The sequence below is a fragment of the Epilithonimonas zeae genome (assembly GCF_900141765.1).
Classification (GTDB): domain Bacteria; phylum Bacteroidota; class Bacteroidia; order Flavobacteriales; family Weeksellaceae; genus Epilithonimonas; species Epilithonimonas zeae.
This window is the reverse complement of record NZ_FSRK01000001.1, coordinates 749728-807398: the sequence shown is the minus strand read 5'-3', so window position 1 is coordinate 807398 and position 57671 is coordinate 749728. Positions and strand designations below refer to the sequence as shown.

Sequence of the window (57671 nt, the reverse complement as noted above, 5' to 3'; positions counted from 1 at the left end):
CAGAAAAATGAAGAAATCAATCCTGATATTATTGGCTTTTGCATCACAAATCACTTTTGCGCAATTATCTGCGGATAGTATAAAAGCGATTATCAAACAGGAAGTTGCCAACAAAAGAAGCAAAAGCATTGTTGTTGGAATCATTGATAAAAACGGAAGACAAATCTATTCTGAGGGAGTTTTGAGTGATAAAAATCCCGCTTTGCCAGACGGAAATACAGTTTACGAAATAGGTTCTATTACAAAGGTTTTCACATCTCTCCTATTGGCGGATATGAGTTTGAAGCACGAAGTCAATCTGAATGACCCAATCTCAAAATATCTTCCTAAAAATGTAAAAACCCCGACAAGAAACGGAAAAGAGATTACCTTATCCAATCTGTCTACGCATCGGTCAACTTTCCCGCGTTTCCCTTATAATGTTGACCCGAAAAATCTGGACCAGCCTTACGCAGATTACAATGTGAAGCGATTGTATGAGTACGTTTCTGATTTCAAACCAAGTTTTGAAATCGATTCCAAATGGCAATATTCCAATGTGGCTTACGGTGTGTTAGGCGAAATTCTGACTTCGGTTTCTCATAAAAAGAATTACGAAACCTTTGTAGAAGATGTCATTTGCAAACCTCTAAAGATGAAAAGCACAGTGATTACCTTCACGCCTGAAATCAAAAAAAGAGCAGCAATCGGGCATTCGGAATATGGAGAACCTGTAGATTTTATCGATTTGGGAGCGATTGAAGCCGGCGGCGGTTTCCGTTCCACAGCCAATGATTTGCTGACTTTTGCGGCGGCTAATTTGGGATTTATCAAATCCGATATTTATCCTGCAATGGAACTGACGCATTTGCAGCAAGCCAAAAAAGACGGCAACAGAGGTTATGTCACACTTGGCTGGACTTTATATAACGACGATGGAAAAAATATCATTTTCAAAGATGGCGGAACGCCCGGCTACAGAACGTTTTTAGGGATTGATAAGAAGAATGGATTCGCGGTTGTTGTTTTGTCCAATTCCAATAATGGTGTTACGGATATCGGCAATCACATTATTGATTCGAGTTCCAAGATAACGCCCTACAAATATCCTTGGAAATTGCTGGATTCATTACGAAGAACAATTAATCAATCTGGCGTAGATGAAGGAATTAACCTTTATAAAAAGTTGAAAATTTCGAAAGAACCGGATTTGTATTTCAATGAAAATCAACTCAATTACCTCGGTTACGAATTAAGAAAAGCCAACAGACTAAATGATGCAATTAAAATTTTCGAAATGAATGTTTCCGAATATCCTAACTCTACACTTCCCTACGAAAATCTTGGAGAAATTTATAAAAGAAATAACAACAAGAAAAAAGCAATCGAGTGTTTCAGAAAAGCACAGGAATTGGAACCAGAAAATCCCCGCTGGAAATTTCTGTTAGATAAACTCACAAAGTAAAATCATATCCGTCTCAAAAAGATGGATATTTTTTTTTACCCACTTGTAACAAATCAAAAACTTCCACAACAAATTAATTGATATATCAATAATTGATAAGTCATTTTAAATTTTTAAAACTATGGAAAAATTAGATTCAATCATATTTTACAATATCGATAAAGCCATTAGAGCTTACAGAAATTACGCCCAGAGACAACTAAAAGAAAACGGTTTCAACATCACAATTGACCAATGGCTCATCATCAAAGCAATTCTCGAAAATCCTGAAATTACTCAAAACGAAATCGGAAATCTGGTTTTCAAAGACAATGCATCAGTCACGAGAATTATTGAATTATTGGTGAAGTCGGAATTCATAACACGAGAAGTTCACGCAAACGACCGCAGAAAAACCAATCTCAGCGTCACCAAATCCGGAAAAGAAATCATCGAAAAAGTTCAGAACCTCATCGAGAACAACAGAAGCGTAGCCTTAGAAAATGTTTCAAAATCTGAACTAGAAATAATGAATTCAGCACTTTTAAAAATCTCCGAAAACTGTATCAACACAAAAATAAATAAAACATATCCATCTGCAAAATCAATAAAATCTGCGAGAAATAAAAAATCACTTTTAATCAAAACAACAACACAATGACCAGAATATTTTTAGCCATACTCATTTGGACAGTGTCTTTTTTCACAACCTTGTTTGCACAGTCCAGCCAGAATTTTTCTTTATCAGGAACGATTGATTCCGGCAATGCGAATCAAATAGAAATCAATCTATTCAACTCAGAAAACAAATTGATAAAAACCGAAGTTGCTGACCAAAACGGGAAATTCAGTTTCAATGATTTGATGTCAGGAAATTACAATCTGAAAATCAATAAAAGCGGAGCAGAAGTTTATCAATCTCAAGTTTCCGTCAATGAAAATACCACACTTCCTTCGATTTCACTCAATGAAAAATCAATTGAAGCCGTGACAATCACCAAAACAAAACCTTACATCGAACGACAGGACGGAAAAATGATTCTGAATGTAGAAAACAGCATCGCCTCCACCGGAAATTCAGCTTTCGAAGTGTTGGAAAAAGCGCCAGGCGTCAATATCGACAGCAACGACAATATCAGTATGCGTGGCAAAGCAAATTTGCTCGTTCAAATCGACGGAAAAAACACACCGATGACAGGAACCGACCTTGCCAATTACCTCAGAGGAATCCCGTCTTCCACCGTTGAAAAAATCGAATTCATTACCAATCCGTCTTCAAAATACGATGCATCCGGAACTTCTATCATCAACATCAGACTCAAAAAAGACCAGCGAAAAGGAACCAACGGCAGTCTTTCCACTTCCCTCGGAACAGGAAAATATGTGAAGAACAACAACAGTTTCAGCATCAATCACAGGAACAAAAAAGTGAATCTTTTTGCCAACTACAGCTTTGCTTACAGAGAATTCTTCAACAAATTGACCTTGGACAGAAACTTCTACGAAAACGGAACGTTCCAAAACGCCTACGTTCAGAACAATTTTCTAAAAATGAATTTCCGAAATCACATCGCAAAAGTCGGAATGGATTATTACGCCAACGATAAGAATGTTTTAGGATTTTCAGTTGGTCTTGTGAGCAATAGATTCGACCCGACGAGCAATAATGACACTCAGATTCTGAATCAAAATTACCAGCCCGACGGAACTTTCAACACCAAAAGCAACAACCGCGACCATTGGAAAAATGCGTCTTTGAACTTCAATCACAAATACAAAATCGATTCGCTGGGTTCAGAACTCACGACGGATTTGGATTATATCAATTATTCTAACACGTCGCTTCAAAACTTCAATACAAGAAATTTTGATAATGATGGAAACCTTTCTCCGTCAACTTCGGCTAACCCAAATCCTTATATTTTAAAAGGCGATTTGGACGGAAACCTCAATATTTATTCCTTAAAATCAGACCTTACCAAAGTCTTCAGAAAGAACTGGAAATTGGAGACGGGACTTAAAACGAGTTTTGTAAAAGCGGACAACGACCTTCAGTTTTTTGATGCCAGTTCCGGAACTTCGGTTATTGACAATACCAAAACCAACCATTTCATTTACGAGGAAAACATCAATGCCGTTTATGGAAACGTGATTAAGAATTGGGAAAAATTCAAGGTCAATTTTGGTCTCAGAATGGAAAACACCAACGTGACGGGAAATCAGCTCACCACCAACCAAATCAACAAAAAGAATTACACACAGTTATTTCCAAGTGCCGTTTTTTCTTATGATGTGGATGACAAAAACAGCGTAGAACTCAACTTCAGCAGAAGAATTACCAGACCCAATTACCGTCAGCTCAACCCTTTTAAATTCTATCTGGACCCGACAACCTACCAAGCCGGAAATCCCAATCTCGACCCGCAAACCACAATGAATTATGAGTTCACCTACAGTTTGAGCAACAAGTATTTTGCGACCCTGAGCTACAGCAAAACCAACAAAAACATCACAGACGTTCTGATGCCGATTATCGAGGACGGAAAAACGGTGGTGGTACAGACCAACGAGAATCTCAGTTCCGCTTCCTATTACGGTCTCAACCTGATTGCGCCTGTAAAAGTGACCAAATGGTGGGAGATGAACAACAGTGCCAATTTCTATTACGGCAGTTACACTGGCAATATTTCCGACACCAATATCAAGAATCAGGGGAACTTTACATTTGACCTCAACAGCATCAATTCTTTCAAAATCGGAAATGGTTTTTCGGCAGAACTTTCAGGGAACTACAAAGCCAAAGAAGTCTACGCCTATATGTATCTGAAACCGATGTGGTCTGTAAACATCGGTGCTCAGAAGAAATTCAAGAACAACAGCACGCTCAAGTTTTCTTTCAACGACATCTTCTTCAAGAGCAATCCGGAAGCCCGAAACATCTATTCCGGCTATGTAGAAAACTTCATTGTGAGAAGAGACACCAGAGTGGCAACGCTTTCCTACACTTATAACTTCGGCTCAGGGAAATCTGGACAAGCGAGGAAAACTGGTGGGGCGGATGATTTGAAGCAGAGGGCTGGATAAATGATAAAATCCTAAACATATTGAAATTAATTTAATTCAAAAAAATCCTCTTCTTGTAGTGAAAAGAGGATTTTTCATTATTGATGATATTTTTAAATAAATTTTAATATTATTTTGAAAATAAAAAAGCATTTTCATATTCATTTACTCTTTATTGGTATATTTAAAATCTATTTCCATTAAAACCAAATGATTATGAAAAATTCAAAACCATCCTTATATGAAGCAGCTGCGAAAGTCTGGAAAACGGTTGTAAATAAAGAAACAATTCCTGATACAGAGCAGCTGCATAAACAAATAGAATGGTATAAACGCTTACTAAATGTCTTTCACGCCGGAGACTATTTCTACTATGTTTTTAATATGTACACTACAGAATTTGATGTAATCAGTGATAACATAAGCGAAATATTAGGCTATAACTCCAATGAAATAACGGTCACTTTATTTATGGAAATTATACATCCTGATGACAGATCCTATTTTTTAAGCTTTGAGTCCAAAGTGGTTGAGTTTTTCAAAACCTTACCTTTTGAAAAAGCAAAATATTATAAGGTACAGTATGATATAAGATTAAGAAAAAAGGATGGACGATACATTCGGATCCTGCACCAAGCCGTTCAGGTGGATTATGATGAAAAAAACTATTATCGTACATTATCATTAGATACAGACATTAGCCATATAAAACCAGAAGGCATACCTTGTTTCTCTATCATAGGCTTTGATAATGAACCTTCCTATTACAATATCCAAGTTACAGAAAGATTAACAAAATCATTCGATTTATTTACCAAAAGAGAAAAAGAGATTCTGAAATGTATCGTTGAAGGCAAAAACACCAAAACCATTGCAGATGAGCTTTTTATTAGCATTAATACAGTCAATAATCACAGAAAAAACATACTCAGTAAAGCGGAAGTACATACTCCATTGGAACTCGTATGCAAATCCATAAAAGAAGGATGGATATAAAAATAGCTAGAAATAGCTATTTTTTTTGTTTTATAACTGAGATAGTTTTGTAATGACAAATACAAAAGTTATGAAAACAATTATCTTTTTTATCTCAGTCTTATTCTCTCTTACATTTTCAGCTCAATCCACTTACATTCCTATGCCGGATGGTTATGGATTGTATGGTGGTAATGGTTTTGTTCCAAAGCAATCCACACCTTTTTACGAAAGCGGAGGTTACATCTATTGCTATACAAAAACTCTTGCAGGTGGTTATTATACAGGAAAGATTGCTAAGGTAAACGTCATTAACAATCAAGTTACCATCTTATCTGGAGAGATCCCGAATGCTGAAACACCTACTTTTATCAGAATGTACAATGGGAAAATCTACTTCAAAACGTCGTCCTACAATCTACTCTATCAAATCGACCCGCTAACCAACAGTATGATCAATTTTTCCCAAACCTATTTAGGTAATAGTCAGGTTTTGGGCGACTATGCTTTCATCAATGACAAATTATATTTCACGCCTAATGGTGTGGCTCAGACATATAATTTTTTAACCAATACAATGACTGGGCTAAAATACTATGACACCCCTACTCATTTTTATTATCTCAGAATTTCCGGGATCCATATCAATAACAGCGATATCTATCTTACGGGCAATTACTTTGATGAAGGAAATTCCGAAAAGATTTTCAAAGTCAATGATAACACAGGACTTATAAGCTTAATTTCTACTACCAACAATGTTCCTTCCACAGGATACTATTTTAGAGATTTAAGCCGATTTGTAAAACTCAACAATAGCCTGTTAAAAGTCAGCAGAATTAATGAAAATGGAACAATAGTGAACAAAATAGAATCTATTAATCTTACAAACAATAATGTAAATACCAATTATTTTACTTACCAAGGTGACAACAACACAACACCATTACAACCTTACATTTTTAATAATATGGTCTATATCACAGATGGTGATAAAGTGTATATGTCGGATGGTTCCTCCACACCTGTTTTAACAAGCATACCAGCATTTTCGACCACACAAACTACTTCACAAGTAAGTCCGGAATATCCTGTTATAGCAGGCGCTGGCCAAAATCCTGTATATCAAGCCAACAACAAGGTTATCGGACAAAGAAATTACACAATCAGTTCAGGTAGCACGCCATCTACCTCAGAACTCTGGATCTCAGACGGAACAGTTTCCGGTACCCGTTTTTTCAAAAATATAAAATCTTATAACCAAGCCTGTAGTTTAATTACCATTTTCGCCAACAACAGTTTCTACTATCACGAGATGAGCCATTATGAAGGTAATTATCTTTACAAAACAGATGCTACAATAGGAGGAACTTATCCTGTTTATAATTTTGGTAATTATGTAAGCATTGATAGTAATTTCTACAGTAGTGGAAAATATCTCTATTACAGTAACAGCTATGAGAATCCTGGCTTGTATAAATTAGATTTATCTCAGCTTTCACAATTATCCGTAAAAGATATCAGTAACGATAATCAACTGATCTTATCTCCAAACCCTGCAAAATCGTTCATCACAATTAACGGTAAAAAATCAATGGAAGCGTTTGACTATAATATAATGGATTTAAACGGAAATATTATAAAATCCGGAAACGCAAGATATAATGAGAAAATAGATATAGAAAGGCTTGAAACAGGAAACTATTTTCTAATTATCAATCCAAAAGATGGACAAAAAACAAATTTGAAACTAATTAAAAGGTAATTATTATGAAATCTTTTAAAATAATCTTTCTAATCCTGCTTGTATCACTTACATATAATTGTAATTCAAATGATGAAGAACAGACTGATACAGATTTTAATAATTCTGTGGGAAAGGGGACATTTACTTTCAAGGGCAAAAACTATACAGGAACGTGTAGTGTAATTCCACTGTCAGATGATCAGGAAGCACCTATTTATACAGGATTTCAATGGTTTATGACCATTCGGGACGATGCCGCAGATGCTTCCGCTTCTATTGGAATGTTTCCTCAGGATGAAAGTGGCACATTCGGCATAGCACATCATCCCGAGATGAGGGATAACAGAGATGGAATAATTCGCATTGGCAATACTTCTTATGAAGTTAGGTTTGGAAAAATTACAAAAACAGGAAAATATAAATTTAAAATTCAGGGTTCTGCGTATGCTGATCTTTCCAGGATACCCATTCCGTTCTCAGCAGAAGGTGAGATTCAGGATTTAACTAAAAATTTTAATTACACATACACAAATCCCTATCCTACTGGTAAAGGTATGGTTTCATTTTACACTAACAAACCTCTTAACAATGATACTTTAAATATAGTGGTGTGGAAAAACAGTACATTATCTAATTTCAGAAATTATGCAGGTTACATCACTTACGATCAAGGATCAGAATATAAATGCGGAGAGTCAGAATGTTTTTATTTTGAGACACCAGGAACTTTTTCCTATCAGGCAATTGGAAAAAGCGGTTTACCCGTTGCTTCAGGAAACTTTAATGTATCATCCAATGCTTGTAATACGGTTCTTATCAACCGTTAAAGACAAATAACGCTCCCAACAAACAAACCCCCAGCCTCCCGCTAGGGTTTCCCATTCCCAATTTAACATAATATTCAATTATTCATAATTAATAATCCAATTAATTGTCATATTCATAATAAATAATATATTTGGAGAAATAATTATAAAACACAATACTATGTCTTCAACATCAGAAGTAGGACACGCTAAGAACGTAGCCAACCTACAAAAACTCACAGAGCAAGTTTCCGTTTACACACTTTACAATCCTCCGGTAGCTAGCCTTTCGGTCGCCAATCTCCAAACCCTCTACACCACTGCCGTTGCAAAACTCAGCGAAGTAGAAGAAAAACGAAACGCGAACAAAAACGCCATCGCCCTGCGTCAGGTAGCATTCGAAAACCTGAAACCAACCTGTACAAGAATTCTCAGTCTGTTAGAAATCCTAGGCTTACCACAAGGAACAATCGACCAGGCGAGAACCCTAAACCGCACCATCCAGGGCGGACAAAAGAAGCCCAAAGCTACAACCGAAGAAGGCGGAGAACCACCAAAAACAATATCCATTTCCCGCCAATCATATACTCAGCAAGCCGAGAATTTCGGCATACTTTTACAATTATTGGCAACCATTCCTGTCTACACACCCAACGAAGAAGATTTGAAGCTCACCAACCTCACCACTTACAAAGATTCATTGGTCAGCACCACTCAGCCTGTAGATCAAACCGAAGCCGAACTCAACGTCAAACTCACAGAAAGAGATCAGATATTATACGCAGAAGAAACAGGACTCTACACCATCGCCCAAAACGTCAAAAAATACGTCAAGACGATTTACGGAGCAACCTCTCCGGAATTTGAGACAGTATCTGCAATAAAATTTACAGTAGTAAAAAGCTAAAATCTAAAGACATTCACAGATTTTAGCATCAAAACATAACACTATATATCCTGACTGAATTTCCAGTCAGGATGTTTTTTTATATGCTTTTAACAAGATTAATATTGCCATAACTATTAATCAAATTCTTATGACTGCAAACCATATTCTCACTACTGCAGAGCGTATTGTCATTACTTTAAATCACATTATCCCTACTGTGAAAGATATTGTCGGCACTGTAAATCATATTCTTATTACTTTAGAGCATATTTTCCCTACTGCAAATCATATTCTTGCCACTGTAAAGTATATTCTCATTACTTGAAATAATATTCTTAAGTCATAAGCAATATATCCGTTGAGTATTAGCGATGTCATCCTGAGGCTCTCGAAAGACTATAAATAAAACATTCCACAAAAAAATCCCCCGAATGATCGGGGGATTAATTATATCTAAGAACTTAATCTTAAGCTTCGTTAGAAGGGTTTTGGTCTCCGGCAGGTTTCTCGCCTTCGCCCTCTGGTCTTCTGTTACCTTCTGGTCTCGCAGGTCTATCAGATCTGTTTTGCCCTTCTGGTCTTGGACCTCTTTGCTCGCCTTCTTTCTTTTCAGGTCTTGGTGGTCTTGGCAACAAAACTTTTCTGGAAAGTTTCATTTTCTTACGGTCATCATAACCCATAAACTTCACTTCCACTTCATCACCTTCTTTGTAAGGAACTTTATCAAGTCTTGCCCACTCGATTTCAGAGATATGAAGTAAGCCTTCAGTACCTTTAGCAATCGCTACGAAAGCTCCGAAATCCATTACTTTTACTACTTTACCTTGGTAAACTTCGCCTACAACAGGTACAAAAGTAATCTCATTGATCTTCGCAATAGCCTCATTGATTTTCTCTCTGCTAACACCAGAAATCTCGATTCTTCCGATCTCTCCAACTTCTTCGATAGCAATAACAGTATCAGTGTCTTTCTGCATTTGCTGAATGATTTTTCCACCAGGCCCGATTACAGCACCGATGAAATCTTTAGGGATTTCCATCATTACCATTTTAGGAGCGTGAGGTTTCACATCTTCTCTTGGAGCAGCAATTGTTTCAGTAATTTTGTTCAGGATATGAAGTCTTCCGTCTTTAGCTTGTAAAAGCGCTTTCTCCATAATATCCATAGAAAGACCTTGGATTTTGATATCCATCTGGCAAGCTGTGATTCCGTCTGCAGTTCCCGTTACTTTGAAGTCCATATCACCTAGATGATCTTCGTCTCCTAAAATATCAGAAAGCACTGTGAATTTCCCTGACTTAACATCAGTTACCAATCCCATTGCAATACCGGAAACTGGCTTATGGATTTGAACACCTGCATCCATCAATGCTAAAGTCCCTGCACAAACAGTTGCCATAGAAGATGAACCATTTGATTCAAGAATATCAGAAACAATACGGATAGTGTAAGGATTTTCTTCAGGAATCATATTGGCCAAAGCTCTTTGAGCCAGGTTTCCGTGACCAACTTCTCTTCTTGAAGTTCCTCTCAAAGGACGAGCTTCACCTGTAGAGAACGGAGGGAAGTTATAATGTAAGAAGAATCTCTCGTCATAATTTACCATTACGCTGTCCACCATATTTGCATCTTTCACAGAACCTAAAGTTACAGCCGTTAAAGACTGAGTTTCTCCTCTTGTAAAGATCGCAGAACCGTGAGCTCCTGGCAAATAATCGATTTCGCTCCAGATTGGACGAATTGTTTCAGGATCACGACCATCAAGACGGATTTTATCATTCAAAATCATCTGACGCATCGCTTCTTTTTCCACATCGTGGTAATATACTTTTACGAAAGGTGTTACTCTTTCCAATTCTTCCGCATTTTCAACATATTGAGCTAAAAATTCATCACGTACCGCTTTGAATTTCTCTCCTCTTTCTTCTTTGCTGGAAGGCGTTTTTGCTACTTCGTAAACTTTATCATAAGTTTCTTTCCACACTTTTTCACGGATCGCTTCGTCGTGATTCTCGTGGCTATATTCTCTTTTCGGGAAAGATTTTCCTACTTTTTCAGCTAGTCTTTCCTGAGCTTCAACTTGTTTTTTGATTTCTTCGTGAGCAAAAGTAATCGCTTCAAGCATTTCTGCTTCAGTGATTTCTTTCATTTCACCTTCCACCATTACGATAGAATCTTTAGTTGCTCCAACCATAATATCAAGATCAGAATTTTTAAGATCTTCGAATTTAGGATTGATTGAAAGTTGACCATCAATTCTTACTACTCTTACCTCAGACATTGGCCCATTGAAAGGAATATCTGTAATTGCAATCGCTGAAGATGCAGCAAGACCTGCTAAATCATCAGGAATCGATTCTCCGTCATAAGAAATTAATGAAATCATGACCTGAACTTCCGCGTGGAAATCTTCAGGGAATAAAGGTCTAAGAACTCTGTCTACCAAACGCATCGTTAAGATTTCTTGGTCTGAAGGACGAGCTTCTCTTCTGAAAAAATTTCCAGGGATTTTACCGCCTGCATAGAATTTTTCTCTGTAATCTACTGTTAAAGGTAAAAAGTCTACACCAGGATTGGCTTCTTTGTTGGCTACAACTGTCGCTAAAAGCATTGTTCCGCCCATTTTTACTACAACAGATCCGTCAGCTTGTTTAGCTAGTTTCCCTGTTTCGATTGTGATTTCTCTGCCGTCTGCAAGAGTAATCAGCTCTGTAATTGCTTGAGGTGCACTCATAAATTGTTTGTGTTGTACTCCGTATTGAGTACTTTTAATTAATGTATTTCGTCTAAAATTTGGTGCAAATTTAATGTATTTATTTGGATTATAAATATGTATTGAAAACAGGTATTTTTTGAAAAGAATTTGAATTTAATAATCAGTTTATTAAATTAATAAAGCTAAACACAAAGGCACAAAGAATATGTTAGCTCTAAGCTATACTAAGGCACGAAGAAAATCAAAGATTTTTCATTTAACGAAGTTGCACTTTGTGCCTTAAATTAATTTGAATTAAAAAAAATCATCGTGCCTTTGTGTTTAACAAATGACATAATCACTTTCTTGTAATCCTTAATAATAAAACTATGACTAGGAAAATAGAAAACACAAATCCCAAAACTGCCACCAAAGACATTTCTCCAATCCTCGGACCTGATTCTGAAACAAAAACGATAGCAGTTGCAATGATATTCGCTCCCAGAATCATCGCTAAAATCAGATTTACGATGCTAGATTTAATAAGGTTATTCGTTTTCTCAATGTTTTTGATTTCACTCGAGATCGTGAATTTATTATCATCCAGTTTTTGCAGAACGGAGCGAAGTTCTTTTGGAATTTCATCTACATTATCTGTGAAATTAATCACTTTATCCATTCCGTTTTTCAGGAGTTTTTTTGGACTGATTTTCTTCGTTAATATTTTCTTGGTATAAGGATGCAAACTTTTTACAATATCCAAATCCGGATTAATAGTTCTGCCAACGCCTTCTATCAAACCAATTCCTTTAAATAAAAGATAAAAATAGTCTGGCATATAAAGCTGATTATCCTTAAGGACATCTTTCATTTTGTTGATGATGATGTGCGGATTAATATCTTTTAAAGAAGTGCTGTGAACGAAATTCAGAACTTCATCCACGTCATTTTCAAATTTTCTATCATCCGGAATCTCATAACTCACCGCCATTTTCTTGAGAGAACGTACAATTTTATTAGAATTCTTCGCAACAAAAGCAACAATCAGACTCTCCAAAACCTCCTTATCATTCGGCTGAATTTTCCCAACCGCTCCGAAATCTATGAAAACTACTCTTCCATCTTTTTTCACAAGAATATTACCTGCATGAGGATCAGCGTGGAAAAATCCGTAATCCAAAATCTGAGAAACGAAAAGCCTTAATCCAACTTCCGAAATTTTAACCGGATCAATATTATGTCGTAAAAGTTCTGTTTTATCCGTGACTTTGATTCCGTCAATGAACTCCATACAAAGGACATTGTTATTGGAAAATTCGTCATAAACAATTGGAACATAAGTTTCTTTATTATTTTTAAAATTGAGAGAGAATTGCTTGATATTATTGCGCTCATTAACCAAAGAAACTTCTTCTAACAAAGACTTTTCGAAGGTTGCAATCGCTTGTTTTAGATTTAATTTTGAAGCAATTTCAGAATAAGTAGAGATTAGCTTTACTAGATCTTTAATAAGAAGCAAATCATCCTCGATAACACTGAGAACATCAGGCTTTTTGATTTTCAGAATCACTTCTTCACCAGAAATTAAAGTGGCTTTGTAAACCTGAGCAATAGACGCTGTCGCCAAAGGTTTTGAAATGATTTCCGAAAAATGTTCTTTCACCGAAATATTGAATTCATTTTCAAGGATTTCCTCAACATTCATTTCAACAACCTCAACTCGATCCTGAAGTTTCTGCAGCTCCTGAATCAATTCCGGTGGCAACAAATCCTCACGATTACTGAAAGTCTGTCCAAGCTTCACAAACGTTGGTCCCAACTCTTCCAAAACCAATCGGATTCTTTCATAAACCGTTCCTTTGGAAACAATTTCATTTACAGAACTTTCTTCCGGTTTTTTGCCCATTCTGGCAATAAGATCTTTGAATCCGTATTTGCTTAAAACAGAGATTAATTTAGCAGATCTTTTGAGTTTGCGTTGCTGTTTGTCGAACATAATTTTGATTTGAGTTTAATGATTCTCAAAAATTATTCCTTTAAAATCTTTTCTTTTTTGAATTAAGGAAAGTCGGAAAAATCATCACTTCTTCTCCAAATCTCTGATTGATTCTTTCTGCCAGATTCACCATTTCGCTTTCCATAAACTGGTCACGGATTTCCGCATTATCAAATAAAAGAAAAAGGTTGGTATTTTTCCCTTCATTTACCATATCAGAATGGACTTCTGACAGAATATATTTCTCAACATCTATTAGATTCTCAATCATTTGATGCAAATCATTATCTACATACAAATCCCATTCTTTTATCCTATCTTCAACTGTGTGGAATGTAATACTAAGGATACTCATATTTTTATTTTTTTATGATTAATGTTGATAAATTCAGAATGCAAAAATCGGTTTTTTTTTGTAAATTAGCCCGTTATAAAAAACAGAAAAACTCAACAGGTCAGAAACTAAAATAAATTTCTGATTTACAATAAATTAAAAATATTTATGCATAAGGAAGGAGAAAGGTTAATACCGATCAACATTGTTGACGAGATGAAAACCTCTTACATCGATTACTCGATGTCAGTAATTGTATCAAGAGCTTTGCCAGATGTAAGAGATGGTTTGAAACCCGTACACAGACGTGTTCTTTACGGTATGTATGGTCTGAATGTATTTTCCAACAGAAAACATTTGAAATCTGCCAGAATCGTTGGAGACGTTTTGGGTAAATATCACCCACACGGAGACAGCTCGGTTTACGATGCAATGGTAAGAATGGCACAACCTTGGAGTTTGCGTTATGAGCAGGTTGATGGGCAGGGTAACTTCGGATCAATGGATGGTGACCCGCCTGCAGCAATGCGTTATACGGAAGCAAGACTTAAGAAAATCTCTGACGAAATTCTTGCCGACCTAGATAAAGATACTGTTGATTTTCAGAATAACTTTGACGACTCTTTGCAAGAACCTACTGTTCTTCCCACAAGAGTTCCAAACCTTTTGGTCAACGGAACTTCTGGTATTGCAGTTGGTATGGCGACGAATATGGCGCCTCACAATTTATCTGAAAGTATTGATGCCATTTGTGCATATATCGATAATAAAGAAATTACCATTGATGAGTTGATGAAACATATCATCGCTCCCGATTTCCCAACTGGTGGGATTATTTATGGTTACGATGGTGTTCGTGATGCTTTCCATACAGGAAGAGGACGTATCGTTCTAAGAGCAAAAGTTAATTTCGAAGAGATTGGAAACAGAAACGCCATTATTGTAACTGAGGTTCCTTACCAAGTTAACAAAGCAGAGATGATTGCCAGAACGGCTGAGTTGGTTAAGGATGATAAACTTCCGGGAATTTACGAAATCCGTGACGAATCTGACAGAACCGGACTTAGAGTTGTTTACGAATTAAAGAATGACGCCATTCCAAATGTTGTATTAAACCTTTTATATAAATACACTTCTCTACAAACTTCATTTTCAGTTAATAACATCGCTTTAGTTAAAGGAAGACCTTTACAGTTAAATGTTAAAGATTTGATTCTTCATTTCGTTGATCACCGTCACGAAGTAATCGTTAGAAGAACTGAATACGAATTGAGGAAAGCCAAAGAAAGAGCTCATATTCTTGAAGGCTTTATGAAAGTTATCGGAACTCAGGATTCTTTAGACAGAGCGATTGCAATCATCCGTCATAGCGCAAATCCTGCGGCGGCAAAAGAAGGTTTGATTGAGGAGTTTGAATTATCTGAAATCCAAGCTCAGGCAATTCTGGATCTTCGTCTGGCTCGTCTTACCGGTATGGAATTGGATAAAATCCGTGCTGAGTATGAAGAGATTATGGCCTTGATCAAAGATTTGGAAGATATTCTTTCTAATGAGCCAAGACGTTATCAAATCATCAAAGATGAACTTCTTGAAATCAAAGAAAAATATGGCGACGCGAGACGTTCAGAAATCGATTATTCTGGTGGAGAAATGTCTATCGAAGATATTATCCCAGATGAAAAAGTAGTTCTGACAATTTCTCACGCAGGCTATATCAAAAGAACACTTCTTTCTGAATATAAAGTACAATCCAGAGGTGGCGTAGGAAATAGAGCTGCAACTACAAGAGATGAAGATTTCTTAGAATATATCGTAACAGCTACAAACCACGAATATCTCCTTTTCTTCACAGAAAAAGGAAAATGTTTCTGGCTGAGAGTTTTCGAGGTTCCGGAAGGTTCCAAAACTGCGAAAGGTAGAGCTGTTCAGAATTTGATTAACATCGAGCCAGATGATAAAATCAAGGCTTACATCAGAACGAAAGATCTTAAAAATCAGGAATACATCAACCAAATGAATGTTGTGATGATCACCAAGAACGGAACCATCAAAAAAACATCTTTGGAAGCTTACTCCAGACCAAGAACAAATGGTGTGAATGCTATCGAAATCCGTGATAATGATCAATTGTTAGGTGCAAAATTAACAGACGGAAATTCTCAAATTATGATCGCTACCAAAAACGGAAAATGTATCCGTTTCCCTGAAGAAAAAGCTAGAGCTGTAGGTAGAGGGTCTATTGGTGTGCGAGGAATTTCCCTTGAAGATAACGATGAAGTTATCGGAATGATTGTTGTTAATGATCTTGAAAATGATACTGTTCTTGTGGTTTCTGAAAGAGGTTACGGAAAGAGAACGGCTGTAGAAGATTACCGTATCACCAACCGTGGCGGAAAAGGTGTTATCACGCTTAACATTACAGAAAAAACAGGAAATCTAATCGCCATCCAAAGTGTAACAGACGAAGATGGATTGATGATCATCAACAAATCTGGTGTTGCCATCCGAATGAATATGAATGAGATGCGTGTGATGGGTAGAAATACTCAAGGTGTGAAAGTCATTAACCTAAAAACTAAAGACGAAATCGCAGCTATTGCTAAAGTGGAAATGGACCGAGATGTAGAGGAAGAAAACGAAGAAGGTTTAGAAAACGACAGCAATAATCCAGAATTCTCAGCAGAAGAACAAACTGGCGATAACCAATTAAATATCGGTGACTCAGAAGAAGTAAACAATACGACTGACGAAGCACCAGAAAACACTGAGGAATCAGAAGATAACGAATAAAAAATTAAAAGTTTAATATGAAAAGATTAATTTTAAGTCTAGCAGTTCTATCTGTAGCATTGATGAATGCGCAGAAAAAAGAAATTGCTAATGCTGTAAAAGCAGTTGATTCAGGAGATCTTACAACTGCAAATACTGAAATTTCAAAAGCGGAAGGTATTTTTGGTGACAAAACTTTTTTGTTGGAACCTTCTGTCCTTGAGCAATATTATTACGCAAAAGGATTGTCTCTTTTGAAAGCTGGAAAAAATATTGAAGGCGCAGAATATCTTGCTAAAATTGCAACTTTAGGCAATGAAACCATTTATTCTGGAAAAGATGCAGAAAAGAATAAAGTGTATTTTGTTGGGAAAGATGCTGCTGATAAGTCTGGAAGTGGTCTTTCTTTGAAAGAGGAAAAATATACACCTTCTTTGACGGAAAAATTAAGAGGAGCAATTGATCCGCTTTTAAGAAAAGCAAATGAAGAAGCAACAACCAACTATAATAACAAAAAGTTTGACGTGGCTGGTGCAAAGTTCGCTGAGACTTATTATTTGTTCAAAGCAGCAGGACAGGATAATAAAAATTTCCTTTATTACGCTGGTGTAGCTTATGCTCAAACTCCCGATAAAAAAGCTCAATCGACTGATATTCTTCAATCTTTAATTAAATCCAATTATACAGGAGAAGAAACTGTTTATACAGCAAAAAACACCAAATCTGGACAAGTAGAAACTTTAGACAAAGCAGCTTTTGATCTTTATAAAAAAGCAAATGCTGGTTATACAGATTTCAAAATTGAGAAAACACCAAGCAAGCAAGAAGAACTTTATGAAGTAACTGCATCATTATTATTTGAACAACAGAAATATGAGGAAGCAGGAAAAGTTGCAGAGGAAGGCTTAAAAAAATTCCCTAAAAATCAGTCTTTAGGTCAGGTTCAAAGCAATTCTTATTTCAAATCCGGAAAAACGGATGAGTTTGTAAATAACTTGAAAGCAAAAATCGCTGCTAATCCAAACGATAAAGAAAGTCTTTATAATCTTGGTGTTATGCTAAGTAAAGATCCGGCAAAACAAGCTGAAGCTGAAGCTACTTTCAAAAAATTAGTAGAGATTGATTCTAAATTTCCTAACGCACTTAACAACTTGGTTTTTGCAATTTTAGGAGAAGACGAAGCTGCAATCAATCAATACAGAGATTTGAAAAAAGCGGGAAAAATAGATGAAGCAAATAAAATTCTGGAGCAAAGAAGAGCCAGATTCCAAAAAGCTTTGCCTTATGCTGAAAAACTTTATGCTAATGAGCCTAATAACAAAGAAGTTGTAACACTCCTAAAAGGAATGTATATGACCACTCAAAACACGGCAAAGTACAACGAGTTCAAAGCAAAAGAAGCTGGAATGAAATAACTTAAAAGAAGCCTTAGGGCTTCTTTTTTATTTCCACAATGCTTTTTAAATACCTATATTTACAAAACAATTTTATAAAAACCTATATATGAAATTTTTTATTGATACAGCCAATTTGGACCAAATCAGAGAAGCACAAGATTTGGGGATTCTAGATGGCGTTACTACCAATCCTTCGTTGATGGCAAAAGAAGGAATCAGCGGAAAAGAAGCAATTAACCAGCATTATATCGATATTTGCAACATTGCAGATGGAGATGTATCTGCAGAAGTTCTTTCTACGACTTACGAAGAAATGATTAAAGAAGGAGATGAATTGGCAGCACTTCACGAAAGAATCGTAGTAAAAATCCCAATGATTAAAGATGGCGTAAAAGCTCTTAAATATTTTTCTGACAAAGGCATCAAAACCAATTGCACATTAATTTTCTCAGCAGGCCAGGCATTATTGGCTGCAAAAGCTGGTGCAACTTATGTTTCTCCTTTCTTAGGAAGATTGGATGATATTTCTGTCGATGGACTTAACCTTATCGAGGAAATCAGAACGATTTATGATAACTATTATTTCGAGACAGAAATATTAGCAGCATCTATCAGAAGCCCTATGCATATCATCAATTGTGCAAAGATTGGCGCAGATGTTATTACATCTCCATTGGCACCGATTCTTAGCTTGTTGAAGCACCCGCTTACAGATTCTGGATTAGCACAATTCGTGGCAGATTCTAAGAAATTAGGATAATTATTTGGGCACCTTATCCGCCCTCCACTCCCGCTTTTTTATTTTTCATAAAAAATAAAAAGAGCTCCGTTCAGGTCGGGGTGCGCTGCGCACAAAACAAGATTGATTTTTTAAAATCAACATAAAAAAAACCGAATCTCAGGATTCGGTTTTTTATTTTATAACTTAAGGAAATATAGTCTCCTTCAAAAGATAAAGATTCAGAACGATGATGATTGCACTGATGATGTAAGCTACAATCTTCAACCAAGGCTTGTTAACAAATTCGCCCATTTTAGCCTTGCTTCCGGTAAACATTACCAAAGGAACCACAGCAAAACTCAGTTGCATCGATAAAATAACCTGACTGAAAACTAACAAATCAGCTGTCCCTCGTTCACCGTATTTTATAGAAATAATCAAGGCTGGAACTATCGCAATCAATCTTGTAATCAATCGTCTTACCCAAGGCTTCAATCTGATATTTAGAAAGCCTTCCATCACAATTTGTCCGGCAAGTGTTCCTGTTAAAGTAGAATTTTGCCCAGAAGCCAATAATGCTATTCCAAAAAATATACTCGCTAAAGTTGTTCCAAGAAGTGGCGTCAGCAACATATAAGCATCATTAATATCCGCTACATCTTTATTTCCTGTTGTGTGAAAAGTAGCAGCCGAAATAATCAAAATAGCAGCATTGATAAAAAAAGCCAACATCAAAGAAAAACTACTATCTAATCCGGCAAATTTCAAAGCTTCTTTCTTACCCTCAGTAGTTCGTGGATAGTTTCTGGTTTGAACGATACTACTATGCAGATAAAGGTTATGAGGCATCACTGTAGCACCCAAAATACCGATAGCAATGTAGAGCATTGAAGGATTTGTCACTATTTCTTTCTTAGGAATCAAGCCTTCCAACATTGGTAAAATCTCCGGTTTGCTGAGAACTATCTCATATAAGAATGATGCAAAAATGATGAATATCAAACCTCCAACTATACTTTCTATGTATCGGAAACCTCGTGATTGCAAAAATAAAATTAGAAAAACATCAATCACAGTAATCACAACACCAACACTCAACGGAATTCCGAATAGTAAATTCAACGCAATCGCTGAACCGATGACCTCAGCCAAATCACAAGCTGCAATCGCAATCTCACAAAATATCCATAATATGAAATTAACAACCGGATGGAAATGGTCTTTACAGGCCTGAGCCAAATCTCGTTCTGCTACAACACCTAATTTCACTGATAAATATTGCAAAACAATGGCGAAAAGATTAGAAATAAGAATGACAGAAAGTAAGGTGTAACCAAACTGCGCACCACCCGCAATATCTGTAGCCCAATTCCCTGGATCCATATAACCAACTGCGACCAGTAATCCCGGTCCCATATAAGCCATTAGTTTTTTCTTGAAACTCCCATCTTTGGGAATATTGACGCTGGCGAAAACCTCTTGAAGCGAATTGGAACTCCTCTCCTTTCTCCAAGCGTTGTTGTTATTATTTTGATTCAATTAATTTTTATTGTTAGATTAGACTAACAAATTTAATAATACTTTTCTTAACCTACAATAAGACAATAAAAAAACTGCCAAATTCTGGCAGTTTTTATCAATTTGAAATTATATTTTACTTTGTAAATCTCACAGCTGTTTTTCTGTCAGACTCTCTTTCTTTGTCAGAAGCTTCCGCCGGAACTTTAGCAAACTTAGAACCATATCCTTCTGCTTCCAAAACTTGTTTAGAATTGATTGCCGATTTTACAACTCCTGCTCTTTCGCCAGATAATTTAAGATTTACAGCTTCGTCACCTTTTTTATCGGTGTAAGCTCCAATTTTAATTTTCGCATCCGGAAACTCAGCTAAAATCATTTTCAAGTTATCCAATTGAACTTGTGATTCTGGTGTCAAAATGGCTTTTCCAAATTCGAAATTCAGATTATCAAAATTGAACCACTTGTCTTTCAATTGTGCTTCTGTTGAGTTTTTATATTCGTCAGACTTCAGGAAAGTTACAATTTGATCTTCGATTCCGCCTTTATAAGCTTGTAAAGTTTTACCGCTTGGCAAAGTCACAACCAATGTTTCTCTGGTTGTAGAAACCGTATCACCTAAAGCATTTGTAGAATCAGTAACGACTGTTGTGGAATCTGTCATAGCAACTGGTGCAGGCTCAGCTTTTTTATCACATTGTTTCCAGAAAAACCATCCTAAAAGCAATAACAATAATAATGGTAACAACCATTTCCAAATGCTTCCTCCAGAATCACTATTCCCAACAATATCGTGCGTTGTTCCACTTCTTGTAACTTCCACTTGTGGCGTTTCTGTTACTACGGGTTTTTCCGTAGCTGGTGTTACAGGATTCACATCCGCTATCGGTGTTTGCATAGGCTCAGGAACTACGTTTACAGTTTCAGCATCTACACTACCAAACCAATTCCCTAAACCTAAACTTGCAAAACTAAATCCTGCAGGTAAAAGTGCTGATAGATTATTTTTTTGTTCGCTAAGAAGATTACCAAAAGAAAACGCATCTGTATTATTATCCAATGCGTATTTTCCAAGCGTTCCTGCTGTAGCTCCAGTAACAAGATTTAATAAAGAGCTTGTAGAATCATTACTGATTCCTGCATAATTGGAAACCGAATTAGTTATCGCAGCTAATTTATCTCCATCTCCAAAAATCAGAGAAAGAATTCTTGAAATTACAGAATCGCTTCCATTCAGATTTCCTAATAAATTGGATAGCACACCTGACGAAGCTGCTTCTTTTACTGTAGTAAAAAGTTCAGACTGTGCATTACTATTTGCAAAACCACCTACTACAGCAGGCAATAATGCAGAAATTGCTTTTGAAATACCAGACTCACTTTCTCCAAGTTGAGTTGCTGTTTGGGAAACCGTTGCCGGTCCCAGCTGACCTTTGATAAGGTCGATTAAGTTGATTGACATAGTAGTTTATTTTAATGTTTGATGTTATGTAATGTTACCAAATTTTAATCCACAAATTTTCGCTATTGATAATTTTAATAAAACTTTAACTATTTTCTGATTTAACTTTTTGATTAGATTTATAATTAAAAAACAAAAAACCGAAGAACAATCTTCGGTTTTTATTATAATATTTTTCGAGAATTAATAGGCTTTCGCAAATACAACTCTTTGCTTAGAAGGTTTTCCAGATATTAAAGAAACTCCATCTTCCTGCTCATTATTCAAAGGAATACATCTAATTGTTGCTTTTGTCTCTTGCTTGATTTGCTCTTCTTCTTCTTCTGTTCCATCCCAATGTGCTAAAATGAAACCACCTTTTTCTTCCAAAACTTGTTTGAACTCTTCATAAGAATCAACTTTCGTGATATTTTCTTCTCTGTAAGTTAAAGCTTTGGTATAAATATCATTTTGAATTGTTTTTAGTAATTCCTCGATATAGTTTTCCAATCCATCAATCGAAACCGATTCTTTGGTTAAATTATCACGTCTAGCCAATTCAACAGTTCTGTTTTCCAAATCTCTTGGTCCCATTGCGATTCTCAACGGAACACCTTTCAATTCATATTCAGCAAATTTCCAACCTGGTTTGTTTTGCGTATCATTATCAAACTTCACTGAAATTCCTTTTGCTCTCAACTTAGCCTGAATATCTAAAGCAACATCACTGATTTGGGCTAATTGCTCTTCTCCTTTGAAAATTGGAACAATCACAACCTGAATCGGCGCTAAAGTTGGAGGCAAAACTAATCCTAAATCATCAGAATGTGTCATAATCAAAGCTCCCATCAATCTTGTTGAAGTTCCCCAAGAAGTTCCCCAAGCGTGTTCGATTTTCCCTTCTCTGGTTGTGAATTTCACATCAAAAGCTTTTCCGAAGTTTTGGCCTAAAAAATGCGAGGTTCCTGCCTGCAAAGCCTTTCCATCCTGCATCATCGCTTCGATACAATAAGTTTCGTCTGCCCCAGCAAATCTTTCAGAAGGTGTTTTGATTCCTCTTATTACCGGAATTGCCATAAATTCTTCAGCGAATTTTGCATAAACCTCAAGCATTTTCTCTGTTTCCTCTATCGCTTCATCTTTTGTGGCGTGAGCTGTATGTCCTTCCTGCCAAAGGAATTCGGCAGTTCTAAGGAACAATCTTGTTCTCATTTCCCATCTTACAACATTCGCCCATTGGTTAATCAAAATCGGCAAATCTCTGTAAGACTGAACCCAGTTTTTATAAGTATTCCAGATAATCGCTTCAGAAGTAGGACGAACAATCAATTCCTCTTCCAATTTTGCGTCTGGGTCAACAATTAATTTCCCAGGATTATTTGGATCAGTTTTTAATCTGTAATGGGTAACCACAGCACATTCTTTGGCAAAACCTTCGGCATTTTTTTCTTCAGCTTCAAACAGGCTTTTGGGAACAAAAAGAGGAAAATAAGCATTCTGATGTCCGGTTTCTTTGAATTTTCTATCCATCTCGTCACGCATTTTTTCCCAAATTGCATAACCATAAGGCTTGATAACCATACATCCTCTAACGCCTGAATTCTCTGCTAAATCTGCTTTAACAACCAGTTCATTATACCATTTGCTATAATCTTCTGCTCTTGATGTTAACTTTGCCATAAATTTTTTGATATGATTTTTAACTTTTTTAACTATTTATAATCTAAATAAAAAGCCTAATTTTACACGTATTTATTAATATTAAATGGTATAAATTTTGGTCTCTTTTAGGAAATGCAAATATATGAAACTTAATACATCTCATAAAATGAAAAATTTCGACAATAAAAGCTTATTCAATTTTATCAAATCAAAAGGTTTGATATTGATTTCCAGCAGTTTTCTTTTGACTTCTTGTGTTATTTATACTGGAGGTTACTCAGAAACTGATGGTATTTATTATGACCCAAACAAAGATTCTTTGCCTGCTGGGTCTTATACAGGCAATTATGGTAATCAAGTTGATGATTATTATAATTATCAAGATACTTATCCAAGCATCTATGATAACAACCAACAAAACATCCAAGATCAAAATAACCGTTATGCTTTAACATCCGATTCTGACTGGGGCAATTTTACAGGAACAGAAACCAACTATTCTAGCTTTAATAATTGGGGCTATGGTGGCTGGGGAATGGGCTTCGGCTACGGTGGCTGGGGCGGTTTTGGCGGCTGGGGCTATCCTAACTACGGTTGGGGATTCAATTCTTTCGGTTGGGGCATGGGCTTCGGCTGGGGATGGGGAAGTTCTATGTACTCACCTTGGGGCTGGGGCGGAGGTTTCTATGATCCTTTCTGGGGTTATGGCTGGGGCGGCTACTACGGAGGATATTATCCTTACGGAAATTACTACAGACCTGCATACATCAGATCAGGTTCTAATGGTAGATTGGGCGGAATGATTTCCACCAACAACAGAACGAATGGTTTCCGTGGTATTAATTCTTCAAGAAACTCACAGATGATTACTGCTAACAACAGCAGAATTATGAGAAACGATGGAAACATCAGAAATAGTAATGGCATCAGAGGCATCAATAACGGAAATATAAGAAACCAGAACAACGGTAACATCAGACAATTTCCAAATAACGGTGGCACTAGAAATACATATCCAAACAATGGTAACGTACGAAACACTTATCCTAACAATGGCGGCGTAAGAACTTTTCCAAGCTATCCTAACAACGGAAATGTAAGAACTCAAAATAATGGAGGTTTCAGAAATGATAGCTACACAGCTCCATCAAGATCTGGAAGTAATTCCGGCGGTTTCAATTCTGGAGGTGGATTTAGATCTGGTGGTTCATCTGGCGGTGGCGGTGGAATGAGATCCGGCGGTGGCGGAAGAAGATAATTGTAAATTCTAAAAACATTTCATATAAAAATGCTAAAAAAAACTTTCTTACTGTTAAGTGTTCCTATCTCTTTGGTCTATCTTAAAGCTCAGGATGTTTCAGTAATTACGAATACAGTTGATATTTATTCTAATAACTCTATTAATGGTACTGCTAAGTATAATTCTATGGCAGGTTCTATGGGAGCATTGGGTGGAGATATTTCCTCGGCAAGTGTGAACCCAGCTGGAATTGGGGTTTTTATTGCTAGTGATGTCAATCTGACTTTAGGAATTAATAGTAATAAAAATAAGACAACTCTTGGTGGTAATTCATCAAATTATACAATCAATAAAACAGACCTTAACAATAGTGGTGGTGTATTAACAATAAATCTTGGTGACACAAACTCTAAGTGGAAATTTGTCAATATCGGAATTAATTATTCCACACAATCCATAGATAATTATACAGAAACCCGAGGGAATCAAAATATTCAAATTTCGAGTACTCCAACCGAAACGATCAATTCTTCAAATTACACATTAGCAGGACATTGGTACGACAGATATGGTGATATTTCCAAAACCAGTTTTACTGTAGGTGCTAATTACGACAATAGATTATATTTTGGAGCAGGACTTAACTTTCACAACTCTTATTTAAATCAATATGATTCTGCTAACTTTGGAAATGGCAATAGTTTAATAAGGTTTGATAAACAATTTACAGATTTCGAAGAAAAAGCTGACGGATTTTCTGCTAACATTGGAGTTATTGCGAAACTAAGTAACCAATTCAGACTTGGTGCTGCAATAGAAACACCTACTTGGTGGAATATGGACAGATATTACAACGAATATTATCTTAATAGCAATCTCTATGATAGGAATTATGAGGATAGAAAATTATCAACTCCTATGAAGGCAAGCATTAGTGCTGCCTTTGTTCCAAGTAAGAATTTTGCATTGAATGTAGACTTCATCCAAGGAATTACAAAACCAAAGTATAAAGAATATGGAGATGCGGAAGCTGAGCTAAATGATTTCTTCAAGGAAACTTACAAAAACTCTTCCGAAGTCCGAGTTGGTGCAGAATATAGAATTATGGATTTTCGTTTAAGAGGTGGATATGCTTACCAAGGAAATAGCTTTGATAATATGTCAATGCTTAGTTATAATGATAATGGCAGTACTTCTAATCAATCCTATTCCAATCTTTTTGTTGGAAAAAGGAATATAATTGGTGCTGGTATTGGTTATGATTTCAAAGCTTTCTATATAGATGCTTCTTATCAGAACATAACCTCAACATATTATAGTCCATTTTTGTTTGGTAAATTAATAACTACACCCAAAGGAACATATACTTCCGGTTATTATTCTCCAAATGGAACAGAATTGTTAAGTGATGCAGAAGTTGTTTCAAAAGTGAAAAATACTAGAAGTAATTTCTTTATCACGCTTGGTTGGAAATTCTAAAATCCAACTTGACATAAAACTAAAAATCCTACAAATAATTTTTGTAGGATTTTTTTATTTCTGATTCATTTCTTCTGCTTCTTCCATTAGCTTGAGATAAGTGGAATATCTGGTTTCTTCTATTTCTCCTGTTTCCAAACCGTTTAAAACTTCACATTTGGGTTCGTTGATGTGCATACAATTGTGGTATTTGCAATCTCTACCTTTTTGAAAAATCTCAGGAAAATAATGTTGAATTTCTTCCTTTTCAACATCTATCATTGCAAATTCACGAACGCCTGGAGTATCGATAACCGAACCTCCAAAATCCCAAAAATGCATCTGAGCAAATGTTGTCGTGTGCTTTCCTTTGAGTACAGATTCTGAAATCTCCCCTGTTTTAATGTGCAAATCTGGCTGCAAAGCATTCACTAAAGTTGATTTTCCGCACCCAGAATGTCCGAAGAAAACAGACGTTTTATCTTTAATTCTATTAATTAAAAAATCAAGATTGAGCTTTGTGTAAGAAGAAATGTTCAATGTATCGTAACCGATATTCTGATACATTGCTTCTATGTTTTCTACGATGTCTTTTTCTTCATCATTCAATGTATCCATTTTATTGAATAATATCAAAGGTGAAATATTATATGCTTCACAGCAAGCTAAAAACCGATCAAGAAAACCCAAAGACGTTTCAGGGAATTTCAAAGTATAAATGAAACAAGCAATATCAACATTGGAAGCAATGATGTGTGCTTCTTTGGAAAGGTTAACGGATTTTCTGATGAGATAATTTCTCCTCGGGAAAATTTTGGTAATCCAAGCGACATCATCCTGTTCCAAAGAAAATTCTACCTCGTCTCCTACCGCCAACGGATTGGTAAGACGTGTTTTTATTAATTTGAATTTTCCGCGAATTCTGGCTTCAAAGATTTGTTTTGTTTCTGATTCCAAAACCTGATACCAGCTTCCGGTTGATTTGATGATGATTCCTTTCAAACAGTAGAATTTTGTATTTGGCAAATTTAGAAATTTAAAGTCAGCCTCAATAAAAAAGAAGCTAAATTATTAGCTTCTTTTGGTTTCTATTATTAAAACAGAGAATCTTGTGCAGCCCGACTTATCTCATATTTCTTATTTATTTCAATTTGAATCGATGAACCACTACATTAGGTTTGAGTGGAAGGCGGATTAAGCTGCCCAAATAATTATTATCTGTCAATCATAATGTTATTTTGTACTTCGATACTTTCTTCGTGGATGGCTTTGAAAACTTTTTCTATGAACTCCTGAGACATCCCTGTTTCAAATGCTTTCTGAGTCGCATATTCTGTAATTACTTTCCAACGCTCTGGCTGAAAAATAGCGATGTTATTTTCTTTTTTCAATGTTCCGATTTTCTCAGAAATTTTCATTCTTTGAGATAACAACTCTATCAATTGGAAATCCATATCACTGATTAAAGTTCTGTGTTTTCCCATCTCGTCTTCGTATCCGGAGATATCAGAATTACGAACCTGAAGATTGCTGATCATTTCTGCCAAAACTTCTGGTGTGATCTGCTGAGAAGCATCGCTCCAAGCATTGTCTGGGTCACAGTGACTTTCTATAATCGCACCCTGGTAACCTACGTTGAAAGCTTCCTGTGCAACGCCAGCCAAACCGGTTCTGTTTCCACAAATATGTGAAGGATCGATAAACAAAGGAATATTTGGAAATTGATTTTTGAAATCTAAAGCAATCTGCCAGTTCGGGATGTTTCTGTATTTGGTTTTTTGGTATGTTGAGAAACCTCTGTGGATGGCGCCGATATTTTCTACACCTTGACCCAAAAGTCTTTCCAAAGCACCAATCCAAAGCGCCAAATCTGGATTAACCGGATTTTTTACCAACACTGGTTTGTTGGTTCCTCTCAACGCTTGAGCAATTTCCTGAACCGTGAATGGGTTAACCGTAGAACGCGCACCAATCCAAAGGATATCTACATCTGCTTCCAATGCTGCAAAAACGTGGTGTGCATTAGCCACTTCTGTTGCCGTTTTGAAACCGAATTCTTCTTTTACTTTTTTCAACCAGTTAAGACCAATTACTCCTACTCCTTCGAAACCGTTTGGTTTGGTTCTGGGTTTCCAGATTCCTGCACGGAAAGCTGAAATTTCCGCACCGCTTTCTTTCAGTCTTTTGGCTGTTTCCAGCATTTGAGATTCGCTTTCTGCACTACAAGGCCCTGCAATAATCATCGGGTTTGCGAAGTCTTGTATCCAATCGTTCTTTAAATCGTTTAAGTTCATATTTTTAATTTTATATATTTTTAAATTAATGCAATAGTGTATCTGTTATAAATCTTGATTTATAATTCCTTTTCAAAAAGTACCGTTAAAAAAATTTTAAATGTGTTACGGATTGAAATTGTTCCGCGCGTTTTTTGAGAAAGAAATTCAGTTAGCTAAGCCAATAAAATCGGTAATAGGTTCTGAAATTTCCGTAATAAAATCCAAAAAAGCTAAATAATCTGTCAAAAGAAATGACAGATCTTGAAGTTGTAAAATATGGAAATTGATTTGATTCCATTTTATAAATCCTTTGTTAAAGGACTTTTAGCTTGTTTTGGTTGATATTTTTTCTTCTTGTGTCGAAGAAATCTTTGACAAATATATAAATTAATATCAAACTTAGCTCAATTCTAGATAAAAAAATAAAAGCAGACGAATCTGCTTTTACAAAATTTAAATTTAATATTCGATTCTTACTTAGAATCTGATTTAACAATTATTGCGTTTGATTTGATATTTTATGGATATTAATATTCACTTTTGCAGTAGTCAAAAGCCCCAGATTTATGGGTAAAACGCCTGACGTGTTGAGAGCAAATGTTAAGGTTTCTCCAGCGTTTAAATGCACCATAGAGTTAAGTGATGTAGAATTGACAGGAATAGCTGCGAGAGTAAGTGTCAGAACCAATGGAACATTAATAGCAACTCTAACAGCATCAAAAAGTTTCTCATCCCAAACTACAGTATTATTTTTTATAAGACCAATTCTCTTGCCCCCTAAAACTTCAATATCTACACCTGAAGCCAGCTGAATCTCATAGTTGACAGAATAAACGCCAGATTGTGGTGCTGTATATACGCCATCAGTAAAACGTGATGGGTCGCCTAATTTCGTATCTGCAGTACCTGTAAGATTTAATTTATACCAAGAATCGCCTATTGCAAGGTTCAATAAAGACCAAGATCCGGTTTTTGAAGCGTAATAAGCATGGCCTCCAAATAATATATCTGCGCTAATTTGCTTAACCTCGAAATCACCAGTTGTAGCATTTTTATCCAAAATTAAAATTACCTGATCACTGGCTGGATAAGCTGAAACAACAGGTAATGTTCGGATTTTTAAATTTCCATTTATGTCCAAAGTTGATTTGGGAGTGGATGTATTGATCCCAACCTGTGCGTGTAAAATATTCGTTAATACAAAAACAACGAATAAGCTGAAGTATTTTTTCATGAGTCTCGTATTAAATATTATTGTTAAAAGCATAAATCAATGCTATCTCTTTAACTACCTACAGTAAAATCACCACTATTAATACTTTTTTCTACATATAATTATGATTATGTTTTTGTAGGTTTTCACGGTTATTAGTTTTTATTATTATCGATTATTAAAATAATGAAGTTACCATTGATGACCATTCTTCGGAGGCGGATCTCCTACGACTGGCTTTTGCGGAACATTGGTACTATCTGTTTGTACACTGTCACTGCTTTTTTTGAAAACCGAGTTTTCTTGGCTAATTTCATTATTAGCTGTTAAAATGTCATCTTGCGGTCTGCAAGATTGCGCAATAATTACTATTGCTAATGTCAAAATAGTTGAGATAATCTTTTTCATTGTTAAAAAATTTTGAAGTTTATCCCGGCCGGTTATTAGAATTCTTTCATCAAATCTATTGACAATCTTTTGCTTTTAAAACTAAGCTTGGTGCTTATTTCCAAATAAGCACACAATATTTTATATGATTATTACCAATCAAACAATACCGCATTATTAATAAAACATTCGCATTAATCATATTAAATTTTATTTTTTTAATAATTATTTTTCTTGAATTAGCACAAATTTTGATTAATTTTAATTATCTAAACTTAATCACTAATTTGAAGAGGTATGAAAAAAATCTATTTCATTACTTTACTTCTAATATCTAAGAATCTCTATTCTCAGCAAAAACAGTTCAGTGATTTTTATGAACTGAAAAAAAATTATGAATATCTCCCAGAGAATGATAGCCGAGCTTTCCAATTCCTAAATAAAGCAATATCACTTTCAAAAAAGGAAAAGAACAACTACCAATTGGTTCAGGCTTATAAAGATGCTGTTTTCTATACGCCTTCATCAAAAGATAAATTGAAGTATGCTGACAGCACTATTCTATCGGCTTTATCCACAAAAGATAGTGATTTGATAAGCGACGCTTTTTTGGGAAAAGGTATTATTTATTATTTCAATTATAAAAAATATAAATCTGCTTTAGATCAATATTTGAAGGCTTATCAATACTCAGAAAATACTAAAGATGAATATCTGAAAAATGAAATTCTTTATCATCTTGGTGTAGTGAAAAGCTACCTTGGTTACTACGATTCTGCATTAGAACATTTTCAAAAAGCCAATCAATTTTTCTACAACGGAATTCAGGAAAAAGCACATCCCAATATTATCTTTAATAACAAAAAAGGTTATTACAATACTTTGCACAGAATTATCGTCTGCCAGAGAAATCTTAAAAATTATAAAACTTTAAACTCCCTTATCAATACTGGATTATCACAAACACAAAACAATCCAGATTACACACAGGAATATGGTTATTTTCTAAAGGAAAAAGGAATTGAGGCATTCCGAAACAAGAAATTCACAAGTGCTATTTCTTCATTACAAGAATCTCAGAGACCTCTTTTAAAGATTAAAGATTTTTCGTGGGCAACAGTCAATTATTTCTACATCGGAAAGTCATATTTAGCTAACAATAATCCCACTAAAGCGATTTTGTATTTCAAAAAAGTTGATTCTGTTTTTCAAAAACATAATTTCATACTCCCTGAACTTAGAGAAAATTACGAATTACTGATTTTTCATTATAAAGATCAAAAAGACACAGACAAAGAGCTCTACTACACCAAGCAACTTCTAAAAGCCGACAGAATTATCAACAAAGATTTTGCCTATCTCTCTTCTACTATCCACAAAGAGTTTGACACAAAAATCCTACAAGACAAGTTGAACAATACTAATTCCCTTGGAGCTTGGATTGTTGGCATATTGTCTTCTGTAGCAATAACTTTAATGCTACTTCTGGTAATGAAAGAAAAAAATGAAAGAAAAACCAGAATCAATTATAAAATACTGGAAGATAAAATTTTGAACAGCATTTATACTTTAGCTCAAGATAAAATCAAAATAGAAATACCAGAACATCACGGGGAAACAGAGAAATGTCCTCTCAACGAAAACTTGGTAGAAAACCTATTGTGTAAATTAAAATCCTTTGAAGACAAATGTGGCTATATTGAAAATGGATTAACAATCAATAAGCTGGCGCATAAATTACGAACCAACTCAACCTATCTTTCTCAAGTTATTAATGATCACAAAGGAATGAATTTCAATAGATATCTTGGTGAACTAAGAATTAATTATATCACTAATAAATTATACACTGACAAAGTATATCTGAACTACAAAATAGAAACTTTGGCAGAAAAATGTGGTATTGCGTCCAGAACCAATTTTTCTAATTTATTCAGGGAAATCAATGGGATGAGACCAACAGAATTTATCAAAAAAAGACAGGAGTATATCACAAAAAATACTGATGACAGCAAAAAAAATTTTCCAATACTATCTTCTACAAAAAAAATTATTTTATGAAAGATCAAATCGCATCAAGTCATCCAAATCTTTCAATAGAGGATTAATCTCAACAAACTTTTCGAAGATTTTTCTTTTGGTCATCACTTCTTTTTTAATCGTTAAGTCTGTTTGATAGTCGATTTCAAATTTAAAATTATTGACTTTGTGTCTGAAATGGTTAAAAAACTCTGGGCTGACTCTATCAAATTCTGATTTAGCAAATTCTGACGAATACTTTACAACCACAAGGTTCTCATCAGATTTCTCCATCTTAAAACTACTGATAGCATTGTAAAGAAATGTGTTGGTTTTTGAAGTGTTTTTCAGGAAAATTTCCCATTCTCTGTCCAAATCCGTCTGAGAAAAATGATTCGACGGAAGGTTTTCATCCTTTATTTCTGAAAATTCGTCTTTCTTGACTTCTTCCTTTTTCTCTAAAGCCGCTTTGATACTGAATTGAGAATTAGACGAACTTCTGGCAATGGGTTCAGAAGCTTTCTGAATAACTTTTTTTGGTTCTTCAAAAACGGATTTTACCGGTTCGGGCTTTGGTTCAGCTTGAACTTTTGGTTCTGTAGAAACAGGTTTATTATCGGAAATTAAATTAGCCTCAAGAAGCGGCGCTAATATTAAGAACTTTTTTTTTTAGCTTCCAAACCTGCAGTCAGACTTGATAATTGCATTAACGCAATTTCCACAGTCAATCTAGGGTTTTTGGAATTTTTATAATTAATATCGGCGAAATTACAAATTTCAATTCCATCAATTAATTGTTGAGCCGACCATTTCTGAGATTGTTCAGCGAATTTGGATTTCGTTTTTTCTCCAACTTCGATAAGATTCAAAGTTTTAGGATTTTGGGCCATCATCAGATCTCGGAAATGATTCCCCAATCCGGCAATGAAAATATGCGGGTCGAAACCTTTTTTAACAATTTCATCAAAAGCAGTCAAAACACTCGGAATGTCATTTGCTTTTGCTAAGTCAACGATTTTAAGATACTGATCGTAATCTAAAATATTGAGAACTTCCGCAGCTTTTTCAAGTGTAATATTCTTCTGGGAAAATGTGCTTAATCTATCAAAGATTGACAAAGCGTCCCTTAAAGCTCCATCAGCTTTTTGAGCAATCAAATAAAGTGCATCATCTTCGTAAGTGATACTTTCCTTTTCAGCAATTTTTCTCAAATGCTCTTGGATATCCTCAATCGTGATTCTTTTGAAATCATAAATCTGACATCTGGAAAGAATCGTTGGAATGATTTTATGTTTTTCAGTAGTCGCCAAGATGAAAATAGCGTGAGCTGGCGGTTCTTCTAAAGTTTTCAAAAAAGCGTTGAAAGCAGCCTGAGACAACATATGAACCTCATCGATAATATAAACTTTATACTTTCCGACCTGAGGCGCAAATCTTACTTGGTCTATTAATTCTCTGATGTCATCCACAGAGTTGTTGGAAGCCGCATCCAACTCATAAATGTTAAATGCAAATCCATCATCATCTGCTGCACCAGATTTTTCGTTGATTTTTCTGGCAAGTATTCTGGCACAAGTTGTTTTACCTACACCTCTTGGTCCGCAGAAAAGCAATGCCTGGGCAAGTTGACTTTCGTCGATAGCGTGTTCCAAAGTATCTGTAACATGAGATTGTCCAACAACAGTGTCAAACTCTTGCGGACGGTACTTGCGTGCGGATACGATGAAATTTTCCATTGCTCAAAAGTAAGGATTAATTGTGAATTTTGGAAATGGTTTTTGTTTTTGTGAGAATATTTTTTGAACGCAAAGTCCGCAAAGATTTTATTAATTATTGAAAATATTTTAAAGTTCACAAAGGTACTTCGACAAGCTCAGCATAAACCTCAAAACTGATCAAAGTTTCATAAAAGTGTTTTTGTCATTCCGGAGGAATCTCGACGACTAGGTTTAGATTCTTTCAAAATGACAAAAATATGTTTTTAAGGTAACTGTTGTTTTGATGTCGAATATGCAGCCCGACTTGAGCGGAAATCCTTTTTTTGCTTGTACAAAATTTCTATTTAATATCAAATGGTTCTGCAAAAAAAGATTGGGAGCGGAAGACGGAAATAGCTGCCCAAATAATAATTATTTAACAAAAAAAAGAGAGCAAAATTGCTCTCTTTAAATATCTTGATTGTAATCTCTTACAATTCTAATGCTTTTCTTTCGTCACCATCCATTAGGAATTCTACTGGATTGTCAATTGCTTCTTTCACAGCAACTAAGAAACCTACAGATTCTTTTCCATCGATGATTCTGTGGTCATAAGACATCGCCACATACATCATTGGTCTGATAACCACTTGTCCGTCAACCGCAACCGGTCTTTGGATAATGTTGTGCATTCCCAAGATTGCAGATTGAGGAGGATTGATAATCGGCGTTGACATCATAGAACCGAAAGTTCCACCATTTGTAATAGTGAAAGTACCACCAGTCATTTCGTCAACAGTGATTTTTCCATCTCTAACTTTAGTTGCCAAATCTTTGATGTTAGCTTCAACACCTCTAAGAGTCATATTTTCTGCATTTCTAAGAACAGGAACCATCAAACCTTTTGGTCCGGAAACAGCGATAGAAATATCTGCAAAGTCGTAATTGATTTTGAAATCACCGTCGATAGAAGCATTTACGTCCGGATAAAGTTTCAATGCTCTCGTCACCGCTTTTGTAAAGAAAGACATAAAACCAAGTCCAATTCCGTGCTTAGCTGCAAATTCTTCTTTGTATTGTTTTCTGATTCTGAAGATTTCTGACATATCAACCTCGTTGAAAGTTGTCAACATTGCCGTTTCATTTTTAACAGAAACTAATCTTGCAGCAATCTTTCTTCTAAGAACTGAAAGTTTTGTAGTCGTTTGAGCTCTGTTTCCACCAGCTGGAGCACTTCCCATTGCAGGAACAGAAGCCGTTACCGCATCATCTTTGGTAATTCTGCCATCTCTGCCAGAACCTGTTACTTGAGATGCGCTGATTCCTTTCTCGTCAAGGATTTTTTTAGCAGCAGGTGAAGGTGTTTGAGAAGCGTAAGTTTCAGTTTTTGCAGCTTCTGCTTTTACTGGAGCTGGTTCTTCTTTTTTAACTTCTGCTTTTGTCTCTTCTTTAGGTTTTTCTTCAGCTGGAGCCGCAGAACCTGCAGGTTTAGCCGCATCCATATCAATAAGACAAACCACTTGTCCAACTTGTACTACTTCTCCTTCTTCAGCTTTCAAAGTAATAATTCCGCTTTGCTCAGCAGGAAGTTCCAAAGTTGCCTTATCAGAATCTACTTCTGCAATTGGCTGGTCTTTTTCTACGTAATCACCGTCTTGTACTAACCACGTTGCAATTTCTACTTCTGTGATAGATTCTCCCGGTGAAGGAACTTTCATTTCTAATATTGACATACTAATATTTGTTTTTAATTTCAGAACAATCTGGAGATTGTTATTCTTTATAGTTTATTAATTTTATTAAGCTGTTACTGGTCTTTTTGCAGGGGCATCATCCGTTTGGAAAACATCGTTGATGATTTTGGTCTGATTTTTCTCAAACATCTTATGACTTCCCGGCGCTGGCGTTCCACTAGCAACTGGAGAAATCAACTGGATATCTGTGTTTCTGAAGTTTCTCAAAATATAACTCCAAGCACCCATATTTTCTGGTTCTTCCTGAGCCCAGATTAAATCTTTTCTGTTGTTATACTTATCGAAGATGGCATTAATGTTATCCAAATTCAAAGGATAGATTTGCTCTAATCTTACCAAAGCAACTTTATCATCATTAAGCTCTTCTTTCTTGGCTAATAAATCGTAGTACAATTTACCCGTACAAAGCACCAATCTTTCCACTTTTGCCGGGTCAGCAGTTGGGTCGTCCAAAATCGGCTGGAAACTTCCGTTTGCCAAATCTTCTAAAGGAGAAACCACTTTTGGATGTCTCAATAAAGATTTCGGCGTCATAATAACCAATGGTTTTCTGAATCCGAATTTCATTTGTCTTCTCAACAAATGGAAATAATTTGCAGGAGAAGTGATATTAGCAACGATTATATTTTCGTTAGCTGAAAGTGTCAAGAATCTTTCCAGTCTTGCAGAAGAGTGTTCCGCACCCTGGCCTTCAGAACCGTGAGGCAACATCATCACCATTCCGTTTTGGATTTTCCATTTTTCCTCAGCAGCAACCAGATATTGGTCAACAATAATCTGAGCACCATTCGTAAAATCTCCAAACTGAGCTTCCCAAATGGTCAATGTTTTAGGCGCAGCCATCGCATAACCGTAATCAAATCCTAAAACACCATATTCAGAAAGATGAGAGTTATAAACATCAAATCTTTGCTCATTAACGTGTCTTAATGGGATATATTCCTCTTCTGTATCTTCTGTTTTCACAACAGCGTGACGGTGAGAGAATGTTCCTCTTTCCACATCTTCTCCAGAGATTCTCACATTGTAACCTTCTGTCAAAAGCGTAGCATATGCCAATAATTCGGCAACTGCCCAATCCAAAGAATTATTCTCCACCATTTTGATTCTGTTCTCAAAAAGACGAGTAATCTTGTTAATGAATTTCTTATCTGCAGGAAGGGTCGAAATTTTAATCGCTAATTCTTTTAATTTTTCTAAATCAAATTTTGTATCGATGGTAGAATTGGCAACAGCGCCTTTTCCACCGATTGGGAAATCTGTCCAGTCATCTTTCATAAAGATGTCCATTGTATTTCTTTCGATTTCTTTGGAAGCATCAAAGTTTTCATCAAGCAAAGCTTTGAACTCCTGCTCCATTTTTTTCAAAACTTCATCTGAAACTACATTTTCCTTAATCAAAAGTTCTTTGTAGATTTCTCTTGGGTTCTGATGTTTTGAAATTAATTTATAAAGATTAGGCTGTGTAAATCTTGGTTCATCACCCTCGTTATGACCATATTTTCTATAACCTAAAAGATCGATATAAACATCTTTACCAAACTTCGCGCGGAAATCCGCAGCAAATCTAATCGCATGAACAACCGCTTCCACATCATCTGCATTGATATGCATCACCGGAGAATCCGTTACTTTTGCGATATCCGTACAATAAACTGAAGACCTTGCATCAAGATAGTTTGTCGTAAAAGAAACCTGATTATTCACAACGATGTGAACAGTTCCACCCGTTCTGTAACCTTCCAGATTCATCATCTGAGCGATTTCGTAAACAATACCTTGCCCGGCAATAGCCCCATCTCCGTGGATTACGATTGGTAAAACTTTAGAATAATCATCTTTGTAAACGTTATCCACTTTTGCTCTGCAGATTCCTTCTACAAGCGCAGCAACGGTTTCCAAGTGCGATGGATTAGGAGTAAGGTTGATTCTAACTTCTTCTCCGTTTGCCGTTGTAATTTTTTTAGAAGAACCCAAGTGGTATTTGACATCACCAGAGAACACATCTTCTTCAAACTCTTTTCCTTCGAATTCTGAGAAAATCTGTTTGTAAGACTTTTGGAAAATATTAGTCAAAACATTCAGACGACCTCTGTGAGCCATTCCAAGAACAACCTCATCAACGCCTAATTGTGATGAACGTGTAATCAATTGATCCAATGCAGGAATCAAAGATTCGCCTCCTTCCAAAGAAAAACGTTTTTGACCAACGAATTTTGTATGCAAATAATTTTCAAATGCCACCGCTTGGTTTAGTTTGAAAAGGATTTCTGTTTTTTCCTGAGCAGATAATGTCGGATGGTTTTCGTTAACATTCACCCATTCCATAATCCATTTTTTCTCCTCAACATTTTGGATATGCATATACTCCACACCGATAGAATCACAATAAATGTTTTCTAAATGTGTAATAATCTCCTGCAATGTTGCAGGACCTGGCATCCCGGTTTGCGTCGCAGAATTGAATTTTTTATTCAAATCTTCTTTAGACAAGCCAAAATTTTCGATTTCAAGTGTTGGAAAATAATGTCTTCTTTCTCTTACAGGATTGGTTTTTGTAAAAAGGTGACCTCTCGACCTGTAAGCTTCGATTAGGTTCACCACTTTGAATTCTTTTGAAATATCTTCTGAAACAGCATTGTTTGTAACTGCTTGCTGAGCATATTGAACTGGAGCTGATTGAGAAACGGACTGTGATGTCGCATCTTCATCGCTGTAATTTTCCAATGCAAAATCAAAACCTTGGAAAAAAGCTTTCCAAGAAGGTTCTAGAGCATCTGGGTATTTTTTGTACTGCTCGTACATATCATCAATCAACTGAGCATGTACGGCATTTAGAAATGAAAATTTATCCATTATTACAGATTATCTGTTAAAATTTTAATTTTAAATAATTGCCAACAAATTTACTAAATTTTTGCGGACTAATGTTTAAAGGAGTGATTTATTCCAGTAAATATACATGATATTTATCAGATTTTTCTATCGATAAACCGGCAAAGATAATTTGAGTTTTACATCTTGATTATCAATTGGTTCTTCCAAGAACTCTTCCATTAGCTGACCGTTTCTCAAAGTATCTTTTTTAGCCTTTTTGAGAAGCTCCTGAATATTTTTCACACGGTTGTTATAATTCCCCTGATAATAGATGTAATAAACTTTAGAAGCATTGAGTGTTTGGAAACTGAAATTATTATCACTCACAGAAATTCTTTTCGACAATGGAACACCATAGAAATAAGAAACCTCTTTATCTTTCAGGTTAGCCGGATTAGTAAGAAGTACAGGCATCCCAAACTCATCATCTTTTTTTCCTAAATCTGACCTAACATAATTAACTACTTTTCCATGGTTCATTATGACGTTTTTGAAAAGAATATCTTTGGTATTTCGGGTGCTGACATTGACTCCTAGAAGCAATTCTCCATCACGATTCTCAACCATAATACTGTCGTATTTGATTGAGGCTAATTTCTGATCTCTATCAACTTTATTACCTAATAATTGATAAAGATTTTTCATACTTTTATCAATATTCTCAACGAAAAAATCTTCAGCAATAAGATTGAGAGAACGCTCCAGATAATCTCTTTTTGGCGTATGGATGTTCCAGAATAATTTAGTTTTTTGTCCATTGGGAACAAATTTCACATCTATCAAATACGGATTAGCACTTTCGCCATCGAAAAGCTGATAACGCACCGTTCGATTGACATTGGAATAACGGATAAACAAATCGCCCAATTTGTTATTTTTTTTATCGGAAAAATTCATTGCACTTCCCAAACCTTCGTAAGGTGTAAAAAATGAATAAGTCAAATCTTCCTTACCAGCAAAAAAATCGTTCCAGGCTGCAAAATTCTGAAGATTGTTGAACTGAGGAAAAACCTTATCAACAGGATAATTGATTTCTGACTGATGGGTAAAACTCTTGCTTTCATCCACAAAATTCATGGATATAGAATAGATTCCGAAAAGACAAAATAATATAATTAAAATAAATTTGAGCCAGCGCATTTTTTATGAAATAATGATTTAGAAAGGATATCCGATTGCAAAATTGACAGTTGGTTGCAGAGGTTTAATTTCATCTATAACCCAACGGCTTCCTTTTGGACGGTTAGGATCGTGCATTTTGTAAGCGAAATCAAGTCTCAGATTGACATAAGCAATATTCATCCTGATTCCGAAACCACTACCAACTCCCATTTGAGAAATGAATTTTTTGAATTTGAATTGATCGCCGTAACCGTTATCTTTTAATCCCCAAATATTCCCGGCATCTGTAAAAAGGGCAGCTTCAAACATATTAGTCAAAGGCAAACGATATTCTACACTGGTTGTCAGTTTCACATTGTCCATAGCATAGGAACGGACTCTTTCATCTAACTGAGAATCTGCCGGACCCAAACCTCCAAATGCAACCCAAGCTCTGATATCGTTGGCTCCACCGTTGAAATAAGAACGAATGAAGGGCATTGTTGATGAATTACCATAAGGAATCCCGACTCCAACAAGCTGTCTAAATGCTAATGTATGTGGTTTAACTCTGTCGTTGAAAAATGTAAAATATTTTTTGAAATCGAAATCAAATTTGATAAACTGAGAATACGGAATTTTGAATATCGTTTTAGAGTTACCCGACACTACTCCATCTTCTTTTTCTTTATGAGTCAAAAGACTAAGTGTGTTACCTGCAAACTCTACTTTGCCACTGAAAAATATTGGGTTGGTGTATTCTTTTTTTCCAATCTCGTTATAAGTGAAATTATAAATGATTGAAGAAATAATAACATCTTGTGTCTGTCTATCTTTATTAAGCAAAGACTGCCTGAATGCATTCAGAATATCTTGATCACCAGCCGGAATCGACGCTAAAAACGCCTGATCATTCACAATCATTCTGGAAATCTGATCATATGAATAATTATTAGCATTCACATCCGGATAAACATCTTCATACCAACCAAAAACAGCCTGTCTTATGACGTCTTCAGCAGGAAAATATTCGTAATAACGGTCTTTATTTTGAGTTAAACTTAATTGAGTATTAAATAAAGTCAATCTATGCTGAATTCTTCCTTCATCAACATTCGCTGAATAATTAAGCCCCGCATTGAAGTTGATTCTCCCCAAACCAATGTTATTCTGAACAGATGCTCCCAGGTTGATACTGGTAATCGGCGAATATCTCTTCGGAATTACTTTATAATACTTTTTAAAAGGAACCAACAATCTTGGAAACTGTAGCGATGCCTGAGCAGATAATTCATAAGCATTAAAAATTGCATCCGGATTTTTAGGATCTTTAGTTGTTCCTATTACACCTGAAAAACTTGTCACAAGGTTCTCTGCGCCTCCAAAAACATTTCTTGTTGTCAAATCTACAGAAGGGGAAAAACCGAAATTCAGAATCTGAGAATAATGGATATCTGTTGCAATATTGAACTCATATTTTGGCAAAGGTCTCAGAACATATTCAACATCTATAATACTGTCTCTTTCCGCAGCGGTTCCTTCTTTACGTAGAAAATCAGCAGCTTTAAGAATTGTAAAATTATTCATTGAAATCAGATTTCTTCTTGTGAGATCAAGATTTGATTGTTTGTAAATGTCACCAGGTTTCAGGATAATTGGCAACCAAAGTGCATTCGCTTTATAAGAGCTATCTCTTCTAAAAATATTGATTCCCCGGATACTGTCCTTCAACGGAAGTTTATCTGCATTATTCAAATTACCGGCAACAGAAACTGTAATTTTTCCAATGGTGGCTTTTCTGTAAGGTGTTCCTATAGAATCCTTAATAATGTTCATTACCAAAGGAACATTTTTTCGGCTTTGCAAGGAATCAGCAACGAAATAAATATCCTGATTGTCATTATTGAATTTATAATAACCCTCTTCTTTCATCAAATCATTAATCCTTGTAATTTCTTTTTCCAAAACCGTTTCATCCAGAATTTGTCCTTTTCTGACAAGACTTTTGGTCAATTGAGACTCGTAGATACTTCTGACATTCTGATCCGGAATATTATAGAAATAATCCTTGGTATAAGTCGGATCTTTATGAGTAATAATGTAATCAACTTCTGCCTTTTTACCAGCAGAATCTCTTTTTACATTAGTTGTAACTTGAGCATCCCAATAACCACGATTAATCAATCTGTTATTAATACTTTTCGCACTTTGTTTCGTTTTTGCGTCGCTATAAATCACGGGAGCTTCTCCAACAGTATGGAAGAATCGATTCCAAAACAAATTTCGCCCGACAAATTCCGGATGATCAAACTTCTTAAAAAGTGAATCCCTCAGCTTTTGATTTCTCATTTCGCTGGGATAGGTCATATACTCTTTCAGAATTGTATCGTATTTAGGATTTGCCATATTATAAAGACCAACTCCTAAAGGAAGAACCAAAAGTGTTTTTTTATTAGGTTTCTGTGCTACAAGATCAGGGATTTCGTCTGAGAAAATTTTACCGTCTGTATATTGGAATTTGTTGGCTGTCAACAGATACTCACCGTCAGGAACTTTTTTCGTTACATTACATGCGTACAAAAACACACTGAAAATTGCGGAGTAATAAAATATATGATATTTTTGAAAATATTTGTTGATATGCTTACGGCTCATACTATAAAGACTATACAATCTCTGGACAAAAAGAAATACAGGCAAAAATACAATTTGTTTTTAGTTGAAGGTAATAAAATCATAAAAGAACTACCAAATTCTGATTACGAAATTACCGACCTGTATTCCATTGATCCCGAGGTATTAAATATAAAAACGGCAAACGAAACAAAAATCTTGCCCGCTGAACTCAAAAAAATCAGCTTTTTACAAACTCCGAAAGATTCTGTAGCAGTTTGCAAGATTCCAGAAAATAAAGTTCTGAAAGATGTTTCAATTCAATTGGTTTTGGACGGAATTCAGGATCCCGGAAACCTGGGAACGATCATCAGATTGGCAGACTGGTTTGGGATAGAACAGATTATTTGCAGTAATGATACTGTAGATGTTTATAATCCCAAAGTGATACAAGCAACGATGGGTTCTTTCCTAAGAGTTAATGTTTGTTATGTAGATTTGGAAGATTATCTGTCAACTTACGAGCATCCAATCCTTGGAACCGATATGGATGGAGAGAATATTTATAAAACCGAATTTCCTGAAAAATTCTCTTTAGTTTTTGGAAACGAAGGCAATGGACTGAGACCTTCTACAGAAAATCTGATTACTAAAATGATTACCATCCCGAGATTTGGGAAAAATCAATCCACAGAAAGTTTGAATGTTTCTATGTCAACAGGAATCATTTTGGGAGAAATATTCTCTAAAAAATAAAAAAATTGATTTATAACTAAATCAATTTTTCTAAGCTTTTCGCCGTTTTATTTCTCTGGAACTCATCCAGTTTTTTTCGTGCAAATCTAAGGGCATAAGGTGCTACATAAATCAATGCAAGCCCCAATACTTTTCTTTTCCAGTTTTTATTCATCACGCTTTTTTTTGCAAAATTTCCTACCAAAGATACAACTCCCATTTTAATTGTGGTTTCCAATAATCCGGAAGATAAACTATCGTTAGCCAAACTCATCACATTTTTTTTGGAAGCAGATTCTTTTAAACCAGACGATATTTCCCGCATTATATTTTGCGTATCCAGAGAAAGCTCGTTCTCACCTTCTGCATTTTGAGTTTCTTTTAAATATTTATCGGTAAAACCGTGCGTCAAAACTCCCAGACTTTCTTTTTTACTTTTGAAGGTCAGAATATCTTCCAACTCTCCAATCTCCTTTTTAAGAAGTCTTTTTTCACTTCTCAACTCATCTAAGTTAGTATATTTAGTCGCCATAATTATTTTTTTAAGAAGTCAATAACTTGGTTTGCTACAACGGTTACAATTTTTTTCTTCATCAGGAAAACGATTATCATCAACACAAAATAGAATCCTGCAACAATCAAAAATCCGTGTGCAGCATTACCTAAAGATTGTCCAATGAGAAATGCAATTCCGAAATTGAATAAGATAATAAAAAAAGAAAATGCAATTAATAATATAGATAGAAACGCAATAATTCCCGCTGAAAGTGACGATTTTTCCGTGAACTGGAGTTTGATCAGATCCAGACGTTTGGTCGTATAATCTTTTATAATATCAATCATAAGAATCTTATTAGTTTTAAAATTACACAATTATTTACAAAAAAAGGAATTTAGAAACTAAATTCCTTTTTATAACTATATCAGATTAGGCTATTTCAAACCATCTAATTCTGTTTCTACATCTTTTACAACGTCAGAAGTTTTGGAAACAATCTGATCTTTGTACTTATCATAACTGTCTTTAACAGTAGAAGCTACATTTTGAGCTGTTTCTTTGAAAGTAGAAGAAAGAGATTGATACTTATCTTTTACATTGTGAGAAACATCAGAATAAGCATCTCTCACTTTTTCAGAAGTTTTACCATATTCATCTACAGCTTTATCCTTCAAGTCGTTTGCTTTTTCTCTGATTTTTTTTCTGGTTTCTTTACCTTCTTCTGGAGCATAAAGTAATCCTAATATAACTCCTGTTGCAGCTCCTGCTAACAATGCTGCTAACACAGCTGCTGAATTTGATTTTTTTGACATTATTTATAATTTTTAGTTTATTGTAAATTCGATTTGATGATTCTAAATTTACAACTAAAATGCCAAAGAAAAAATAAAGGTATTAAAATTTTGTTAAAACTTTTTGATATAGGACAAAATCAGTTCAATCGTTTCTTCTTTGTTGATATTGGTGTTATCAATCAAAATAGCGTCATCGGCTTGTTTCAGAGGAGAAACTTCTCTTTCGCTATCTATTTTGTCACGAGAGATTAGGTTTTGTTTCACAGTTTCCACATCTGTCTTTTCACCTGCCAGTTCCAATTCAAGAAAACGTCTTCTGACACGCTCATCCTGACTTGCTGTCATAAAAAATTTGTAATCCGCATTAGGAAGGACAACTGTTCCGATATCTCTGCCATCCATTATCACACCGCCTTTTTCAGCAATATCTCTTTGAGTCTTCAGCAGAAAATTACGGACATCGGCTTCTTTCGCAACCTGACTTACATTATCAGAAACCTGAGGAAAACGGATTTCTTTATCAATATTTTTTCCATTAAGAAACAGAATCAGTTCTCCATCAATATTTTGAAATTCTAAATTGATTTTAGGAAGAGAAGAAATTAATTTTTGCAAATCAATATTACCATCATTATCTGCACAATTCTGAATAGCATAAAAAGTAATACCTCTGTAAAGCGCGCCTGTATCCATATGGATAAGACCTAATCTTTTGGCGATGATTTTAGAAATCGAACTTTTTCCTGTGGATGAAAAGCCATCGATAGCAATTACCGGTTTTTTTGTCATACTGCAAATGTAATGAGTATGTCAAAAAAATAAAAATTAAATATTGAAGAAAATTAAAGTAAAGAATTCTATCTCCTGTTTCCGCCAAGTTCTATCAAATCCATTGTAAGACCCAACATATTGACATTGGAAGCATTGTGATAACGCATATGGGAATAATCAAACCGGAAAGAAGAAATCTTCAAACTAAAACCTGCAGACAAACCTGTAAAACTTCTTTGATCCAACACTGCCAGTTCTCCTCCTCTCTTGACATTATATCCGAATCTGATATTGAAAGCCTGACCAGGAAATAATTCTGCACCCAAAGAAATATGATCCAAAACTTTTCTCCCGAATTTGGTAGGTTGTCCATTAATATCTGTTTCTGCAGAGATATTAAATTGCTGAAGATCGTGCGCTGTAATAGTTAATGCAGCTGGAAATTCGTCCAAAATTTTAGTGTAACCAAGATCCACACGGAAAGGTAATCTTTCTCTTACACCGTTATATGGTTTGATTTGATATCCAAAATTCCTAAAAACCAAGGCTAAGGTTTCATTGGTTTTGTCAAAATGATAAGTAACTCCTGCGCTTGCCGTAACAGCAGATGACGTGTATGTATCAATCTTTGAGGTTACGAAATTCCCATTGATTCCAATCGTGAAATTATCTTCAAACTGATAAGCATAACCAAGTCCGACAGAAGCATCCATCGCAGAAAAATCACCATTAACAATAGAATTCTCATCCGTTCTTGGCATACTTCCGTAATCCATATATCTTGCACTGAATGATGCTAAATGTCCTTCACCTAAATCACGAACATAATTGACACTTCCAATTTTGGTATCAGCTAAATATGACGCATAATTGACGGATAACATTTTATCCATTGCAAGATTCATAAGAGCCGGATTGGCTGCTGTAAAATTGACATCATAATCCCGAACAGAAATAGCATCTCCCAAAACTGCCTGCCTTGGAGAAATCGGAATATTAAGAAACTGATAAACCGAGGTTCCCGTTTGAGAGAAAACCACACTGGAAATTGCGATAAAAAAAAGATTGTAAAACTTCTTCAACACTGTCTTTTGGCTTTGCAAAAATAATCTATTTTGATGCGTATCAAAATTTTTGGACTACTATCTTTTTCATTAACGTAATTCTTTTGCTTTCATTATATTTGCACAGTCAAAATTTGAAATAAAAATCAAAAAGTAATTACAAGCTAAATGAAATATAAAAGAATCCTTCTGAAATTGAGTGGTGAAGCACTTATGGGAGAACGCCAATACGGCATCGATAACGATAGACTGAAAGAGTATGCAGTCGAAATCAAAAAAGTAGTAGACAAAGGCTGCGAAGTAGCGATTGTTATCGGTGGTGGAAATATTTTCAGAGGATTAGCCGGCGCTGCAAAAGGAATGGACCGCGTTCAGGGAGATTATATGGGAATGCTTGCAACGGTTATCAACGGAATGGCTCTACAAGGCGCTTTGGAAGATGCCGGAATTATCACAAGATTGCAATCTGCCATCGAAATGGACAAAGTAGCTGAACCTTTCATCAAAAGAAAAGCCGTTCGTCATTTGGAAAAAGGACGTGTTGTAATCTTCGGAGCTGGAACTGGAAATCCATATTTCACGACAGATACTGCTGCAACACTTAGAGCAATCGAAATTGATGCAGATGTAATCTTAAAAGGAACCAGAGTGGACGGAATATACGACAGTGATCCTGAAAAAAATGCAGACGCCGTGAAATTCAACAGCCTATCTTTCGATGAGGTTTTTGAAAAAAATCTGAAAGTTATGGATATGACCGCTTTCACTTTGAGCCACGAGAACAAGTTACCAATCATCGTTTTTGATATGAACAAAGAAGGTAACCTGGAAAAACTGGTAGACGGAGAAAATATCGGAACCTTAGTTAACGTATAATTGATAATTAAATGAGTGATAAATGATATCAATATCGAATCATTTATCGTTTATAAATTATCATTTATGAATAAAATATGTGTCAATTATCAAATTTTAAATATACAATGGAAGAATTAGGACTCATTGTAGCATCGGTAAAGCAAGAGATGGATGCTGCAATCAAGCATTTGGATCACGCTTTTCAAAAGATTAGAGCAGGTCGTGCTTCTACAGCTATGGTACAGGATGTAATGGTAGAATATTACGGTGCACCTACTCCACTTAGTCAAGTTGCCAACGTTTCTGTGGTAGATGCAATGACGCTTTCTATCCAGCCTTGGGACAGAACAGCTTTGGGAGCAATTGGAAAAGGAATCGTAAACTCTAACCTTGGATTTGCACCGTCTAACAATGGTGATGTTATCATTATCAATGTTCCGCCTTTAACAGAGGACAGAAGACGCGAATTGGCAAAACAGGCAAAAGGAGAAACTGATCAGACAAAAGTAACCATCAGAAACGCAAGACAAGAAGGTAACAAAGAACTGAAAAGATTGGAAGGTGTTGCAGAAGACCTTATTAAAGGGGTTGAAAAAGACATCCAGGATTTGACAGATTCTTATGTTAAGAAAGCTGATGAACATTTGAAAGTAAAAGAAGCGGAAATCTTAAAAGTTTAAGTTTTCACTTTTATAAAGAATAAAGCCTCATTTCCTTAATTTGAAACGAGGCTTTTTTATTTCCTATTTTATTTTATCATAGATGAGTTTTGCAAAAGGTTCAGGGCAATCGCTCCGCCAAGACCTGCAAGTATTTTCTTGTATATAATAATTGAATTTTGATTTTAGTCCTACTTGCACAAATTGAGCCATTGCTAATTAAATACAATCATAGAATTTATTTAGTTGGAACATCCTGATGAAAATTATGATAAGTGATGTAAAGATCATAGAAATAGATATCCTCATTGATGTACTTTTTCAGAGCCTCCTTGTCAGCATAAGCTCCAGCATAAAAATAACGCTGTTCCAAATGTGGATTGTAGTTTTCTTTGGAAATTAATAAGGTTAATTTCAATGCTTCGTTCTTTTTCAAATGTAGTTCTATTGCCATAATTTTGTGATTTGGTATTAGCTACTTATCAGAATTTATGCCATCGTAGTCTAATCAATATTAATAAGATTATAACAAATACATTTTCAAATCATTGCTTTGTGAGGTTTTTTCTTTCCGAAGTATCTGTTATATTTACACAACACAATTCCATTAAGAAATGTCTAACTGATTTAAATCAATTGCCATACTTTGTATCGTTCTCAATTTAATTATTGGCAACTTGGCTTTATTGATGTTTCCTGATTTGGCAATCATTTATCGCCTCACTATTTCTTTCTTTATAATTATTCTTTACGGATTTTCATTTTATCGTTTACAACAAAATATAAAACAAAAATCAAAATGGCGACTCGCCGGTACTTCTATTCTTCTAAGTCTATTAGGAATGATGATCGCTTGTATTTTTACCTCAATTGGAACGCGCTTACCAATGGATAATATTGTAACAGCAGGCTTTAAAGGCATTATTCCAATGTTCGTTTTCGCCATTGTATTTGCTTCACCGTTTTGGATAATATTGGCAATGGTAAATTTCTTTTGTTTCAATTTTATTAAGGAGTAAAACAATGCAAAAGAATTATATTCGCAATCACAACTATAATTCTTCCATCAATGTATAAAAGATTCATCTATTGCATAATAGCACCAATTTTATTTTGGATTTCCGGTATTATGCTTGAAAAAAATGGTGATGAAAGAATCGTTCCTATTTTGATATTATTTGGAGCCATACTTTTTCCTTTACTTGCAGCAGGCTATAAACGAAACAAATTAGATTTAATAAAATATTTAGTAGTGAGTAACTTGGTTTTTTACTTGGCATCTATAAGCTATTGGTATAATGACAGAGTTACACCAACAATTTTCATAGGTGCTTTTTTAGGATCATTAGCATTTCAAAATATTACGAAATATATTTTTAAAGCTAAAATTTCTATAAAAATAATGTTTTGGGTATCCGTTTTAAGCGTTATAGCACTCATACCTTTTCAGTTGGATTGCAGAAATTATAGCAAACTTGGTTTTGCAGTTTTTCTTTGGATGATTATCAATTCTTTTCCTTTTAATCATCAAAGCAAAAATTTATTTTGAGTTATTAATGATAAAAAAAACTCTCAAATGATTGAGAGTTTTTTTTATATCGTCTTAGATCAATTTATGATTTATAACTCATAATTTACTCCTAAGCCGAGTTTCTACTAGCATTAATATTTCCAAACAAAGAACGCATCACAAGCTTCTCATAAGCCTCACGATCACCTTCTCCTTTTTGGATTTTGATTAAAGCATACTGTTGAATACTTAATAATGGAAGCACAATTTTTTCTCTAATCCTGATAGATTTTCTGTTAATAGGTTCTTCCTGCATAAGGATATTGTAACCAGTTAGCTCAAGCATCATTTCTTTAGACAAAGAGAATTCAGCGAAAAGAATATTCCAGAACTCACCGAATTTCTCATTATTTCTCATATAATAAGTCAATGGGAAATAAGTTTTGTTCATACTCATCATCGAGTTGAGAACTAGCGTTTTGAAGAAGTCCGAACCTTTATAAAGTTCTTTAATCTCATCAAATCTTCCTGCATCTTTCAAAGCCTTCAAAGCAGAGCCAAATCCGAAGAACCCAGGAACATTCTGTCTTAGCTGAGCCCAGGATCCCACAAACGGAATCGCTCGAAGATCTTCAAACTTCAGTTCAGAACCTGCTCCCCTCTTACTTGGTCGGCTTCCGATGTTGGTTCTACCGTAATATTCCAAAGTACTCATCTCTTGCAGATAAGGAACAAACATTGGATGTGCCTTCAAATCAGAATATTTACCATAACTGATATCTGCTAATTCTGAGATTAATTTTCTTTCGCCGTCATTCAAATCTTTTTTCACACTTTTGAAAACATCATTCTCAATCCCAGCTGTCAACAACTGTTCAAAATTGAATTTTGCCTGATCTTTATTACCAAAGACACTCGTAATAGTTTGCCCTTGTATCGTCAACTCAATTTGATTATTCGCAATCGTTTTTCCTTGCGAAGCATAGAAATCGTGGGTTTTTCCACCACCTCTCGCTGGCGGCCCACCTCTACCATCAAAGAAAACAACTTTCACTCCGTTTTCCTCAGAGATTTTTGTTAGTTTTTCCTTCGAAGTATAGATTTGCCAGTTCGCTTTCAGATAACCACCATCTTTGGTTCCGTCTGAGAAGCCAAGCATAATGATTTGTTTGTTGTTTCGTTTTTGCAGATGCTTCTTATAAATCGGATGATTGTACAAAGTTCTCATCACTTCTTCCGATCTGTCAAGACCTTCCATCGTTTCAAACAACGGAACTATATCGATGTTGATTTCATCATCCGCATAACCACAAAGTTTCATCATCGCATAAACATTCATCACATCTTTTACTTCATCCGAGTTGGAAATGATATAACGATGCATTCCACGCTCGCCATTACTCTCCTGAATTTTTTTGATATTATAGATACTTTTCAGAGTTTCACACGTCATTTCATCTTCAAAATCTTGTGGATTCAAAACCTGATTAGAATCAATCAAAAGCTGAATCTTTTCATCATCCGTTCTGGAATCTGCATTTCCATCTATTACTTTTTTGAAAATATCATCGATTACATTTTGATGAACTCTACTGTCCTGACGGATATCCAAAGTCGCAAAGTGAGTTCCGAAAATCTTCACTCGATCTCTGAAGTCATCCAACACATCTATGAAAAGTGCGTTATGTTCTTCTTTAAGAATTTTTTCTGCCTCATCCAGTTTTTTTACAATTTCATCAGCTGAGATTCGCGCCTCTTTTTGGAAGATGGAAGCATAAAGGTTTTTACTCAATTTATCCAAAACATCAGAAACACCACGGAAACTCAGTCTTCTTCTTACAATTTTAAGATGTCCATAATAATCTTTAAGAATAGAAATCCTCAATTCTTCAGCCACTTTCATAGTGATATCTGCCGTTACAAAAGGATTTCCATCCCGGTCTCCACCTGGCCAAAACCCTAACTGAATAATATCTGGGCTCGGCGTGAAATTAGATGTTCCGTAAACTTGTTTGATTTTTCTGTAAAGCTCTCCAATACTTTGATAATAAACATATCTCAGGTAATAAATGATGCTCATCGCCTCATCTAATGGCGTTGGTTTTTCTTTATTAACAAAAGGCGTTTTCCCCAATTGCTGAAGCAAGGTATCAATTTGCGTCACCGAATCATTAATGATGGCATCACGCAAATCGTGGATGATTCTCTGAACAGCATTTGGATAAAACTGAGTTGGGTGCGCCGTGAAGACAATCTTAATTCCAAAGTCATCCATCTTTTTTCGTATGGCTGTCAAATGATGTTCCTGATTGGCTCTGTCATAAAGATTCATAACTGTTCCAGAATCGGTTTCAGAGTGTAATTGTTGGAAAGCCGCATCCTCTATACTATCAAACAAAACCACTTGTCTTTCAATATATTGAATAATTTTGAACAACAATTCCAGTTTCTGATCTTCTGTTTGTAACCCGGTATGTTTCTGGAAAAACTCTTCCACAATTTCTTCCGGAGATTTCCCGACATTATAGCCATCTTTACTTTCTTCATAAAGAAAAGGAAGCAACATCCCGATATTCGTCATTTTATCATAAGGCAAACTCATGAAGAGTGAATTGTAGATTTGAAATTTATTTTCTACAATTTGCCTGAATTTTTCAATTTTTTGATCGTTTAGCATATAACAAAAATAAGAGATAAATCATAAAATCTATCCTTAGGAATGTTATTTTTATTGTAAATTTTACGTTTAAGCATTTTCCAAAACTTCGATGATTTCTATCCCAAATTTTTCGATTTTAGATTTCCCGATTCCATTTACATTTTCTAGGTCTTCCAGAGTGCAAGGTTTATGTCTTGCGATGGACATCAAATGCGTATTATGAAAAATAATATAAGGCGGAAGCTGATATTGTTTGGCTTTTTCGGCTCTCCAACTTTTTAATTTGTTATAAATAATCATTTCCTCTTGTGTTAACTCTTCTTCTGAGTGAACAATCGTTTTATTCGAATTTGGTTTGCCAGATTTCTCTCTATAACAAATTAAAATTGACCAATAATTGATTTCGTCCTCAATCAATTTTGTTTCCATACTAATCACTTCAAAGTTGGAAAAATAATCATTAACAGAATCCTCATCCATTTTCTGAAACTGATTGGAGATCCTGATTTTCAAAACTTTTACTTTCATAATATTCAATTTAAATATCAACCTCGACAAGGTTTTGACTTGCCAAGGTTTATCTGATATTATTTATTAGATCCTAAAAGAACGAGTTCTTCTATTTTGATTTCAGTCAAAAAGCGTTTTGTTCCATCTTTGTCATCGTACGACCTGTAAGTTAGTTTTCCTTCTACTGCTATTTCTTTACCTTTTGGGACATACTTTTCAAGAATATCCACCACTTTTCCAAAAGCAACGAGATTGTGCCATTGTGTTTCCTCTACTTTTTCACCTGCAGCATTAATATAATGATCACTTGTAGCAAGACTAACTGTTGCTTTTTTTGTACCGTTTTCGAAATTGAAAACCTCTACTTCTTTTCCTGTGTGACCAATAAGAGTCACTTTGTTTCTTAAAGACATAATATTAAATTTTTGAATTAAACTTTTAAAACCAAGCCGTGTTTTGTCTTTCGCTTGATTTCCTGATGCAAATATTCATCAAAAAGAAAACTGGATTCGGTTAAAAAGTATTTATATCCGTTTGTAATCGTTTGTAAATGGAAATGATTTTATAATTTTAGAGAGCATAATTTGATTTAATAAAATGAAATCTATAATAACATTTCTGGCTTTTAGCGTTTTAGCTTTCGGACAAAATTCAAAACCTGAACATAAAATCGGAGAAAAAATCCAAGGTAACTTTCTGGGAAATGGTAAAAAAGTAACAGCTTTTGTCATCAAAACTAAAGAAGCAACAGGAAATCCGATAGAAAACGGTACACCGGCAGAATTTGAAATTCGATTTTCTGATGCAAAATTAAAACCGATCAAAGCAGGCTGTTGCGAGATTATTCTCATTAACGAAGGTGATCTGAATGATGATGGGAGCGACGAAATCTCAATTTATCAAGCGCCGATGAATGGCTGCACTTACACAATGACAACCTATTCTTTCATCAAAGGAAACTGGATAAAAATTGTTCAGCCGTTTTTGATTCCAACCGGATGTGAAAGTATAAGTGAAAAGGATTTGCTGAACAGAGTTTTCAAGGAAAATATGGCAATCTATTTCTTGGAAAAAGATATGAGCACTGAGAATGGAAAATTAATTAAGAAAAAAGCAACGACTAATCATTAAATTTCTGAAATTTAGTAATTTAGATTAATTGATAAATACACAAATGGAAAATCTAACCTGCCCCGAATGTGGTGACAAAATCGTTGGAAGATCAGATAAAAAATTCTGTTCAGATGCTTGCCGAAATACCTTTAACAATAAGCAAAATAAAACGACAACCAATTATATGCGGAACATCAACAACAAGCTCCGCAAAAATTACCGCATACTTTCTGAACATAATTTTGAAGGAAAAACAAAAATCAATCGTCTTAAACTACAGAACGCCGGTTTTGATTTCGATTTTATCACACAAATCGTGACTTACAAGAACGGTTCGCAATACTTTTTCGTTTATGACCAAGGTTATAAGATCCTTGACAACGATTGGGTTTTAATAGTAAAAAAGACCGATTAATTATGATTCTTACTTTTCTAATTTTATTAGCTGCTTTGGCGATTTATATTTACAACCTTCCAGTTTTTGGTGGCAGTTTTTCCGGCAAACGATTGATCAGGATGAAACAATCGCCTAATTATAAAGATGGCGTTTTTCAGAACTTAAGTTATACTCCATCTCTTGCTGAAGGCTTTACAATGAGACAAGTTCTTTGGGAATTCATAACCGATAAAACTGAAAATAAAAAGCCTAAAAATCTTTTACCAACTCATAAAACCGATTTGAAAAATCAGCCGATAACTGAGAATTTCTTAGTTTGGATGGGACATTCGTCTTACTATTTTCAGTTGGATGGGAAGAGATTTTTAGTTGATCCTGTGTTCAGTGGAAATGCCTCGCCTATCCCGGGAACTACAAAAGCTTTTGATGGAACAGATATCTATTCAGCAGAAGATTTTCCGGAGATTGATTTTTTGATTATTTCACACGATCATTATGATCATTTGGATTACCAAACCGTGAAAAGCCTAAAACCTAAAATTAAGGAAATCATCTGTGGTCTGGGCGTAGGTTCACATTTAGAAAAATGGGGTTATGATGAAGAAAAAATCATCGAACTGGATTGGTATGAGGATGAAAATATTGCAAGTGGATTTAAGATAACTTCTACTCCTGCAAGACATTTTTCCGGACGAAGATTTAAAAGGAATAATACGCTTTGGTCATCTTATGTTTTAGAAACCCCAAACAAGAAAATTTTCTTAGGCGGCGATAGTGGTTATGATTTTCATTTTAAAGAAATTGGAGAAAAATTTGGTCCGTTTGACTGGGCAATTCTGGAGAATGGTCAATACAATGAAAAGTGGCGATATATTCATACTTTGCCGAAAGAATTGGTACAGGTTGCAGAAGATCTGAATGTGAGAAATGTTTTGCCCGTTCATTCTTCAAAATTTGCATTAGCACAACATTCCTGGAACGAACCTTTGCAGAAAGTTTTTGAAAACAGCAGGGGAAAAAATTTCAAAATAGCTACACCTATTATTGGCGAAAAATTGAACCTGAATGATGATTCTAAGGTTTATCCTGAATGGTGGAATTCTTAAAAATTATAATCTTAATTCATTTAAATTTGTAATATGGAAGAACTAAACGAAATAGAGCTGATTCTCATAGATAACTTAACAATAAAATATCCATCATTAAAATCTCATATTCCCCATCTAAAAGTTGCTGAGAGAAAACATAATAAAGATAATTTGATTGTCAATCTTATTTATTCGGATTTCAGTGGAGATTTTGACGATATTAATGCTTTATTCAGCAATGGAGAAAATATCGAAATTAAAGGTTTAAAAGAAGGTTTAAGTTATGTCATTGATGTCAGTAATGGCGAAATCACTTCGATAGAATTCAATACTTATAATGAAAAATGGGACGGAAAATTTGGTGATTATGAAATTGTAAAACCAGAATAAGTTTAAATATAAAACAAAAAAAGGATGAACAATGATGTTCATCCTTTTTTATTTTCAAATAAGCTGAGATTACTTAGCTTCAACAACTGATGTTTTTAACCAGTTTGTATGGAACTTACAATCTTTATATTTGTTGTCAATCGAGATAAAAATTGATGGGATTTTATTCGTCACCCATTTTTCTACGATTTCATTTTTCTTTTTGTTCAGCGCCATGTCCTTGATTCTTTCATAATCTGTGGATAATTCCAGTTGATGCGCATCGATAATATCATTCACTTGAACAATGCTTATCATTTTTCTTTTCTGAGAATCCTCTTGTTGGAAAGGATCCGTAACATCACCTTTTTTAAGTCCTGCAATCTGATAAGAAATGGTTGGATCAAGATTCAGTTTCTCTAGTTTATCAGAACCGTCCTGATTGTTGGTCATAATACCAGCACTAAACTTATTGCTCTTATCATCTGAATATTTGTAAGCTGCATCTTTGAAAGTAATTTTCTTCTCCAAAATCAAAGTTCTGATACTATCCAACTCTTTTTTTGCAGCTGTAATTTCCTGAGCATTCGGTGTACTTTTTATAAGAATATGTCTTGCGTCGTACTTTTTACCATTTCTTTTCACCAATTGAATCAAGTGATAACCAAATTCTGACTCCACCGGATCTGACAAATCACCTTCCTGAAGGTTAAGCGCTGCAGCTTCAAACGGTTTTACCATTTGTCCCATATTGATGTTCTTATAGATTCCACCAACAGCAGCAGAACCTTCGTCTTCAGAATAGATTCTTGCTTGATTTTCAAAACTTTCACCACCTTTGATATCCTGCTTTATTTTGTTAAGCTTATCAATGATTTCTTTTTTATGCGCTGCAGAAATCTTTGGATAGATACTGATTTTAGAAAGCGTCACTTCATCTTTTACATTCGGAAGCTGATATTTGAATTGATTATAAAAATCCGTCACTTCATTCGGCGTTACATCCGCTTTTTCAGTAATTCTTCCATATTTAGCTTGACCGTAATAGTTATCAGCATCGATTTTTTCAATCGCAGTTTTCATCTCGTAAGATGTTCTGAATTTGTAAGCTGCCAACATCGTTTTTTCATCTGGAAACTGACCAAGAATTTGGTTGTACTTGTTCCCCGCCATTTCCTTGATAGCTGCACTTCTGTTTTCTATCAATGTATCCTTTTTTGCTTCGTAGATCAGCAATTTGTTGTTCAGGATACTTTCCATAAAATCACATTTATCACCTACATTGGCGCCCTGCTGTTTCGCATAGTTCGCTTGATCCTCTATGTCAGATTCTAGAACAATCTCATTACCAATTACGGCTGCGATCCCATCTATCAGCTGACCTTTTTGTAATTGTGCTGATAATTTTCCACTAAAAAGAAAAACAAAAACAGACAATAAAAAAAGACATTTTGTGTATTTTAACATTATATTTTGATTATTAAGCTGCAAAATTAGGATTATCCATCAATTCTGCTTCATTTTTTGTTATAATTATTTCTTAAAATTTTTCTTCAGTTCTGCCATAAAAGCAGGCTCAATCTCAACTTTAGTTTTTGCTCTTTGATTGGCTATTGTTGTCTGCAATACTTTTTCTGTTACAGCATCTGTCATATCTTCCTTAGATTCTTCCAACGTCATCTGCTGTTCCGGCAATAATTCATCAATGGCAACAATCACATCTCTGTCTGATATCTTAGTCGCGAATGTTCCTTTTTTAAATGGTACATTATGTTTTTTGAAAATATCCGCACTTTCCTGAATCTTACCTTCCTCAAAATGAACCAAAACCTGGTTTTTATCGTTCACCTGATTCTTGTATTTTTCCTTCAGCACAGTCCACTTTTTAGGATCTTTTACTTCTTTTTCAATTTCTTTTACCAGTTTTGGATCAGAAATAACGGCCGCTCTGGATTCTGCTCTTTTTTCCCAAACAAATTTGGACTTGTTGGCATTATAATATTCAGTAAAAAGCTGAGGATTATTTTTCACCTGGTCTTTCAGATATTCTGAGAAGATATATTCAGAGAATAGATTTTTCTTAAGTTCTGTCAATTCTGGTTTTACCTCAGGAAGATTTTCAAAATTCTTAGCATAGACACCAATAATGTATTGCTCCGCCTGGTAATCTACAAGCTCTGCCCACTGAGCAGTTGGAATCAATTCCAAACTTTTATACTGAGAATCTATTGCTTTTTTAAGATCTTCGTAAGTCACTGCATTTTTCCCATAAGTGAAAAGAACAGCTTTAGGGTTTTTAGGATTAAGGTAAGCCTGATAAGACTTTTTGATCTCTGCAAAATCTTTAGTTTCTGTAAATTTATCCTGAGTTTTTAGCCAGTTTACCAATTTAGAAGTCGCCTCTTCACCATAACTTGTAGATAACATTTCTTTTTGGAAAAATCTTCTGTTATCATCTGTCAATTGATAAGGCTCGATATTATAAATATTGAAGATAAAATATTTGTCACCAAATAAAATTGGTTCTGGTGTGTAAAAATCTTTTTTCTGACCTTTCAGTGCATTGTAAACTT

The 57671-nt window shown here is 35.1% G+C and carries 49 protein-coding genes (1 of these 49 running past the window's edge); 21 read left to right on the top strand and 28 right to left on the bottom strand.

Going from position 1 to position 57671, the window contains the following annotated elements; genetic code table 11:
* Positions 1–7 precede the first annotated feature (7 nt).
* The 7 genes from BUR19_RS03595 to BUR19_RS03565 all read left to right on the top strand — a co-directional run bounded on the left by BUR19_RS03595 (position 8) and on the right by BUR19_RS03565 (position 8921).
* The gene (locus BUR19_RS03595) at positions 8–1444 is read left to right on the top strand and encodes a serine hydrolase (RefSeq protein WP_074233546.1); all 1437 of its coding nucleotides are present in this window, start codon (positions 8–10) and stop codon (positions 1442–1444) included.
* A gap of 121 nt (positions 1445–1565) precedes the next feature.
* A complete protein-coding gene (locus BUR19_RS03590) occupies positions 1566–2084 on the top strand; it encodes a MarR family winged helix-turn-helix transcriptional regulator (RefSeq protein ID WP_074233545.1) in 519 nt (172 codons plus the stop codon).
* Complete coding sequence (locus tag BUR19_RS03585) at positions 2081–4507, top strand: TonB-dependent receptor (RefSeq protein ID WP_074233544.1); 2427 nt, start codon at positions 2081–2083, stop codon at positions 4505–4507. Before BUR19_RS03590 ends, BUR19_RS03585 begins: the two co-directional genes overlap by 4 nt.
* A gap of 195 nt (positions 4508–4702) precedes the next feature.
* Complete coding sequence (locus tag BUR19_RS03580; RefSeq protein ID WP_245799015.1) at positions 4703–5482, top strand: LuxR C-terminal-related transcriptional regulator; 780 nt, start codon at positions 4703–4705, stop codon at positions 5480–5482.
* Positions 5483–5552: 70 nt separating this feature from the next.
* Positions 5553–7226 (top strand): T9SS type A sorting domain-containing protein, encoded by a 1674-nt coding sequence (locus BUR19_RS03575; RefSeq protein ID WP_175565862.1) that lies wholly within the window; start codon positions 5553–5555, stop codon positions 7224–7226.
* Positions 7227–7333: 107 nt separating this feature from the next.
* Complete coding sequence (locus BUR19_RS03570) at positions 7334–8035, top strand: hypothetical protein (protein WP_139297252.1); 702 nt, start codon at positions 7334–7336, stop codon at positions 8033–8035.
* 160 nt (positions 8036–8195) lie between these two features.
* Entirely contained in the window at positions 8196–8921 is a 726-nt protein-coding gene (locus BUR19_RS03565) for a hypothetical protein (protein WP_074233541.1), read from the top strand.
* A 449-nt stretch (positions 8922–9370) separates the two neighbouring features.
* Here BUR19_RS03565 and BUR19_RS03560 read toward each other — a convergent pair whose 3' ends face one another.
* From BUR19_RS03560 to BUR19_RS03550, 3 genes are all read right to left on the bottom strand, one after another.
* On the bottom strand, positions 9371–11638 hold the full coding sequence (locus BUR19_RS03560; RefSeq protein ID WP_074233540.1) for a polyribonucleotide nucleotidyltransferase: 2268 nt from the start codon (positions 11636–11638) through the stop codon (positions 9371–9373).
* A 319-nt stretch (positions 11639–11957) separates the two neighbouring features.
* Complete coding sequence (locus BUR19_RS03555) at positions 11958–13595, bottom strand: ABC1 kinase family protein (protein WP_074233539.1); 1638 nt, start codon at positions 13593–13595, stop codon at positions 11958–11960.
* A gap of 40 nt (positions 13596–13635) precedes the next feature.
* Positions 13636–13950, bottom strand: coding sequence for a DUF4286 family protein (locus BUR19_RS03550; RefSeq protein WP_074233538.1), 315 nt, complete (start codon positions 13948–13950; stop codon positions 13636–13638).
* 147 nt (positions 13951–14097) lie between these two features.
* Here BUR19_RS03550 and gyrA point away from each other — a divergent pair, with 147 nt between their 5' ends.
* The 3 genes from gyrA (at position 14098) to fsa (ending at position 18855) form a co-directional block, all read left to right on the top strand.
* Complete coding sequence (gene gyrA, locus BUR19_RS03545; protein ID WP_074233537.1) at positions 14098–16719, top strand: DNA gyrase subunit A; 2622 nt, start codon at positions 14098–14100, stop codon at positions 16717–16719.
* A 17-nt stretch (positions 16720–16736) separates the two neighbouring features.
* A complete protein-coding gene (locus tag BUR19_RS03540) occupies positions 16737–18113 on the top strand; it encodes a tetratricopeptide repeat protein (protein WP_074233536.1) in 1377 nt (458 codons plus the stop codon).
* A gap of 88 nt (positions 18114–18201) precedes the next feature.
* Entirely contained in the window at positions 18202–18855 is a 654-nt protein-coding gene (gene fsa / locus BUR19_RS03535) for a fructose-6-phosphate aldolase (RefSeq protein ID WP_074233535.1), read from the top strand.
* 165 nt (positions 18856–19020) lie between these two features.
* Here the strand turns inward: fsa and BUR19_RS03530 are convergent, their stop codons facing one another.
* The 3 genes from BUR19_RS03530 to proS all read right to left on the bottom strand — a co-directional run bounded on the left by BUR19_RS03530 (position 19021) and on the right by proS (position 23455).
* Positions 19021–20355: an Nramp family divalent metal transporter gene (locus BUR19_RS03530; RefSeq protein ID WP_074233534.1), complete on the bottom strand. Its 1335-nt coding sequence runs from the start codon at positions 20353–20355 to the stop codon at positions 19021–19023.
* 115 nt (positions 20356–20470) lie between these two features.
* Complete coding sequence (locus BUR19_RS03525) at positions 20471–21796, bottom strand: OmpA family protein (RefSeq protein ID WP_074233533.1); 1326 nt, start codon at positions 21794–21796, stop codon at positions 20471–20473.
* A 183-nt stretch (positions 21797–21979) separates the two neighbouring features.
* Positions 21980–23455: a proline--tRNA ligase gene (gene proS / locus BUR19_RS03520; RefSeq protein ID WP_074233532.1), complete on the bottom strand. Its 1476-nt coding sequence runs from the start codon at positions 23453–23455 to the stop codon at positions 21980–21982.
* A 148-nt stretch (positions 23456–23603) separates the two neighbouring features.
* On the opposite strand from proS, the gene BUR19_RS03515 reads away from it, so the two are divergent.
* Together BUR19_RS03515 and BUR19_RS03510 are read left to right on the top strand one after the other, a co-directional pair.
* The gene (locus BUR19_RS03515; protein ID WP_074235525.1) at positions 23604–24695 is read left to right on the top strand and encodes a hypothetical protein; all 1092 of its coding nucleotides are present in this window, start codon (positions 23604–23606) and stop codon (positions 24693–24695) included.
* A 30-nt stretch (positions 24696–24725) separates the two neighbouring features.
* Positions 24726–26156 carry an OmpP1/FadL family transporter gene (locus BUR19_RS03510; RefSeq protein WP_074233531.1) on the top strand — a complete coding sequence of 477 codons (1431 nt, stop codon included), beginning with the start codon at positions 24726–24728 and terminating at the stop codon, positions 26154–26156.
* Positions 26157–26210: 54 nt separating this feature from the next.
* On the opposite strand, the gene rsgA is transcribed toward BUR19_RS03510, so the two are convergent.
* From rsgA to BUR19_RS03490, 4 genes are all read right to left on the bottom strand, one after another.
* Positions 26211–27137 carry a ribosome small subunit-dependent GTPase A gene (gene rsgA, locus BUR19_RS03505; protein ID WP_074233530.1) on the bottom strand — a complete coding sequence of 309 codons (927 nt, stop codon included), beginning with the start codon at positions 27135–27137 and terminating at the stop codon, positions 26211–26213.
* Between the two features lie 212 nt (positions 27138–27349).
* A complete protein-coding gene (locus tag BUR19_RS03500) occupies positions 27350–28429 on the bottom strand; it encodes a chorismate mutase (RefSeq protein ID WP_074233529.1) in 1080 nt (359 codons plus the stop codon).
* 478 nt (positions 28430–28907) lie between these two features.
* On the bottom strand, positions 28908–29645 hold the full coding sequence (locus tag BUR19_RS03495) for a hypothetical protein (protein ID WP_074233528.1): 738 nt from the start codon (positions 29643–29645) through the stop codon (positions 28908–28910).
* A 171-nt stretch (positions 29646–29816) separates the two neighbouring features.
* Positions 29817–30032, bottom strand: coding sequence for a hypothetical protein (locus tag BUR19_RS03490; RefSeq protein ID WP_074233527.1), 216 nt, complete (start codon positions 30030–30032; stop codon positions 29817–29819).
* 276 nt (positions 30033–30308) lie between these two features.
* Between BUR19_RS03490 and BUR19_RS03485 the strand changes: the two genes are divergently transcribed.
* On the top strand, positions 30309–32072 hold the full coding sequence (locus BUR19_RS03485; RefSeq protein ID WP_074233526.1) for a helix-turn-helix domain-containing protein: 1764 nt from the start codon (positions 30309–30311) through the stop codon (positions 32070–32072).
* Here the strand turns inward: BUR19_RS03485 and BUR19_RS03480 are convergent.
* The 6 genes from BUR19_RS03480 to tamL form a co-directional block, all read right to left on the bottom strand.
* A complete protein-coding gene (locus BUR19_RS03480; RefSeq protein WP_074233525.1) occupies positions 32067–32405 on the bottom strand; it encodes a hypothetical protein in 339 nt (112 codons plus the stop codon). The genes BUR19_RS03485 and BUR19_RS03480 overlap by 6 nt on opposite strands.
* Before the next feature lie 278 nt (positions 32406–32683).
* Complete coding sequence (gene dnaX / locus BUR19_RS03475) at positions 32684–33766, bottom strand: DNA polymerase III subunit gamma/tau (protein WP_074233524.1); 1083 nt, start codon at positions 33764–33766, stop codon at positions 32684–32686.
* Positions 33767–34218: 452 nt separating this feature from the next.
* Complete coding sequence (gene odhB / locus BUR19_RS03470) at positions 34219–35460, bottom strand: 2-oxoglutarate dehydrogenase complex dihydrolipoyllysine-residue succinyltransferase (RefSeq protein ID WP_074233523.1); 1242 nt, start codon at positions 35458–35460, stop codon at positions 34219–34221.
* A gap of 66 nt (positions 35461–35526) precedes the next feature.
* Positions 35527–38337: a 2-oxoglutarate dehydrogenase E1 component gene (locus BUR19_RS03465; protein WP_074233522.1), complete on the bottom strand. Its 2811-nt coding sequence runs from the start codon at positions 38335–38337 to the stop codon at positions 35527–35529.
* 126 nt (positions 38338–38463) lie between these two features.
* On the bottom strand, positions 38464–39435 hold the full coding sequence (locus tag BUR19_RS03460) for an SRPBCC family protein (RefSeq protein WP_245799014.1): 972 nt from the start codon (positions 39433–39435) through the stop codon (positions 38464–38466).
* An 81-nt stretch (positions 39436–39516) separates the two neighbouring features.
* Positions 39517–42114, bottom strand: a complete 2598-nt coding sequence (gene tamL / locus BUR19_RS03455; RefSeq protein ID WP_083600631.1) for a translocation and assembly module lipoprotein TamL — start codon at positions 42112–42114, stop codon at positions 39517–39519.
* On the opposite strand from tamL, the gene BUR19_RS03450 reads away from it, so the two are divergent.
* Positions 42100–42828, top strand: a complete 729-nt coding sequence (locus tag BUR19_RS03450; RefSeq protein ID WP_074233520.1) for a TrmH family RNA methyltransferase — start codon at positions 42100–42102, stop codon at positions 42826–42828. The two genes, tamL and BUR19_RS03450, sit on opposite strands and share 15 nt — an antisense overlap.
* Before the next feature lie 16 nt (positions 42829–42844).
* Here the strand turns inward: BUR19_RS03450 and BUR19_RS03445 are convergent, their stop codons facing one another.
* The 5 genes from BUR19_RS03445 to porQ all read right to left on the bottom strand — a co-directional run bounded on the left by BUR19_RS03445 (position 42845) and on the right by porQ (position 45956).
* Positions 42845–43339, bottom strand: a complete 495-nt coding sequence (locus BUR19_RS03445; protein WP_074233519.1) for a hypothetical protein — start codon at positions 43337–43339, stop codon at positions 42845–42847.
* Positions 43340–43341: 2 nt separating this feature from the next.
* Entirely contained in the window at positions 43342–43650 is a 309-nt protein-coding gene (locus BUR19_RS03440; protein WP_074233518.1) for a phage holin family protein, read from the bottom strand.
* A gap of 90 nt (positions 43651–43740) precedes the next feature.
* A complete protein-coding gene (locus BUR19_RS03435) occupies positions 43741–44118 on the bottom strand; it encodes a YtxH domain-containing protein (protein ID WP_074233517.1) in 378 nt (125 codons plus the stop codon).
* 93 nt (positions 44119–44211) lie between these two features.
* On the bottom strand, positions 44212–44889 hold the full coding sequence (gene cmk, locus BUR19_RS03430) for a (d)CMP kinase (RefSeq protein WP_074233516.1): 678 nt from the start codon (positions 44887–44889) through the stop codon (positions 44212–44214).
* Between the two features lie 68 nt (positions 44890–44957).
* Complete coding sequence (porQ, locus tag BUR19_RS03425; RefSeq protein WP_379955510.1) at positions 44958–45956, bottom strand: type IX secretion system protein PorQ; 999 nt, start codon at positions 45954–45956, stop codon at positions 44958–44960.
* Between the two features lie 147 nt (positions 45957–46103).
* Here porQ and pyrH point away from each other — a divergent pair, with 147 nt between their 5' ends.
* Positions 46104–46811, top strand: a complete 708-nt coding sequence (pyrH, locus tag BUR19_RS03420; protein ID WP_027383816.1) for a UMP kinase — start codon at positions 46104–46106, stop codon at positions 46809–46811.
* A 107-nt stretch (positions 46812–46918) separates the two neighbouring features.
* Positions 46919–47473 carry a ribosome recycling factor gene (gene frr, locus BUR19_RS03415; protein ID WP_074233515.1) on the top strand — a complete coding sequence of 185 codons (555 nt, stop codon included), beginning with the start codon at positions 46919–46921 and terminating at the stop codon, positions 47471–47473.
* Between the two features lie 217 nt (positions 47474–47690).
* Here frr and BUR19_RS03410 read toward each other — a convergent pair whose 3' ends face one another.
* Together BUR19_RS03410 and BUR19_RS03405 are read right to left on the bottom strand one after the other, a co-directional pair.
* Positions 47691–47906: a hypothetical protein gene (locus BUR19_RS03410; RefSeq protein WP_074233514.1), complete on the bottom strand. Its 216-nt coding sequence runs from the start codon at positions 47904–47906 to the stop codon at positions 47691–47693.
* A 309-nt stretch (positions 47907–48215) separates the two neighbouring features.
* A complete protein-coding gene (locus tag BUR19_RS03405; RefSeq protein WP_074233513.1) occupies positions 48216–48455 on the bottom strand; it encodes a hypothetical protein in 240 nt (79 codons plus the stop codon).
* A gap of 66 nt (positions 48456–48521) precedes the next feature.
* On the opposite strand from BUR19_RS03405, the gene BUR19_RS03400 reads away from it, so the two are divergent.
* Positions 48522–49001, top strand: a complete 480-nt coding sequence (locus BUR19_RS03400; protein WP_139297251.1) for a hypothetical protein — start codon at positions 48522–48524, stop codon at positions 48999–49001.
* Positions 49002–49092: 91 nt separating this feature from the next.
* Here the strand turns inward: BUR19_RS03400 and BUR19_RS03395 are convergent, their stop codons facing one another.
* The 3 genes from BUR19_RS03395 to BUR19_RS03385 form a co-directional block, all read right to left on the bottom strand.
* On the bottom strand, positions 49093–51639 hold the full coding sequence (locus tag BUR19_RS03395; RefSeq protein WP_074233511.1) for a phosphoenolpyruvate carboxylase: 2547 nt from the start codon (positions 51637–51639) through the stop codon (positions 49093–49095).
* Between the two features lie 69 nt (positions 51640–51708).
* Entirely contained in the window at positions 51709–52149 is a 441-nt protein-coding gene (locus BUR19_RS03390; protein ID WP_074233510.1) for an HRDC domain-containing protein, read from the bottom strand.
* 59 nt (positions 52150–52208) lie between these two features.
* Entirely contained in the window at positions 52209–52544 is a 336-nt protein-coding gene (locus tag BUR19_RS03385; RefSeq protein ID WP_074233509.1) for a single-stranded DNA-binding protein, read from the bottom strand.
* 184 nt (positions 52545–52728) lie between these two features.
* Between BUR19_RS03385 and BUR19_RS03380 the strand changes: the two genes are divergently transcribed.
* Genes BUR19_RS03380 through BUR19_RS03365 form a run of 4 tightly spaced genes read left to right on the top strand, consistent with a single transcriptional unit; the run spans position 52729 to position 55119 of the window.
* Positions 52729–53262 (top strand): hypothetical protein, encoded by a 534-nt coding sequence (locus BUR19_RS03380; RefSeq protein WP_074233508.1) that lies wholly within the window; start codon positions 52729–52731, stop codon positions 53260–53262.
* 43 nt (positions 53263–53305) lie between these two features.
* Positions 53306–53659: a DUF2116 family Zn-ribbon domain-containing protein gene (locus BUR19_RS03375; protein WP_074233507.1), complete on the top strand. Its 354-nt coding sequence runs from the start codon at positions 53306–53308 to the stop codon at positions 53657–53659.
* A 2-nt stretch (positions 53660–53661) separates the two neighbouring features.
* Positions 53662–54747: an MBL fold metallo-hydrolase gene (locus BUR19_RS03370; protein ID WP_074233506.1), complete on the top strand. Its 1086-nt coding sequence runs from the start codon at positions 53662–53664 to the stop codon at positions 54745–54747.
* 33 nt (positions 54748–54780) lie between these two features.
* Positions 54781–55119 carry a hypothetical protein gene (locus BUR19_RS03365; protein ID WP_074233505.1) on the top strand — a complete coding sequence of 113 codons (339 nt, stop codon included), beginning with the start codon at positions 54781–54783 and terminating at the stop codon, positions 55117–55119.
* A gap of 69 nt (positions 55120–55188) precedes the next feature.
* On the opposite strand, the gene BUR19_RS03360 is transcribed toward BUR19_RS03365, so the two are convergent.
* Together BUR19_RS03360 and BUR19_RS03355 are read right to left on the bottom strand one after the other, a co-directional pair.
* Complete coding sequence (locus tag BUR19_RS03360) at positions 55189–56565, bottom strand: peptidylprolyl isomerase (RefSeq protein WP_074233504.1); 1377 nt, start codon at positions 56563–56565, stop codon at positions 55189–55191.
* 66 nt (positions 56566–56631) lie between these two features.
* Positions 56632–57671, bottom strand: partial view of a hypothetical protein gene (locus BUR19_RS03355; RefSeq protein ID WP_074233503.1) — the 3' portion only. The gene runs 796 nt beyond the window's last position; only the last 1040 of its 1836 coding nucleotides appear in the window; the start codon falls outside the window, past its right edge — the gene reads right to left on this strand; the stop codon is at positions 56632–56634.

What these genes read in the sequence shown, in the direction of transcription:
- BUR19_RS03595 (WP_074233546.1), top strand. Translation starts at nt 8, where the DNA reads ATGAAGAAATCAATCCTGATATTATTGGCTTTTGCATCACAAATCACT.
- BUR19_RS03590 (WP_074233545.1), top strand. Translation starts at nt 1,566, where the DNA reads ATGGAAAAATTAGATTCAATCATATTTTACAATATCGATAAAGCCATT.
- BUR19_RS03585 (WP_074233544.1), top strand. Translation starts at nt 2,081, where the DNA reads ATGACCAGAATATTTTTAGCCATACTCATTTGGACAGTGTCTTTTTTC.
- BUR19_RS03580 (WP_245799015.1), top strand. Translation starts at nt 4,703, where the DNA reads ATGAAAAATTCAAAACCATCCTTATATGAAGCAGCTGCGAAAGTCTGG.
- BUR19_RS03575 (WP_175565862.1), top strand. Translation starts at nt 5,553, where the DNA reads ATGAAAACAATTATCTTTTTTATCTCAGTCTTATTCTCTCTTACATTT.
- BUR19_RS03565 (WP_074233541.1), top strand. Translation starts at nt 8,196, where the DNA reads ATGTCTTCAACATCAGAAGTAGGACACGCTAAGAACGTAGCCAACCTA.
- BUR19_RS03560 (WP_074233540.1), bottom strand. Translation starts at nt 11,638, where the DNA reads ATGAGTGCACCTCAAGCAATTACAGAGCTGATTACTCTTGCAGACGGC.
- BUR19_RS03555 (WP_074233539.1), bottom strand. Translation starts at nt 13,595, where the DNA reads ATGTTCGACAAACAGCAACGCAAACTCAAAAGATCTGCTAAATTAATC.
- BUR19_RS03550 (WP_074233538.1), bottom strand. Translation starts at nt 13,950, where the DNA reads ATGAGTATCCTTAGTATTACATTCCACACAGTTGAAGATAGGATAAAA.
- gyrA (WP_074233537.1), top strand. Translation starts at nt 14,098, where the DNA reads ATGCATAAGGAAGGAGAAAGGTTAATACCGATCAACATTGTTGACGAG.
- BUR19_RS03540 (WP_074233536.1), top strand. Translation starts at nt 16,737, where the DNA reads ATGAAAAGATTAATTTTAAGTCTAGCAGTTCTATCTGTAGCATTGATG.
- fsa (WP_074233535.1), top strand. Translation starts at nt 18,202, where the DNA reads ATGAAATTTTTTATTGATACAGCCAATTTGGACCAAATCAGAGAAGCA.
- BUR19_RS03525 (WP_074233533.1), bottom strand. Translation starts at nt 21,796, where the DNA reads ATGTCAATCAACTTAATCGACCTTATCAAAGGTCAGCTGGGACCGGCA.
- proS (WP_074233532.1), bottom strand. Translation starts at nt 23,455, where the DNA reads ATGGCAAAGTTAACATCAAGAGCAGAAGATTATAGCAAATGGTATAAT.
- BUR19_RS03515 (WP_074235525.1), top strand. Translation starts at nt 23,604, where the DNA reads ATGAAAAATTTCGACAATAAAAGCTTATTCAATTTTATCAAATCAAAA.
- BUR19_RS03510 (WP_074233531.1), top strand. Translation starts at nt 24,726, where the DNA reads ATGCTAAAAAAAACTTTCTTACTGTTAAGTGTTCCTATCTCTTTGGTC.
- BUR19_RS03500 (WP_074233529.1), bottom strand. Translation starts at nt 28,429, where the DNA reads ATGAACTTAAACGATTTAAAGAACGATTGGATACAAGACTTCGCAAAC.
- BUR19_RS03495 (WP_074233528.1), bottom strand. Translation starts at nt 29,645, where the DNA reads ATGAAAAAATACTTCAGCTTATTCGTTGTTTTTGTATTAACGAATATT.
- BUR19_RS03490 (WP_074233527.1), bottom strand. Translation starts at nt 30,032, where the DNA reads ATGAAAAAGATTATCTCAACTATTTTGACATTAGCAATAGTAATTATT.
- BUR19_RS03485 (WP_074233526.1), top strand. Translation starts at nt 30,309, where the DNA reads ATGAAAAAAATCTATTTCATTACTTTACTTCTAATATCTAAGAATCTC.
- dnaX (WP_074233524.1), bottom strand. Translation starts at nt 33,766, where the DNA reads ATGGAAAATTTCATCGTATCCGCACGCAAGTACCGTCCGCAAGAGTTT.
- odhB (WP_074233523.1), bottom strand. Translation starts at nt 35,460, where the DNA reads ATGTCAATATTAGAAATGAAAGTTCCTTCACCGGGAGAATCTATCACA.
- BUR19_RS03465 (WP_074233522.1), bottom strand. Translation starts at nt 38,337, where the DNA reads ATGGATAAATTTTCATTTCTAAATGCCGTACATGCTCAGTTGATTGAT.
- BUR19_RS03460 (WP_245799014.1), bottom strand. Translation starts at nt 39,435, where the DNA reads ATGAATTTTGTGGATGAAAGCAAGAGTTTTACCCATCAGTCAGAAATC.
- BUR19_RS03450 (WP_074233520.1), top strand. Translation starts at nt 42,100, where the DNA reads ATGCTTACGGCTCATACTATAAAGACTATACAATCTCTGGACAAAAAG.
- tamL (WP_083600631.1), bottom strand. Translation starts at nt 42,114, where the DNA reads ATGAGCCGTAAGCATATCAACAAATATTTTCAAAAATATCATATATTT.
- BUR19_RS03445 (WP_074233519.1), bottom strand. Translation starts at nt 43,339, where the DNA reads ATGGCGACTAAATATACTAACTTAGATGAGTTGAGAAGTGAAAAAAGA.
- BUR19_RS03440 (WP_074233518.1), bottom strand. Translation starts at nt 43,650, where the DNA reads ATGATTGATATTATAAAAGATTATACGACCAAACGTCTGGATCTGATC.
- BUR19_RS03435 (WP_074233517.1), bottom strand. Translation starts at nt 44,118, where the DNA reads ATGTCAAAAAAATCAAATTCAGCAGCTGTGTTAGCAGCATTGTTAGCA.
- cmk (WP_074233516.1), bottom strand. Translation starts at nt 44,889, where the DNA reads ATGACAAAAAAACCGGTAATTGCTATCGATGGCTTTTCATCCACAGGA.
- pyrH (WP_027383816.1), top strand. Translation starts at nt 46,104, where the DNA reads ATGAAATATAAAAGAATCCTTCTGAAATTGAGTGGTGAAGCACTTATG.
- frr (WP_074233515.1), top strand. Translation starts at nt 46,919, where the DNA reads ATGGAAGAATTAGGACTCATTGTAGCATCGGTAAAGCAAGAGATGGAT.
- BUR19_RS03410 (WP_074233514.1), bottom strand. Translation starts at nt 47,906, where the DNA reads ATGGCAATAGAACTACATTTGAAAAAGAACGAAGCATTGAAATTAACC.
- BUR19_RS03400 (WP_139297251.1), top strand. Translation starts at nt 48,522, where the DNA reads ATGTATAAAAGATTCATCTATTGCATAATAGCACCAATTTTATTTTGG.
- BUR19_RS03395 (WP_074233511.1), bottom strand. Translation starts at nt 51,639, where the DNA reads ATGCTAAACGATCAAAAAATTGAAAAATTCAGGCAAATTGTAGAAAAT.
- BUR19_RS03390 (WP_074233510.1), bottom strand. Translation starts at nt 52,149, where the DNA reads ATGAAAGTAAAAGTTTTGAAAATCAGGATCTCCAATCAGTTTCAGAAA.
- BUR19_RS03385 (WP_074233509.1), bottom strand. Translation starts at nt 52,544, where the DNA reads ATGTCTTTAAGAAACAAAGTGACTCTTATTGGTCACACAGGAAAAGAA.
- BUR19_RS03380 (WP_074233508.1), top strand. Translation starts at nt 52,729, where the DNA reads ATGAAATCTATAATAACATTTCTGGCTTTTAGCGTTTTAGCTTTCGGA.
- BUR19_RS03375 (WP_074233507.1), top strand. Translation starts at nt 53,306, where the DNA reads ATGGAAAATCTAACCTGCCCCGAATGTGGTGACAAAATCGTTGGAAGA.
- BUR19_RS03370 (WP_074233506.1), top strand. Translation starts at nt 53,662, where the DNA reads ATGATTCTTACTTTTCTAATTTTATTAGCTGCTTTGGCGATTTATATT.
- BUR19_RS03365 (WP_074233505.1), top strand. Translation starts at nt 54,781, where the DNA reads ATGGAAGAACTAAACGAAATAGAGCTGATTCTCATAGATAACTTAACA.
- BUR19_RS03360 (WP_074233504.1), bottom strand. Translation starts at nt 56,565, where the DNA reads ATGTTAAAATACACAAAATGTCTTTTTTTATTGTCTGTTTTTGTTTTT.